Raw genomic sequence first — 57,671 nt, 5'->3', positions numbered from 1 at the left:
CGGAACGACGGATGGGCGATCTGCACGAAGTACGACACGCCGACGAAAATCAGCCCGCCGATCAGGGTGATCAGCATGATCGCCCGGGGAATGGTGCGGCGTGGATCGCGGGTTTCTTCGGTCAGGGTGCTGACCGCGTCGAAGCCCAGGAACGAGTAACAGGCGATGGCCGCGCCGCTCATGATCAGCGGCATCTGCATGTCGCCGTTGAAGAACGGCTTGATCGACCACAGCGGCGTGCTCGCATCACCGCCGACGTAATGCACGCACAGCGCGACGAAGGCGATCAGCACCAAAAACTGCACCAACATCAGCAAGGCGTTGATGCCGTTGGCCAGTTTCAGGCCGACGATGTTGATCGCGCTGGTGATGCCGATGAACGCCAGCACCCAGACCCACTGCGGCACCGCCGGGAAGGCGGAGTTGAGGTAGGCCGCGCCGATCAGCCAGATCGCCATGGGCAGGAACAGGTAATCGAGCAGTACCGCCCAACCGGCGATGAACCCGAGTTTCGGGCTGATGGCCTTGCGCACATAGCTGTAGGCCGAGCCGGCCACCGGGAACGCCGAGGCCATGCGCCCGTAGCTCATGGCGGTGAAGAACATCGCCACCAGCGCCGCGAGGTACGCGGCCGGCACCATGCCGGCGGTGGATTGGGCGAGGATGCCAAAGGTGCCGAGCACAATGATCGGCGTCATGTAGGCGATGCCAAACAGCACCACCGACCCTAGTGACAGGGTGCGTTGCAAACGAGCCATGAGCGACTACTCCGGATTTTATTGGATTTATGGCAGAGCCGAGTTCGGCGCAAGTTACGGGTGTTGCATTGTTGTTCTTGGTTCAACTGGCAAATAGGTGTGTCGTCTGTCAGGGCCCCTTCGCGAGCAAGCCCGCTCCCACATTTGATCTCGGGCGTTCAAACAACCAATGTGGGAGCGGGCTTGCTCGCGAAGGGGCCAGCACAAACCAAAAAGAATTTGGATCAGCTATTGGGAATCAGCAGCTCCCGCACCCCGGAAACATGCTCAACCACCTCCCCCGGCAACCTCAGCCGCTGATCATCCAGATAGCGATAATCCTGGCGTGCCGCCGTCAGCTGGTTCAGGTCCAGCTCGACCGCAAACTGCCCTTCCTCGCGCCCGGCTTCGAACAACAAGGTGCCCAACGGATCGACCAATGCGCTGCCACCGGCAAACAGCAAACCTCCGTCACCCTCTTCCACCCGGTTGACCATCAGCGCAAACGCCTGGTTTTCCTGGGCGCGGGCCATGATCGCGGTGCGGTGGGTCGGGCCGTACGGGTCCATGTTGCCGTTGGTGACGATCAACAGTTCGGCCCCCAGTTGCGCCAGGGCGCGGGCGCTTTCGGGGAATTCGATGTCGTAGCAAATCAGCAGGCCCACGCGCACGCCGTTCCACAGGCAAGTGGCGTAGCGATCGCCCGCCTCGTAGACACCGCGATCCGAGGCCCACAAGTGAGTCTTGCGGTATTTCAGCGCGATGCCTTCAGGCGTGATCAGCAGCGTGGTGTTGTAGAAACGGCCGTTATCGTTCTCGGCCATGCCAATGGCCACGGCGATATTGCGCTCGCGGGCGGCGGCGATTACCGCGCAGACGGACGGGCCGTCCAGCGCCTCGGCCACCTCGGCCACGGACTCCGCCGAAGGGAAGCCCATCAAGTGGCCTTCGGGGAACAGGATCAGCTGCGTATCGGCTGCGCACGCAGCCATCGCCGTCAGGGTGCGTTCGAGGTTGTAAGCCGTGTCGTTGTCACGGCCTGCCAATTGGGCGAGTTCGACCTTCATGGGTATTCCTTGTCATGGGCCGGGCGGCAGAAAGATTGCCCGGTCGGTGTCTGTGCGCCAGTATGCGCAGCAAGCAACCGGGCGGGGAATTACGCCGCTGGGGTAACACGATAGGGGTAGATGCATGACACTCTCGTTGGACGACATCGCCTGGCACCGCTCGGTGGGGCAACTGATCGACGCCCTGGACAAGCCCAATTTCTGGACCCAGCTTGTCCGTCTGCTGGACCAGTACGTGCCCTTCGACAGCTGGGTGGCGCTGCTTTTCAGCGCCGATCAGCGCCCGCAGGTGTTCGCCGAATGCCCCGGCGAAGACGGCAGCCCTGACCAGTTGTTCCAGGATTACTTGCGCGGCCTGTACCTGCTCGACCCCTTCTACATCGCCTGTCGCGAGCAGTCGCGCACCGGGCTGTATCGCCTGTCGGAAGTGGCCCCGGAGCACTTCGAGCTGACCGAGTATTACCAGCGCTACTTTCGTCTGAATGTGGTGGCCGACGAAATCCAGTTCAATTGTCAGCTCGAAGGCGACCGCACGCTGTGCCTGTCGCTGGGCAGCACGCAGCGCTTCAGCGGCCAGCAGATCGCCTTGCTGTCGTTGATCCAGCCGTGGGTGCTCGGCCTGTTGCGCCAGCGTCTACCCTATGAAATCAACGAAGCCGTGGCCCTGGCCCCCGCACCGCCGCAAGCTGATTGGCGGGTACAGCTGGAGGCGTCGGTGCAGCAGCTCAAAGGCGCGCAGTTGACGGCCCGGGAGCTGGATGTCGGGCGTTTGATGCTCAGCGGTTGCTCCAGTAAAGAAATCGCCCGTAAGCTGGAAATCTCGGTCGAAACCGTGAAAGTCCACAAGAAACACATGTACAGCAAGCTGGGGATCAAATCCCAGTCCGAGCTGTTTTCGATTTTTCTCCAGGCACAAAATGCCTGAATGCCCTGTGGAGCACTTTGCTTTTATGTGGGAGCGAGCTTGCTCGCGATAGCGGTTTCATATTCAGCATTGATGTTGACTGACCCGCCGCCATCGCGAGCAAGCTCGCTCCCACAGTGTTTTGTGTTTAGCCAAATTTACTGAGTCCGAACCCAAGGAAACCGTATGAGCCTGTCACTCCTGAGCCGCTACGCCTTCTTTGCCGTCTGCGTGATTTTCACCCTCGCCAGCCTGCCGTTTCTTGAATACGACTGGCTCTGGCCGATCACCGCCGTCACCGCTGTCCTCAGCCTGATCGGCCTGTTCGATCTGCTGCAAAGCCCCCACGCGGTGCGCCGCAATTATCCGATCCTCGGCAATATCCGCTATCTGGTCGAAGGCATCCGCCCGGAAATCCGCCAGTACCTGCTCGAATCCGACAGCGACGCCCTGCCCTTCTCCCGGGCCCAGCGCTCGCTGGTCTACTCCCGGGCCAAGAATGAAACCGCCGACAAACCCTTCGGCACGCTGATTGACGTGTACCAGTCGGGTTTCGAATTCATCGGCCACTCCATGCGCCCGGCGCCGTTGAGCGACCCGAGCAGTTTCCGCGTCACCGTCGGCGGCCCGCAGTGCACACAGCCGTATTCGGCGTCGGTGTTCAATATCTCGGCGATGAGTTTCGGCTCCCTCAGCGCCAACGCCATCCGCGCGTTGAACCAGGGTGCCAAGCTCGGCAACTTCGCCCATGACACCGGCGAAGGCAGCATCAGCCCCTATCACCGGGAAAACGGTGGCGACCTGACCTGGGAACTGGGCAGCGGCTACTTCGGCTGCCGCACCAACGACGGCCGCTTCGACCCGGAACGCTTTGCGGCACAAGCCCGGACGCCGCAGGTGCGGATGATCGAAATCAAGATGAGCCAGGGCGCCAAGCCCGGCCACGGCGGCATCCTGCCCAAGCACAAGGTCACCCGGGAAATCGCCGAAACCCGCGGTATCCTGATGGGCGAGGACTGCGTGTCACCGTCGCGCCACACTGCGTTTTCCACGCCGATCGAAATGATGCATTTCATCGCACAACTGCGTGAGCTGTCCGGCGGTAAACCGGTGGGCTTCAAGTTCTGCCTCGGCCATCCGTGGGAGTTCATGGGCATTGCCAAGGCCATGCTGGAAACGGGCATCCTCCCGGACTTCATCGTGGTGGACGGCAAGGAAGGCGGCACCGGCGCCGCGCCCGTGGAATTCACCGACCACATCGGCGTGCCGATGCGCGAAGGCCTGCTGTTCGTGCACAACACCCTGGTGGGCTTGAACCTGCGGGACAAGATCAAGCTCGGCGCCAGCGGCAAGATCGTCAGCGCCTTCGACATCGCCAGCGTGCTGGCCATCGGTGCCGACTGGGCCAACTCCGCGCGCGGCTTCATGTTCGCCATCGGCTGCATCCAGTCGCAGAGCTGCCACACCAACAAATGCCCGACCGGCGTCGCCACCCAGGACACCCTGCGCCAGCGCGCGCTGGTGGTGCCGGACAAGGCCCAGCGCGTGTTCAACTTCCACCGCAACACCCTCAAGGCCCTGGCGGAAATGCTCGCCGCCGCCGGCCTCGAACATCCGTCGCAGTTGTCCGCCAAGCATCTGGTGCGACGTATGTCGGCGACCGAGATCAAGCTGTTCTCGCAGCTGCACGTATTCCTCAAACCGGGGGAACTGCTGACCGGCGAAGTGAACGGTGAGTTCTACTCGCGGATGTGGCAGATGGCCCGGGCCGACAGTTTCGAGCCCCATGACATAGCGGCGGCATGACCTCGCCACCCCGATCAAAATCGCGTGTCACCAACGCAGTGTTTTGCTCGGGGTCGGTTCCTTCATCACGATGAAACCGTATTCACCGATCAGGTAAATCCGGTAGAACTGGCTGTCCACCAGCGCCGGATAACCCTGATAACCGACCCGTGTTGCGTTGCGCCGTTCCCGCTCCGCCACCACGTTGGTGATCCCGGCTTTCGGCAGATTCTCGGCCAGCATGTAAAAGTCGGTATTGAGCAGGTAGTGCAGCACCGGCAACTGCTTGAATGAGCCAGCTGCCGCCACTAACCAATAGTCGGAATAACTCACCGAAATGTAGATCCGCCTGGCCTCGCGCAGCGACTGATGGCTGGCGATGTCGTACGCAAGACCGGCCAGCGCCGTGGACGCAAAGGTTTTCTGCACCGTCAGCACCCGGCCATGGGCGAACGACAGCGACAACATGGCCAGCAGAGGAATCATCAACAGCAGCGGCAGGCGCTCATGGATCGACGCCAGCGCCAGATGCCCCAGGTAGAACAGCAACACCAGCAGCACGGCGAAGCCCATCAAGGTGCGGGCGCCTTCGTTGAAGTCGCGGAAAATCAGCGCCACACCGGACACCAGCAGCGTCACCAAGGGCAATGTCAGCAAGCACATCAGACCGATCAACAGCTTCTTCGGCCCGCTTTCCTGACGCGCCGCGACGTTCAATCCCAACCGCACCGCCCCGGCTATCGCAATCAACAGCAACCCGCCAGACACCCAGAGCCATCCGCCATGGAACAGCAGCACGACTTTTTCCAGGACCCGGGCAATGTTGATCTGGATCTGCAATGAAGGATGCGCCGTCCAATCGAGCAGCAATGTACGATTCAAGTCCATGAACGGATAAGCACTGACGCTGTAGATCAACCCGCCGAGGATGACCTGGGCGGCTTTCCAGCCCAGCAGATCGCGCCATGGCACCTTGGCCGTTTTATCGTTGGCGGCCCTGAGCAACTCCAGGCAACACAGGCCCAGGAACACATTCAGGCTGATCTGATACAACCCCAGCGCCAGTGCTATCAGGAACGCAGGCACCAGCCATTGCACGCTACGCCACGGGTGACGAAAGGTGATGGCATAGATCACCGCCACCAGGCTCAGGGTCGTCGCCGGACCGTCGTATTGATAGGACAGGTTTTGCAAGAAGAACGGGTTGTACCAGAGCGGCAACAGCACCAGGCAACAAGCGACGCTTGGCTTGTGAAAGTAATGGAACGTCAGGCTGGTCAGCGCCGACGCCATGGCCAGCGTGGCGATCAACAAGGGCAAGGGAAAGATGTTTGGCGCGGCATGGCTGAAGGTCAGCGCGTTGTAGAACAGCTGGGTGAAGAGTCGGCCCTGTTCGGCCCAGGCCATGCCCGCCGACAGCGAACGCCAGTTGTCATCGATGTAGGGATAATCCGCGAGGATCAACGGCAGGACATACACCAGGGTGGCGAACAGAAAAAACTGCCAGACCTGATGCCGGCTGAGCTCGCGAACGAAGAAGTCGCTGACCCGGCCCATGCTAACGACTGCCCCGGTCTTTACCGCCGACGATGTCCTTGATCACATAGCGCGGCCGGTGCTTGGCCTCGATATAGATGCGACCGATGTACTCGCCGAGGATGCCGATGCCGATCAGTTGCACACCGCCGAGAAACAGGATGGCGGTCATCAGCGACGGATAACCGGGGACGCTGTTGCCGAAGAAAATCTTGTCCAGCACCATGTACACCGCATAGAGCACCGCGAAAATCGAAATGCCGCCACCGACATAAGTCCACAAGCGCAGCGGCACGGTACTGAACGAGGTCACGCCTTCCAGGGCCAGGTTCCATAGCTTCCAGACATTGAACTTGCTGCTCCCCGCCACCCTTCCTGGCCGCTCGAACTCCACCACCACGGTGTTGAACCCGGCCCACGACAACACACCTTTCATGAACAACTGGTGCTCGGGCAGGGACCGGATCACGTCGACCACCTTACGATCCATCAGCCGAAAGTCCCCGACGTTTTCCTCGATGCGGGTGTAGGCGATGCGATTGAGCACATGGTAGAAAATCGACGCGCTGTGGCGCCTGAGGTAGCCGTCGGCGGCCCGGTTGCGGCGTTTGGCGAGGACCACGTCGGCACCCTTTTGCCATTGCTCGATCAACAACGGAATGACGTTGATCGGGTCCTGCAGATCGACATCCATGGGAATCACGGCATCGCCGCTGGCGTGCTCCAGGCCGGCAAACAGTGCCGGTTCCTTGCCGAAGTTGCGCGAGAAATTGATCAGCATGACCTGATCGTCCGTTTGGGCCAGTGCCGTAGCCTGTTCGGCCGTGCGGTCGGAGCTGCCATCGTTGATGAACACGATCTCGACTTCGGTGCCGCCCAGCTTCAACTCCCGTCGCACCGCCTGATAAAACAGATTGATTGACTGCTCTTCGTTGAACACCGGGACAATGAGCGAGATTTTCATTGATCACGCTCGCGAAACACCACGTATTTGGAATACAGGAAACCGAACACCAGGCTCAACGCCGAAAACAGGGCCACGGTGAACAAACCGTGCAGTCGCCAAGCGTCGCCCAGATGGCCGACACCCAGGCTCAATGCCCCCATGCCAAAAAGAAACAGTAGATAACCTGCGACCGTGGCATGGGCGGCGAAGGTAAATTGCGCGTTCATATAGAAGGAAAACGACGCAGCCACGCAGAAGGCCGCCAGGTTGCTGATCGCCTGACTGAGGCCGGCCGCCACGCTCAGCAGGAAAAAGATCTGCCAGTGAATCAGGGTGTTGGCGACCCCGATCACCGTGTAACTGGACAGCCCTTTCCATAACAGTCTCATGGGAGGCTCCCGTTTCAAGAACGTTGCACTCATTAATATTTGAGACTGTCTACTGTCAGAAATCGCAGGTTTTTGGACCTTTCAGACCAGCGGTTGAGCCTCGAAGCAACGCCCGAGACATCCGGTAATATCCCGACTTTGCAATTGCCCACGAATCAGTCCACCCTGCGCGCCGCCGATTGGGCGCGTGACCTTTTCGCCCGCGGCCAATCCCATTTTCACCTGCTGTTACGAGTTTGCTGTCATGACGTTAGCACGCGATCACCGGATCGACTTTTTTCGTGGTCTGGCACTGATCTTTATCTTTTGGGATCACGTGCCCCACAACCCCTTGGGACAAATCACCCTGCGTAACTTCGGTTTCAGCGATGCGGCCGAGGTTTTCGTGTTTCTGGCAGGTTACGCGGCGGTACTGGCGTACGGCAAAGTCCTGGCGCGCGAAGGTTTTCTGATCGCTTGCGTGAAAATCCTGCGCCGGGCATGGGTGCTCTACGTGGTGCATATCTTTCTGCTGGCGATGCTGATGGGCATTGTGTTTTTCGCCAACAGCCACGTGGAAACACGGGATCTGGTGGAAGAAATGGGCATGCATCACTTCATCAGCAACCCGCAGCAGGCCTTGATCGATGAACTGCTGTTGCGCTTCAAGCCGAACCTGATGGACCCATTGCCGCTGTACATCGTGCTGTTGGCGGGCTTGCCCCTGGTGCTGCCGCTGCTGGTGCGCAAGGCCTGGGTGGTGGTCGCGATGTCATTGGTGCTGTACCTGATGGTGCCGCTGGCTGGCTGGAACCTGGCGGCCATCAAGGATGGCGTGTGGTATTTCAACCCGGTCGCCTGGCAGTTGCTGTTCGTGCTCGGCGGTGCCGCTGCGATTCACAGCCAGCGCCCGCGCTTGCCCGAGACTCGCCCATTGCTACGCCAACCACTGTTTGTCAGCGCGGCGCTGTATGTCGTGGTCGCAGGTGTGTTGACCGTTCTGTGGCGTTGGCCGGACATACACGATGCGATGGTGCCGGCGAGCCTGCAAAACGTCCTGTACCCCATCAGCAAGACCGACCTGTCCCCCGTGCGCCTGCTGCACTTCCTCGCGCTGGCCTACGTCACGGCGAAACTGATTCCCGACAGCGGATGGACGCAAAACTGGCTCGCGCAGCAAAGTTGCCGCATGGGTCGTTTCTCGCTGGAGATTTTCTGTCTGGGCGTGCTGCTGGCGCCATTGGCGGACATGGTCAATGCGTTGACTGACGATGCCTTGGCCATGCAGATCTTCACGGCGCTGGTGGGCGCCGGGTTGATGGCGCTGCTGGCGGCGTGGCTTGAGTTCAACAAGCGGTTGAACCAGACAATCAAAAGATCGCAGGCTGCGATCCATTGATCTTCAAAAACCAAAAAGCCCCGATCAATTACGACCGGGGCTTTTGTCTTTCAGGCATTACGACTTACGAAACCGAACGCGCCGCACCCTGCGAAACATTGGTCGGTTGCAGCTTGAACACGTAGAACAGCACCGTCAGCAGCACCAGGAACGCAGGGCCCACATACAGCGCCACGCGGGTGTCCGGGAAGTACGCCATCAGGCCGACCACCAGCACCAGGAACGCCAGCGCCAGGTACGAACTGACCGGGTACAGCCACATGCGGTATTTCAGGCCGGCCGCTTCGCTGGCGCTCAGGCCTTTGCGGAACTTGAGCTGCGCCAGCAGGATCATCGCCCAGGTCCAGATCGCGCCGAAGGTGGCGATCGCCGTCACCCAGACAAACACCTTTTCCGGCACCAGATAGTTGAGCAGAACGCCCAGCAGCAACGCGCCAATCGACAGCAGCAATGCACGACGCGGCACGCCGTTGTTCGAGGTCTTGGCAAAGCCGGCCGGGGCCTGGCCGTTCTGCGCCAGGCTGTAGAGCATGCGCCCGGTACTGAAGATGCCGCCGTTGCAGGACGACAACGCCGCGGTGATCACCACGAAGTTGATGATGCCCGCCGCGGTCTTGATGCCCAGCCGCTCGAAAGTCATCACGAACGGACTGCCCTGGGTGCCGATTTCGTTCCACGGGTAGATCGACAGGATCACGAACAACGCACCGACGTAGAACAGCAGAATCCGCCAGAACACCGAGCCGATGGCGTTGGGGATGGTCTTTTGCGGATTCTTCGCTTCACCGGCGGTCAGGCCGATCATCTCCACGCCGAGGTAGGCGAACATCACCATTTGCAGCGACATCAACACGCCTTGCACGCCGTTGGGCATGAAGCCGCCGTGGGTCCACAGGTTGGAAATCCCCAGGGCCACGCCGTCGTTGCCGAAACCGAAGGCGATGATACCGATGCCGCCGAACACCATCGCAATGATGGTGACGATCTTGATCAGGGCAAACCAGAACTCGAACTCACCGAAGGCCTTGACTGCGATCAGGTTGATCGAGCCCATGCTGATCAGCGCAGCGAGCGCCCAGATCCAGCGCGGCACGTCGGGGAACCAGATGCCCATGTAGACCGCCACGGCAGTGATTTCCGCGACGCAGGTCACCAGCCACAGGAACCAGTAGTTCCAGCCGGTCAGGAAACCCGCCAACGGGCCGAGGTAGTCTTGGGCGTAACGGCTGAACGAGCCGGCGACCGGGTTATGCACGGCCATCTCGCCGAGGGCGCGCATGATCACCAGGATCGCCAGACCGCCGATGATGTAAGACAGCATGATGGCCGGACCGGCCATTTCGATGGCCTTGGCCGAGCCCAGGAACAGGCCGACGCCGATACAGGCACCGAGTGCCATCAGGCGAATATGCCGTTCGCCGAGTTCGCGTTTAAGCGGACCGCCCTGAGCGGTCTCGCCGTTGGGCTGGTGATTGCCTACGGGCATAAGGGGCACCTCATCTTGTTTTTGGATATGACCACCGAGCGTTGAAGCCCCCGACCGATAAGCCAGTTGCTTCGCGTAACCGGGCCTGCGTTGTAAGCAGAACCGTCCTGCAGGACAAAACCTGCAAGATCAGCGGGGCGTGCAGTATAAAAAGCTGACGACAGAGATATTCACTCTATAAACCACTAAATTCAGCCATAAATCCCGGCAATAACCCAACTTGCGGAGGGGCATCACCTGGACCTTGTAGGAATTTTCGTCATTTAAAGGGCGCGGAGTATTGCACAGCATTGGTGCATCGTCATGCCCCTACGAAAGCCGTATTCACCCTCGAAATAGCTCTAGTCCGGCCATTACAGACCACCACCCTGCTTCAGGTGCTATCACAACTGTGGCGAGGGGGCCCGTCGGAACGCCGCACAGCCACAACTGCTTCAATCAGCCTGATTATCGGTGCGTCCGTGCATCATTTTGCCCTTCACATTTTTTTCACCTTCGCCAACCACCGTCTAAGCTTCAGTGAAGTCCGATCAATCTGCGTGAATGGATCAGTCGACTATGGGCGCTTTGTGGCAAACCGATTCGAGTAAAACCGTGGTTCCGAATGAAGGTGAGGATGAAGCGCCTATTCCTGAAAAACCCCGTCGCTCCAGGCACGGATGGGGAGCGTTCTGGTTATTGCTGTTGATAATCGCGGTTGTCGTGGGGCTGGCCGCCGCGAGGGAGATGCGTACCTCGAAGTTCCAGGCCCAGGAAGTCAGCAAATACGCCGCGTCCCTGAGCTATGAGCTCAAACCCGGCCCCAGCGATGCGATTCGCTATCCGGGGGAAGGCCCATTCGATCGGCGCCTGGGCTACAGCTCGCTGGATGAGTTCCTGCCGCGCCTGATCAAGCGCAATTTCGTCGTCGAAGCGCAAACCCGCTTTTCCCCGGCGCTGTTGAAGTACAGCGACAAGGGCCTGTTCTTGCCTTATGCCGAGAAAATCCAGGCCGGGCTGTCGATCACCGATTGCCGTGCAGCGCCGCTGTACCAGTACAACTATCCACAGCAGCTCTATTCAACCTTTGCCTCGATCCCGCCGGTGGTGGTCAACAGCCTGCTGTTCATCGAAAACCGCTTCCTGCTCGACCCCAGGCAACCGCTGGCCAACCCGGCGGTGGACTGGCCACGGTTCGGCATGGCGGCGTGGTCCCAGCTGGCCAAGATGTTGCACGTGCCCGGCCAGTCCGCCGGTGGCAGTACCCTGGCCACGCAACTGGAGAAGTACCGGCATTCCCCCGATGGCTTGACGGTCAGTGGCGCGGAAAAGATTCGCCAGATGATTTCCGCCACCGTACGCGCCTATCAGGCCGGGCCACAAACCCTCGAAGCCCGGCAGAACGTGGTTCGCGATTACCTCAACAGCGTGCCGCTGTCGGCCGTACCGGGCCATGGTGAAGTGCATGGCATGGCTGAAGGGTTGCGCGTGTGGTACGGCACCGACTTCAATCAGGCCAACGAAGCTCTTGCCAGCACCGCGACGGATCCAAAAACCATGGCGGAAAAAGGCCTGGCCCTGCGTGAGATGCTGTCGTTGATGATTGCCCAGCGCCGCCCGTCGCACTACCTGACCAAGGGTCATGATGAACTGGTCGACCTCACCGACAGCCATATTCGCCTGCTGGCGCAAAACCATGTGATCGACGCCGAGTTCGCCGCCGCCGCCCTGGCCAGCAAAGTGACCTACCGCGACTGGGCCACCCAGCCGACCATTCAACCGATCGAAACCAACAAGGGCATCAGCGTGGCGCGCAGCCGTCTGGCCGGCATGCTCAATCGCCCGCTGTATGACCTCGACCGCCTTGACCTCTCCGCCACCAGCACCCTGCAAGGCCAGTTGCAAAGCGAGGCCACCGAGTACCTGAAAAAACTCGCCGACCCTGAGTTTGCCACGCAAATCGGCCTGATCGGCGAACGCCTCCTGACCACCACCAGCACCACCCAGGTACGCTACAGCTTCACCTTGTTCGAACTGACCCCGGACGGCTCGCGGGTTCGGGTACAGACCGACAGCACCGACCAGCCATTCGACATCAACGAAGGCAGCAAACTGGAACTGGGCTCCACGGCGAAAATGCGCGTGCTGACCACCTACCTGCAAATCATCGCCGAGCTGCACGACAAATACGCCGGCATGGCCGTCCCGGAACTGAAGAAAGTCGACGTACCGGACCAGGACCGCCTGAGCCGCTGGGCGGTCGATTACCTGATCGAGAACAAGGACCGCGACCTGAAAAAAATGCTCGGCGCAGCCCTGGACCGCAAATACTCCGCCAGCCCCGGCGAGGCGTTTTTCACCGGTGGCGGCCTGCACGTGTTCAACAACTTCCGCAAGGAAGACAACGGCCGGATACCGCCCCTGCGCGACGCCCTGCGCGAGTCGATCAACCTGCCGTTCATTCGCCTGATGCGTGACCTGGTGCGCTACACCACCTACTCCGGCCCGAACAGCAGTGCCGAACTGCTCAAGGACGACCGCGACCCGCGGCGCCAGGAATACCTGGCCGAATTCGCCGACCGCGAGGGCACGTCGTTCCTGCTCAAGTTCTGGAAAAAGTACAAGAACAAGGACACCCAGGACCGGCTCGAGACCTTCCTCGACAGCATGCGGCCAACCCCGATCCGCATGGCCGCTGTGCACCGCTACCTGCTGCCACAGGCCAGTCAGGAAAGCTTCAACGCCTTCGTGCGCTCGCACCTCACCGGCGCCAAACTCACGGAAAAACTCACTGACGAGCGTCTCGTGCGGCTCTACGAGGCCTACGGTCCCGGCTCCTACGACTTGCCGGACCAGGGCTTCATCGCCAAGGTTCACCCGCTGGACCTGTGGCTGATTGGCTACCTGCTCAATCACCCCGATGCCAAGTGGGGCGACATCGTCAAAGCCAGCCAGTTCGAGCGCCAGGAGGTCTACAGCTGGCTGTTCAAAAGCCGGCACAAGGGCGCCCGCGACAGTCGCATCCGCACCATGCTGGAGATCGAAGCCTTCCTCGACATCCACCAACGCTGGCAGAAAGTCGGCTATCCGTTCGACCACCTGGTGCCGTCGCTGGCCACCGCCATCGGCAGCTCCGGCGACCGCCCCGCCGCCCTGGCCGAACTGATCGGCACCATCCTCAACGATGGCGTGCGCATGCCAACCCTGCGCATCGACAGCCTGCATTTCGCTGCGAACACGCCCTATGAAACCCAACTGATCAATGACCCCGACGTCGGCAAACGGGTGATGCCATCCGAGGTGGCGACCGCCATGCGCGAAGCCCTCTCACAAGTGGTGGATGCCGGTACGGCCAAACGCGTGGCCGGCAGTTTCAAACTGCCGGATGGCAGCCCGCTGGCCATGGGCGGCAAGACCGGTACCGGTGACAACCGCATCGAAGCCATCGGTTCCGGCGGACGGATCCTGAGTTCCAAATCGCTCAACCGCACGGCCACGTTCGTGTTCTACATCGGCGATACCCACTTCGGCACCCTGACCGCGTTCGTCCCGGGCCGATCGGCGGAAAGCTTCACCTTCACCTCGGCGTTGCCGGTGCAGGTGCTCAAGGGCATGGCACCGATTCTGACGCCGTACCTGCAACCGGGCACCCACACGATGTGCCAGCCAACCCAGGCAACGGTTGTCCGCTGACCATTACAAAAAAACGCGAACCAGGTGGCGGTAACTATTTATTTTTCACTCCTTGATTTTGGGAGGATCGGGGCAAAACAGGCATCCATTCAAACCAGTTTTTGAGCTTTTTTCGGGGGCCACGCATACCTAGTCTGTCCGTTCCATTATTGATCAACGGACGATCAGACAATGCCCACCCCCTACAAAATTCCAGACTCGCTCGCCAATGATCTGGCCGATAAAAGTATCCATTTCGAACGGGTCGAACAGGCCATCCCTTACTGGCTGAAAGAAACTTCCATCGCTCGTGTCAATGAACTGAAAGCCGACAGAGTGATCCTTCCAGACCCGCTACGGGAAGCCACCCGGGCGCTGCAGCAACGCCTGAAGAATGACATCAAGCTCAGCTGGACTGCGCAAAACCAGGTAGATCGCGCACTGAGCGAACTGCAGGATGTCTACGCGTTTGCCCGGCCCATCCTGCAACAGGCGCTGAAGGACCGCTTCGGCGTCGACGACGATGTCGAGCAGACCTGGCTACGTTTGTATGCTCCGGTGAAAACATCCTGGTGGGTGCATGACTTTTCCGGCGGTACCACCAGCCGGACCGTCTCGCTGCTGGACGCCGCCCTGCATAATTTTTCGCTCGACGAGTCGTTTCACCAAGACTCCGAGTTCATCACCCGCCCCGACGCTCGTGGGCACTTCCTGGTCAAACACCTCAAGCACAAACTGAGCATCGATCAGTTCAAATCACTGTGCCGCGAACTGAACATCGGTGCCAGGTACCAGCAGCATCTGAACGAGTTTTTGCTGTCGACCAACAGAGTGGCGAGCAATTACCTGCGTTACATCGTCATTCGCAGTCAGAAAAGCGCGTTGAATGTCGCGGCACAAATGGCGCTGATGAAAAAGGACATCGATCAGGAGGCCTATGACGTCGTGCAAGGCATGCTCGACGATCGCTCAAAAATGCAATGGCGCGGGCAGCCCGTCGGCTATTACAACCTGTCGATGATGGACACGCGCCTGGTCGGCATTGTGCTGATCGCCCCTGATGTCTTCACCGCCACTAGCACCGTCCCGGTCATGGCGTATGTTCCCCATGACCCGGAGCATCCGCTCAAGCTGTACCCGTCGACGCTCGATTTTATGGCAGAACTGACGCGCCAGCTGCGCGATGGCAGCTCCAGCAAAAGTTATCAACAGTACTTCAGCCAGTTCGTGCCCCATCAGCAACGCGGACATTTCTTTGCCGGACTCAATGACCGCCTGAGCACAATCAAATGGCAGCCGGCCCCACCAGGCTCCAACTTGCCCAGTTGGCGCGAAACACCCGTGGCCAACCCCGACTTGAAGTTCGGCCTGTCGAGCGTCAAGACCGACAGAGAGACGGTTTTCAAGAATGATCTCTGGGGCTACTACTACCGACAGAAGCTCAACAAGATTCTCAACGATGGGCGGGAAATCGCGATTTCCACCGAGTATGCCGATCGTATGGCCCGCTGGGCCTGGTGGGATAACCTGGAAAAAATGCTGTCGGACATTCTCAACGTCGCGCTGCTGGTGGTCACACCGTTTGTCCCCGGCCTGGGCGAACTGATGCTGGCCTACACCGCCTGGCAACTGACCGATGAAGTGGTCGAGGGTATCGTCGACCTGGCCGAAGGTCATTTCGCCGAGGCGGCAGAACAGACCATCAGCGTGTTGGAAAGCGTCGTCCAGTTGGGCGCATTTGCGGCGGGCGGCGCAATCGGTAATGTCGCGCGGGCGAAACTCTCGCCGTTCTTCGAAAATCTGAAACCGGTGCAGTTGGCAAACGGTGAGACACGGCTGTGGAACCCTGACCTCAGCCCCTATCAACGAGCCGACATGGTTTTGCCGGCGGATGCACGGCCTGATCGACAGGGTATTCACCAGCATCGCGGCCGGCGAATTTTGCGCCTGAACAATCAACACTTCGAAGTGCTGGACGACCCGGTTACCGGGCAACAGCGCATTCGCCATCCGCAGCGGTTCGATGCCTATGCACCAACCCTGCGACACAACGGCCAGGGTGCCTGGGTCTGCGAAACGGAGAACCCACGCGAGTGGGAAGGCACGGCCCTGATGCGTCGCCTGGGCCATACGACCGATGCCTTCAGCGACACGCAACTGGAGCGGATTCGTCAGATCAGCGGTACTGAAGAGGCCGCGCTGCGCAGGATGCACATCGAGCACGCCCCTCCGCCGCCCTTGCTGACCGATACCCTGCAACGCCTGGGTGCGCCGGTGAATCCGCCTGCCGCGTTATCTCCCGAGATCACCTTACTGTTCAGCGACTTCCCCGAGCTGCCTGCCCGAGTTGTGGAAAACATCATGGCGGGCGCAACACCCTCGGAGCATCAATATATTGAGCGAAAGCTTCGGCTCCCCTTGCGTCTCAAAACCCAGGCACGAGAGCTCCAGTTCGAAGTGCAATCGGTCCGTGCAGCCCAAGGTCTGTACCTCGACGCATTGAGCAATATCGACACCGAACGCTTGGCATTGGGAGCGTTACGACTCAATACAGATATGTTTGGCGACCTGCGCATAGAAATCCGTCAGGGAACACTCGATGGCGAACTTCGTTGCAGTGCCGGGCCCGAGGACGCAACGCAGGTTCGGGTATTGATTCGAGACAATTCGGGGAAGTATCAGGTGCGCGATGCCTCGAATCAGTCTATCCACGATGCTGATGTCTTTTTTGAGGCCCTGCTGCATGCCATGGGCAACGAAGGTAAAAGAGCGTTGGGATACAAACCAGGCGATGCCAAGTTTTTCAGGCAGTGGGTCATTGTAAAGTCAGCACCGCCAAGCGAGCGAAGGACTGTCCTCGCCATGCCCCCCATCCGACCGATTGTCGAGCATGAAACGATGCTTTTGGTTCGTGGAGGTGGCCTCAGCAAGGAAGGAAAAACACTGCACGAACGAATTCAGGATCTTCATCCGCACTTCAGTGAGGCCGAGGTTGAGGTATTTGCTCAGGCCTTGAACGCCAGAGGTGAGCCGCTCAGGGCGATGGACGAGCAAGAAAAGGATCTCGCAGAGTTGCGGGGAATACTCATTCATTGGGAGCGCCAGCAACCTTCCAGTTCGGTTTCGGACAACCGCGGGTTCCTTGGCGGGGGTGGAAGGCACATAGTCGAACGGCTCATCGACTGTTACGAGCGGAAAAATACCGGGCTCGGTAGCCGCACCGATCCGTACTCCTACTCTCTCGATCTCTCTAGAGAGTTAATACCATTGGATCTGGAAACCTGGTGGTCAAAACGCCCAAAATTAAAAAAATATCTCGACAAAGTCACTGTGCTTAAACTCGACAACACAAGGTTTTCCAGCGAGTTATACGGGGTGCTGAAGGACTTTCCAAACCTGCGGGAACTCAATGCCAACCACTGCGAACTGACTCGCCTGCCAGATAGCATCGGTGCCATGCATGGTTTGGAATGTCTGCGATTGACTTCAAACGCTATTACCCTGGACCCTCCCGCTGTCGATAAACTGAGGTATCTGACTTATCTGGAAACTCTTGAGCTGGACGACAATCCACTAACCCTGCTGCCGGATATTGGGAGCATGCCCCGACTGAAGACTGTCGGCTTGAGGAATACCGGTATTACTACTTGGCCCACTGGCACTTTTACCAGACGCAGACCTCAGGAGTTTGTTTTGGATATGCGGGGTAATCCAATCAGTCTAATCCCTGAAGTGATTCATCAATCGCCAAATGCTTGGGTGGTAGGTCAAACACGTCTCGACATCGAGAACTTATCGGATTTGAACCGTCTCAGGATTAATCAAATACGTCAATTGCTAGGCCTTCCCAATGAGATAGGTGCGTCGCCGGTTATCGACATGCCGCCGGCCATATCGATATGGACCGGTGCTCCCGACGTGAGTCCTGGACGCATTAAAAATTGGGAGGAACTGAAACACGAATCCGACTCCGGACCTTTTCTGTCTTTCGTTAACGGGGCAGAGGGCTTCGCTGATTATCGTGCAGGAGAAGAAAGTCGGACACAATTACTCGATCGCCTGTGGCGCATGCTTGATGCCGTCTTCATCGACACCCCGCTTAGGGAAAAGCTATTCACAATGGCGAAGGATCCTGTGAGATGCGCCGATGCGGGTGCACAGCTATTCAACAATATGGGGATTGAGGTACTCGCCTTTGAGGCGCACGCCTACTCCACTGATCCAGAGATACTTGAAAATAAACTGGTGATGCTGGCCAAAGGTTCCGCGCGACTGGAACTTGTAAACGATATCGCCCGGGCCGATATGAGCAGCCGTGAGGGTAACCCTGACGAGGTAGAAGTCTACCTGGCTTATCAGACGGGCTTGGCCGGACGTTTGGACCTGCCTTGGCAATCCGAATCCATGCTTTACCGGGCGGTGTCCGGCGTCACCGATGACATGATCGATAGCGCATACGACACGGTGCTATCCATGGAAAAAGGTGACGGTCTGGTTAACAGAATGCTTGAACTGGACTTCTGGGAACGCTTTCTTCGTGAAACATACCCTTCGCAGTTCGAAGAAAACAAACAGTTCTATCTGAGTAAATCAGAGCGGCTCGATACGTTACTAAGCACCCAGCTCGAGTGGGTCAATTCGCCGCAATTGACGAAAATCCAACGCATGGACTTGCGAAACAAACTTATAGAACTCATGAACGGTTTTTCGATTCAGGAAGTCGTAGTGTTTTCCGGCATTCCAATAAGTGAAGATACTTACAATCGACTGCTCATCGACTTGGGAGACGAAGAAAAAGAACTGGCAAGACGTTTGACCCGAGAGGCCATGACAAGAGCCAACATTTAAACGATCAATAACTGATACCGCCCCTGAAGAGTTCCTAGAATGAGCCTTCAGGGACGGTCTGTCAGATCACTTCCGAGTCCCAGATCACCGTGACATTTCCCGTATAGGTTTTGGCAACCCCTTCACGCAACATCTGTTCGACGTGTTCCCGAGCCACTTCAAAGTGCAGGACTCCCGGCTTTCGGTCGACGTATAAACCAGGTTGAAACAACTCAGTGCCACTGCCATCAAGTCGCAGGGGACGACGATCAACGGGTTGTCCCGCTCCATCGGTCAAGCCGTATGGCAGTGTCACGCTGGTGTTCAAGGGCACAAGATCGGCAGAGCCCGCGTCGCGCAAACCGCAGGTGTTACCAGCGATGAACTGGCACTCGAGCTGCATCTTGAACCGCGATGAAGCGGAGATATTGAATGTCTGGTCCCGGAACAACCGCACCGGCTTGCGTCCCTGATTCAACCAGGCTTGCCAACCGCCCTGAGGCACCAGCTCAATGCGATTACCTCCCGGTGGGACGTCGACTTTCAGCGCATGCATGACATCCAGGGTGAAATTGAGGGTAATGGCGTTGTCGTTGGGGATCAGCACATCGCCCATGTCGAAGTCCATTCCCGGACCTGTGGTGTAGGTCAGTGAGCCTTTGTATTCTCCTGATGACATCCTCAGGGGGTTGGGCGTCCTCAGTTCGTAGACATACTCGACCGCACTGTAATTGAACCAGGGAATGTCGACAGACGGTTTTCTGCCACAAGCCCCTGCGCCTTCGGGTATCAGCCAGAAAAAGGGCGACCAAGCGACACCGGCAACCCCCACGTTCACGCCGGTACACGGCGCTGGAGCATTTTTCCATTGACTGAACCAACCGACACCGGGTCTGGCCCATGCACTGACCCCCGGAGGTCTCGCCATAGTCCAGCTACCACCAATTCCCGCGATTCGCATCTGAACAGTCTCACTCTCACCAGTACGACTGTGGAAGACCTCCAGACTCCTCCAACTGGATGGCACACTAAAAGTCGCGCCCATTCTAGGGTCGGCATGATCGGCAGCTATAGGTTGTGACGAATTGAATCGCAGACCGGGTATCGTCAGACTGAAGATGCCCAGACTCCTGCAACGAGCAGAAATCCAATGGACGCACACACCACTTTCCGGTGTTGTGTTCTTAAACTTGTTGAACATCGGATTTGTCGGATCAGGCACAAACTCCGCCCGAATCTCCTGAACTACCGCATTGGCGGACGGAGCATACAACCCTGTTAAAAAACCTCCCGCCAAGGAAAGCACAGTTATCACTTTTAGCGAAAAAGAGAGTTTCATTGTTAACCAACCTGAAATTTAAACGTGACGAAAACGCTCGTCATTTGTTTCTAAAACAGGATCAAGGAGCGCTCGCCTCAAAGATCATGTGCACGCTGCCGTAGTACTCACCGGGTTTGTAACCGTCATCCGGTTTGACTGCCGCAATCACCAGCTCCACGCGTTTACCGGTTTTTCCGTCAGTTTCCGAAATGACAGGTGCATCATGCACCGTGAGCTTTACCCGGTTGAACTGAACATCCAATGCAATATTGTCTACGTCTCTGCCATTGCTCAAATAAGGCTCATCACTTAATCGTGCAGTGATCTCGCCATTGCTGTTTTTGACATCGAATTGTTTACGCAGCGAACTTAGTTCCTGCGCAGTCAAATCCCAACTCAGTTTTTGTTCCCGTCCAATCCAGTCCGGATCAACCGGCAACACATAGAATTCCGCGGTCGGGATAGTGACTGAGACTTCAAAGGTTTCTCGCTCGACGAGTGCATAGGCATAAACGCTGCCCAGCGTCAGCGCCACCATCGAAATGAGGGTCATTAATTTTTTAAACATGTGTCATCACCTGTTTGCACTGCACGCAATTAAAAAGGCTGAAAGCCGTAACACAACCTCCGCCCAATGCTCAGCGTTATCCCTTTACGTCCAGCTTCGTGGCTTTGGATCCTTCAACCATGGTGAAACGGTATTCACGGCCTGCCTGCTTATCGAACTTGAATGTTCGACCGGCCAGAATGTGATGCTTGGTAACGGGCTGACATTCCTGTTCATTCTTGACTGAACAGTCCTTGAACTCATCGATCACCACCACGGTGTTGCCGTTATTACGGATTCGGTACTGGCTGACGTCGTTCTCGATCACACTGTCGTAACGAGTATCTTTTGGACGTACGAAAAATACAGTGCCGTACCCGGCCAGTACGTTGACCCCTGCCGACAGGCTCTTTTTGTAGTCTTCACGCTCTTCGACGGACACAGCAAACTCATCTTCCTTCTCCGGCACCACAGGCACGTAGCGCACGCGGAAGTAACGTTCTTTTTCACGCTCCCCCATGTACAACAACCGCGAACCCTGCATGCCGCTGGCCGGCACGATCAAGCGCGCGGGGCTGGCCATCAAGCCATTGCGGGAAGTGCCATCTGCCTGGTTCTCCAGTGGAATTTCCCGGGCCTTGCCATCGATGTCATAGATAATTTCGAGGATGTTGATCTTGACGAAAGCGGTGCTGTCACCACCGTTGAATACACGTTTCAAATAAGTACTTTTATCGCCATCCAGATAGTCGTAAACAACTCCGACATTGATTTGCGGCCCGGCCAGAGCAGCATGGGAAAACACAGAAAAACCAAAGAGTACCAACAGACGTTTCATGACATACCACCTCAATAAATTAACCCCCCGAATCGGATCCACCGACATGGGTTTAAACTTCCGAATCCCAGATCACCGTGACATCACCCGAGTATGTTTTTCTAACGCCCTCACTCAGCATCGACTCGACGTGTTCGCGGGCAATTTCAAAGTGCAGGGTTCCCGGCTTGCGATCGAGATAAAAACCGGGTTGAAAAAGCTCCGAGCCACTGCCATCGAGTCGAAGGGGAAGACGATTGACTGATTGCCCTGAGGCATCTGTCAGGCCGTTGGGCAGGCTTACGCCCATTTGCAATGGCACAAGATCAGCAGATTTCGCCTCACGTAACGCGCAGGTGTTGCCGACGATGTATTGGCATTCAAGCCGCATCTTGAAGCGGCTGGATGTCGAGATAGTGAAGGTCTGATCACGGAACAAACGGACAGGTTTACGTCCCTGGTTCAACCAGCCTTGCCAACCTCCCTGGGGGACCAACTCGATTTGATTGCCTCCGGGTGGAACATCAACCTTCAGGGCGTGTTCCACGGTCAGGGTAAAATCGAGTTGGATAATTGAATCCGTGGGAGCGACTATGTCGCCAAGGTCAAAATCGCCCCCAGGCATGATCGTGTATACCTGCGTACCTTCGTAGATCCCCGTCGACATTTTCAGCGGGTCCGGCGTACGCAGTTGATAGGTGAAATCCAGGTAGCGGTAACCTAAACCTGGAATGGGGAATTTGGCCTGTTTGCTACAAACCTGTTCTTCAGGCGTCAGCCAAAAAAAAGCGAAGCCGGTATAACCATAATAGGAATTGCGGCCGATACTTACACAGGGACTCGGTGCAGTTGCCCAACTGCTGCCCCACAACACCCTATGCCCTACCCTCAAATCAGTGGTACCTGTGAGTTCCATCACGCTATGGCTCAGGTCGTAAACACCGCCCATCCCGGCAATACGGACTTCTAACATGACCTCTTCGCCAGTTTCGCGGTGCCTCACTGACAAGTTGCGCCAGGCTGCAGGGGTCTTGATCATTGCCCCCGCGCGTATGTCAGCGTGATTGGCCTCGATAGGACCATTAAGTGGCACACCCCCCACGTGAGAGCGCAGGCTGAATATATTGTGAGCCCTGCAGATCTCCGGATAGTCGCGGCAGAACCCTTGATTGGGAGTTGTGTTCTTGAATTCGTTTTTCAGCGGGTTGCCCGGCTCAGGATTGAAGGTGGCCGTAATCGGCAGGACGATTGCTCCAGCCTTCATTGCCGAAACAGATAACCAGCAGCCGATCAAAATCGCCCTTGTCCTGAGCAATTGAAAGGCTGTCCAAAGATTCATCATTTTGCGATTCCAGATAGTCAGCAGTGTTTATTAACCAGCGTTTTGCACGGCTTCGGTGATATCCGCCAAGGTATCCGGCGTACAGTGCAAATCACCGATCATCAGCACATCGTTTTCACGTCGGGCGTTGTTCGGGTCGAGACGGAATTGGCAAAGCAACTGATTACCGGAACGCACTTCCAGCGTGGGTGAACCTGCATTCATTTCCATGGAGAAAAAGCCATCGACTTCGCTGACGCCACGACTGGCGTGGTTGATGATGTGATGGCCCTTGAGCGGCTTGCCCTGAGGGTCGACCAGGCGGCCGAGCACGGTGACGGTTTTGCTGACAGTGATCTTGCGGTACTCCACGCCGCCCTTGTTCAGGTGATAGCTGGAACGGGCCGGCTGGATACTCGCCGCGGGCACATGATTGCCCTCGAAATCGAAGCTCACGGAACTGCTTTTGTAGGCGGTGATCGGCACAAAGTTGCGCCCCGGCTTGAGTAACGCACTGCCGCCGCTCAAATCATCGGCGCGTAGCGCGATATCTTCGATGTCCGACTCCACATCGATGATCATGCCAGCACCGTCGCGGTGATACTGGCTGGTCATGACCATCTTGCTCGCGCCGACGGCCACGGTGCTGTCCAGGTTCAAGCCACCGGTGAGGTCGTTGTTGAAAGAGGAGCGCTGTATGAATCCGTCTCCATTGACCAGGTCCGATTGCATGTTCGCCATGGCATTCAAACCGACGCCGTAGGTATCGGTAATGGCCGTGGCCGAGACACTTTGCAACAGGTGATCCTGAAGGTCTTTGCGATAGGTGATCGACGCGTTGTTATCCCGGCCACCTTCGCGGGCAGTGCGGGTACCGATACTGCCGGAGATCTGCTCACCCGGGCCGCCAAGGGCGATGTTGACGCTCAGGTCGATGCCGCGATTCCTGTCATCACCCGAACTGAAACTGCCGGGCCGGTCGAACAGGGACAACCGCCAGTTAGCATCGCTGCCAAACAGTTGGGTGCGTTGGGTCCAGCCAAGATCAACGCCCGTGCCTTCGGTGTTGCCTTCGCTGTGGGACACCCGGGCATTGACCGAGCTTTTGCTGGTCAACCGATGATTGACCGACAGCGAAGAGTTACTGGTCTGGCCGACAAACACATTGCGCTGTCGCACTCGTGTACCGTCCGGCAACGTGTCGTAGAGCCGAGTCGTGTCGAGCCAGCTGCGGTTGTGGCTGGCGACGATGCTGCCGCTGCCATAGGAATAGAGCCCCTGCACGTCGAGGCCGGTGCCGTAGTTCTCGGTCTGGTAGACACTGGCATAGAGGCTCGCATTGTTGACGACCGCCCAGTCGACCGAGGTGCCGTATTGCAAGGCGTCACCCACCTGCCGCCCGCTCAGGCCCAGGATGACCCGTGGGTGTAACAGGTAGTTGATCGCCGCACCGGCGGTCATGTCGCCGTCGTCCTGTTCGTCCCAATTGCTGAGTACTTTGGATTCACGACCGGCGAACAGGTTGTAGCGCCAGCGCTCGTCGTGATTGCGCCAATTGCTGGGCTTGTAGACCAGTTCCTGGGTACTGGAGGTGATCTGACCGTCTTCGATCAGACGTACCTCCACTTCATAGATCCCTCCTGGCAACGGCCGGGTATCGAGGGTCTGCAACCCGGCGGGCACTGCCTGGGTGTTGATCAATAACCCATCACGGTAGATTTCCACTGAGCCTTGGCGATTGGCGGTGACGTAAATCGGATAGACCGCCGGTTTCAGATTATTGATGGCCAGACTGTCGGAGCTGCCGTACATGACGCCTAGCGCAGTGTCCGGACTGGTGCCAAAGGTACGCGGCTGTCGGGTCAACCCCTCGGACGAGGGTGTGAAAAGGCCCAGGCGCAGGAAGCTGCCCTCCAGTTCGCGCTGAGTGTAAAGCTCATTCACCGAGTGATAGAGCGTGTTGTCCATGCCGCCCAGTCGGGACAATTGCATATTGATCGCCTGAGTCCAGTTGCCCAGGCTGCTACTGGCCTCAAGACCATAACGCCCACCCAGATCCTGATTCTGGCCACCGTTGAGGTTCAATTGATTGCGCACGATCAGCCCGGTGCTGCCGCCTTCAGGCAGTGTGTAGTAACGCTGCGCCTGGCCGTCACGCTCGGCACTTTCCGTGAGGATCGACACCAGCGAGTTTTCAAGGCTGTAGTGCACCGCCAACAGTTGCTCCGGGCACTTGGCCTGGCAGCCGCCCAGCGCTACCCCTTGTTTCAGATAGTTCGACCAGGTGTCGCGCTCACTGGCCTTGATCGTGCTGTCGCCGACATCGGCGAAGTCAACGAGGGTGATACGATCGTCGCGGGTTAACACCACCATCGCCTCACCGAGAAATTGCTGGTCAAGTTCCACGCGCACCGCCAACGGCACATCAAAGAAGTGCTCTTCGAACTCGGTCGGCAGCCCCTTGGCCTGTGCCAGCAAACTTCGAGGGGTATGGCGGTTTTCCGCTGGCGCGGCCAGTGCGTTTGCGCAAAAAAGCAAGGCAAGCGCCGCCGCGATGGGAGTCATCGGGAACATGAAGGAAATACTCTGAAGATCAGTGCGTTAAAACCCGATCGACAGGTAGTGATTACCCATCGACCGGGAAGAATTACCAAATAAGGAAAGACCTTATTTCATAACCGTACTTACGGATTGACACGAGGAATTGCGTCGAAAATCACAACCGGGGTGGCCGTGTAAAGACCCGTTTGAGTGACCAATGGTTTGGCCGCGGCAATCACCAGGTCAGCGCGCATACCGCCGTTGGACTCAGCATCGCCAACCACTTCTTGAGAAGCTCCGGTCAAGGTCACCCCGTTGAAGGTGTAGGTCAGTGCAATGTTGTTGGCACCGTTGAACAGGGGCTGCGGCCCCCCTTCCACATAAGCGCCGACCGCGCCGTTGGTGTGCCGGATATCGTAAGCCGCCCGCAGTGAGCTCAGAGTGCCATCAACCAGGTTGTAGTTCATTTGTTCATCTTTACCGAAGTCAGGGTTCACCGGCTGGGCGTGAAATACCTTGCTTGGAATGGTGGCGCTGATATTGATGGAGCTACGCACTTCTTCTGCAGCAAATGCCATCGAAGAACTCAAAGCCAAAACAGCCAGAGGAGCAGCGAACGCAATTTTCTTGAACATCTTTCAGTACCTGTTTGTATAAAGGATCGAAGTGCTGAAAGTTCATGATGAGTAAAACTGTCACGAGCAGCTATTTGCCCAACCGAACTTTCAACGCCGAAAGATGATCGACCAATTGTTCCTGAAAGTAAGTAAGACAATTCCCACGAGTGCGTAGCCGAAGCGCCATGACAGCAGAAAGAAAAAACCTGAAATAACTACAAATCAATGCCTTGCTGTAAGAGACAGACTACAAACAGCACCCTACCTGCAATGACAGGCGAGATATCGACAAAGTAACTTCTGTAAGACCAATACCACAGCCCCAGTAAACAATGGAGCAAACTAATACATTAGAGAGTTAACACTAATCTTTGAGATTTTACCTGTACTAATAAGCACTATTTTTTCGATTTGACCTTCAAGCCAGGGCCGATGCAGGGATTGCCGTTAGTCGGGAACCTTTGCCCTTCAGATAAGATATATCTTAAGTTGTATCTAAACACGACGAGAGAAAGCAGAAAATGAGAGACCATCATTCCCCCCACCGCGAGCATGGCGATGGCCGCGACGGCTTCGAAAAACGTCCCGCCCGTGAACGCGGTGGCCGCGGGCCCCGGGTGTTTGCCCCCGGCGATCTGAAGTTGTTGCTGCCGGCATTGATCGCCGAACAGCCGTGCCATGGCTACGACCTGATCCGCCAGATCGAAGGCATGTTCGAGGGCGCCTACTGCCCCAGCCCCGGCGTGATCTACCCGACCCTGACGTTCCTGGAGGAAAGCGAACTGATCCTGGGCGACGCCGAAGGCGGAAAAAAACGCTACACCATCACCGATGCCGGACGTCTGTTCCTGCAAGAGCAAGCCGTTGCCCTGGATGGCGTGCGCACGCGCATCGACGTCAGTAAGCGTTCGCTACGCGGCCATGATCGCCCGGCGGAAATCCACGAGGCTGTGCATAACCTGCGCCACGCCCTGCAAATGCACCATGGGCGCTGGAGCCCGGACGAAATCCTGCGGGTACGTGACCTGCTCAACAACACCGCCAAAGCCATCGTCGACGGCCCCGCCGTTCAACCCGTTCAGGAGAACGCCGAATGACTGAAGTGATCGCCTCAACCATTTACCGTGTCATGCATGAAATCAAACGCCGTCGCCTGGAAGTCTTGCGCGTGGTCGACCTGACCCCGCGCATGCGTCGAATTACCTTGGGCGGCTCTGAACTGGCAGGCTTCGTCAGCCTGGGCACGGACGATCACGTCAAACTGTTGTTCCCGCAGAACGTCGAGCAGGCTGAGGCGCTGGAAACCCTGGTGCTGGGCGCCGGCAAGGACAACGGTCCGCTGCCTGAGATGCGCGACTACACCCCGCGCCGCTACGACCTCGATACCCTGGAGCTGGACATCGACTTCGTGCTGCACGGCGACGGCCCGGCCTCGACCTGGGCGACGCAGGCCCAACCCGGGCAGTTCCTGCACATCGGCGGGCCGCGGGGTTCGATGATCGTGCCGGACATGTTCGACAGCTACTTGCTGATCGGCGACGAAACCGCCCTGCCCGCCATCGCCCGGCGCCTTGAAGGCCTGGCGGCCAACCGCCGTGCGCTGGTGATCGTGGAAGTGGAAAACGGCAAGGAGCAGCAAGTGCTGCACAGTGCGGCCGAGGTCAATGTGATCTGGGTGCTGCGCGAAGGTGGCAAGGACAATCTGCTGACCACCGTGCGCCAGATCCAGGTGCCAGCCGGCAGCCTGTACGCGTGGGTGGCGACCGAGAGCAAAGTGTCGCGGCAGATTCGCCGGGTGTTGCTCGACGAGCATGGGCTGGACGAGCAGTTCGTCAAGGCGGTTGGGTACTGGAAACTGGGGGACAGCGGCGAGGAGTGATCTGCTCTCGGGCCTCTTCGTCGGAACGCCGCCCGGAGCAAGCCCGCTCCCACACTTGGTCTTGGTCGCACCTAAATTCTGCGCACACTGAAGATCTACTGTGGGAGCGGGCTTGCTCGCGAAGGCGTTGCCACAATCGCTACAAATCCACGCTTTTGCCACGCCGTCCCAGCCACCGATCCAACCCGATCACCAGCAACCCAATCACCACAAACCCCGCCAACAACCCGCCGGCATTGATGAACACCTGTGGATAACCGAGTTTGTCCACATCCACGAACGGATACGGGTAAACCGCCAGCAGGTGCCCGCGCAACAGCGCATAGGCGAAATACAGCAGTGGATAAATCACCCACAGCGCGATATGCCACACGCGCAATGTGCCCTTGGGTACACACCACCACCAATACCCCAGGAACAGCAACGGCATGATGTCGTGCAACAGTTCATCGGCCAGCCATTGCCAGCCCTCGGGATGCCACAAGTGGCGCAGCAACAGGTTGTAGCCGAGGCTCACCACGGCGATGCTCACGGCAATCGCACTGCTGACCCAAGGCTGCAGGAACCAGCGGCGCGCGGCTGACTCGCGGGATGTCCATTCACAGGTCAGCACGGTCGCCACCAGGGTGTTGCTCAGCACGGTGAAATAGCTGAAAAAACTCATCAGCCCGCCGATCAGGCTGGCGCCCAGCGCCCAGCGTGAATGGAGAATCAGGTACATCTGGATGCTCAATCCCGCCCAGCCGAGCATGGCAGCCACGGCCACAAAATGACGGCGTAACGCAGACGGGTCGGCCATGTTCAAAGCGGTCGTTTGGTGCGCATCAACTTCACATACAGGCGTTCGACCTTCTCCCGCGCCCATGGGGTCTTGCGCAGGAACGTCAGGCTCGACTTGATGCTCGGTTCGCTCTTGAAGCAGCGGATATCGATGCGCTCGGCCAGCCCCGACCACTCGTAGTGTTCAACCAGCGCGTTGAGGATCTGTTCCAGCGTCACGCCATGCAACGGATCGGTGTTGTGTTCGGTCATGCCGGGCCTTCGAGCAGAGTGGGAATTGGAAGCCGCGCACCTTACGTTAAATGTAGGTGAAACGGAAAAGATCGTCCGGATACGTCCCGAGTTTGCGTGGGAACACGCGCGGATGGAGTCCCTCAAGACTGCGATCTTTTGTCACTGTTACCAAATCCGAAAGGCTGCATGTCAGCAAAAGCACTTTCTCTATTTGTAACAGAACATTATCCTTGCGCCCCGCTGCCTGCTGAAACGCTTCTGCTTTCGCTTCAAGCCTGCTGCTTTCCGTTTATCCCCCAGAAAAAGATCAAGAACTCCGTCTCTATGCCTGACTTTAAATCCTTGCGAGACAGCGCTGTCTTTGCAACTGCTGCCCACCGAAACATCCTGCCCCTGATCGGTGGCCTTACCGCGCTGGGCCTTGCCTCCTGCGTTCAGGCGGCGCCTGCCTTCGATAGCGATTCACCGTGGATGCTCGGTGACTGGAACGGCACTCGCACAGAACTCGCGGAAAAAGGCTACGACTTCAAAGTCGACTACACCGGTGAAATGGGCAGCAATCTGCACGGCGGCTACGACCACGACCGCACGGCCCGCTACAGCGACCAGTTCGGCCTGGGCACCCATCTGGACTTGCAGAAGATCCTTGGCTGGGACGACGCCGAGTTCCAGTTGACTATCACCGAACGCAACGGCAACAACATCAGTAACGACCGCATCAACGACCCACGGGTCGGTGGCTTCACCTCGGCCCAGGAAGTCTGGGGCCGCGGCCAGACCTGGCGCCTGACGCAGATGTGGTATCAGCAGAAATTCTTCGATGAAAAACTCGACATCAAGGTCGGCCGATTCGGCGAAGGCGAAGATTTCAACAGCTTCCCCTGCGACTTCCAGAACCTGGCGTTCTGCGGTTCCCAGGTCGGCAACTGGGCGGGCGACATCTGGTACAACTGGCCGGTCAGCCAGTGGGCGATGCGGGTCAAATATCACCTGACGCCAGAGCTTTATGCACAGGTCGGCGCGTACGAGCAAAACCCGTCGAACCTTGACCGCGACAACGGTTTCAAGCTCAGCGGCAGCGGCACCCAAGGCGCGGTCCTGCCGGTGGAGCTGGTGTGGACGCCAAAGCTCAACGGCCTGCCGGGTGAATACCGCGCCGGTTACTACTACAGCAGCGCCAGCGCCACCGACGTCTACAAGGACAGCAATGGCCAGCCTGCCGCCCTTAGCGGCGAAGCCTACCGCAGCGCGTCGAGCAAGCACGGCGTGTGGCTGGGCCTTCAGCAGCAAGTCACCAGCGTCGCCAGCGACCACTCCCGCGGCCTGAGCCTGTTTGCCAACGGCACGATGCACGACAAGAAGACCAACGCCATCGACAACTACGTCCAGGCCGGCCTTGTCTACAAAGGCCCGTTCGACGCGCGCGCCCGGGACGACATCGGCTTTGCCATGGCCCGCGTCCACGTCAACCCGGCCTTTCGCAAGAATGCCGAGGCGACCAACCAGGCCAACGCCGTATTCGACTACGACAACCCGTCCTACCTGCCACCCCAGGACACCGAATACAGCGCCGAACTTTATTACGGCGTGCACGTGACCCACTGGCTGACCGTGCGCCCGAACCTGCAATACATCCGCCACCCCGGTGGCGTGAACGAGGTCGATGACGCGCTGATCGGCGGGATCAAGGTCCAGTCCTCGTTCTGACCAACACCACAAAACCCTGTGGGAGCGGGCTTGCTCGCGAAGGCGTCATCACAGCCAACATTTGTGTTGCCTGAGCCACCGCTTTCGCGAGCAAGCCCGCTCCCACAAGGGATTGCGTGAACCCAACAGCCTTTATCTGAACCATGCCCGCACAAGATCGTCATCTACAGTGAACTTGCGCAGGACTACTTGAAACATCACGGAGAATCACACTATGAGCACTGATAGTGCCTTGAGTCGAAGCCGTCTGTTGCCGACCCTGCTCGGCATCCTGCTTCTGCTGATGGGCCTGGCCATGCTGGCCGGGGGGATCAAGCTGAGCATGCTCGGCGGCTCGCTGTATTACCTGCTGGCCGGTATCGGCATCGCGCTGAGCGGCGTCCTGCTGATCGCCGCCCGCCGCGCGGCGCTGGGCCTGTATGCACTGGTGCTGTTCGCCAGCACCCTGTGGGCGCTGTGGGAAGTTGGCCTGGACTGGTGGCAACTGGTGCCGCGCCTGGCGCTGTGGTTCGCCCTCGGTGTGGTGATGCTGCTGCCGTGGTTCCGTCGTCCATTGCTGATCAACGGCCCTGCCCCCATGGGCACTGGCACCTTGAGCGTGGCCGTGGTCCTGGCCGGTGTCACCGCCGTGGCCAGCCTGTTCACCCATCCGGGCGAGACCCTCGGCGAGTTGGGTCGTGATTCGGCTGACATGACCAGCACTGCGCCACAAATGCCTGACGGAGACTGGCAGGCCTATGGCCGCAGCGAATTCGGTGACCGCTATTCGCCACTCAAGCAGATCACCCCGGCCAACGTCGGCAAGCTGCAAGAAGCCTGGCGTATCCAGACCGGCGATCTGCCAACCGCCGATGACCCGGTGGAACTGACCAACGAAAACACCCCGCTCAAGGCCAACGGCATGCTCTATGCCTGCACCGCCCATAGCAGGGTGCTGGCGCTGGACCCGGACACCGGCAAGGAACTGTGGCGTTTCGACCCGCAGATCAAGAGCCCGGTGGGCTTCAAGGGCTTCGCCCACATGACCTGCCGTGGCGTGTCGTACTACGACGAAGCGGCCTACGCCAAGTCTGAAAGCGCTGCCTCGGCAATGATTTCCGAGGCCGGCAAAGCCGTCGCCCAGGCCTGCCCGCGCCGTCTGTACCTGCCAACCGCCGATGCACGCCTGATCGCACTCAACGCCGACACCGGCAAGGTCTGCGAAGGTTTCGGTAAAAACGGTGTGGTTGACCTGACTCAAGGCATTGGGCCGTTCACCCCTGGTGGCTACTACTCCACCTCGCCGGCAGCGATCACCCGTGACCTGGTGATCATGGGCGGCCACGTCACCGACAACGAGTCGACCAACGAGCCATCCGGTGTGATCCGTGCCTTTGACGTACACGATGGTCATCTGGTGTGGAACTGGGACAGCAACAATCCCGACGCAACCGAACCGCTGCCAGAGGGCGAACACTACAGCCGCAACTCGGCCAACATGTGGTCGCTGGCCAGCGTCGACGAAAAACTCGGCATGGTCTACCTGCCACTGGGCAACCAGACCCCTGACCAGTGGGGCGCAGACCGCACCCCGGGCGCCGAGAAGTTCAGTGCCGGCCTGGTCGCGCTGGACCTGGCCACCGGCAAGGTGCGCTGGAACTACCAGTTCACTCACCACGACCTGTGGGACATGGACGTCGGCAGCCAGCCAACCCTGCTGGACATGAAAACCGCCGACGGCATCAAGCCGGCTGTGATCCAACCGACCAAGCAAGGCAGCCTGTACGTACTCGACCGTCGCGACGGCACGCCGATCATCCCGATCAAGGAAATCCCGGCTCCGCAAGGCGCCGTGAAAGGTGACCACACCGCGCCGACCCAGGCCCGTTCGGACCTGAACCTGCTGGCCCCGGAACTGACCGAAAAAGCCATGTGGGGCGCCAGCCCGTTTGACCAGATGCTGTGCCGCATCCAGTTCAAGGAACTGCGCTACGAAGGCCAGTACACCCCGCCGTCGGAACAGGGCAGCCTGATCTATCCGGGTAACGTCGGCGTCTTCAACTGGGGCGGAGTTTCGGTCGACCCGGTTCGCCAGATGCTGTTCACCAGCCCGAACTACATGGCCTTCGTATCGAAAATGGTGCCTCGCGCCGAAGTCGCGGCCGGCAGCAAGCGCGAGAGCGAAACCGCGGGCGTGCAACCGAACACCGGCGCGCCTTACGCGGTGATCATGCACCCGTTCATGTCGCCGTTCGGCGTACCGTGCCAGGCTCCAGCCTGGGGCTACGTGGCCGGCATCGACCTGACCACAAGCAAAGTCGTGTGGAAACGCAAGAACGGCACCAGCCGCGACAGCTCGCCATTGCCTATCGGCCTGCCACTCGGCGTGCCAAGCATGGGCGGCTCGATGGTCACCGCCGGTGGCGTCGGCTTCCTCAGCGGCACGCTGGATCAATACCTGCGCGCCTATGACGTCAACACCGGCAACGAGCTTTGGAAATCGCGCCTGCCGGCTGGCGGTCAGGCTACGCCGATGACCTACACCGGCAAGGACGGCAAGCAGTACGTGCTGTTGGTCGTCGGTGGTCACGGCTCACTGGGCACCAAAATGGGTGACTATGTGATTGCGTACAAACTGTCCGAGTAAGTTTTAGCGGCAGTAAAACGAAAGGCGACGCCCGTGAGGACGTCGCCTTATTTTGTGCCACACCGCCCCCCTTGTGGGAGCGGGCTTGCTCGCGAAAGCGGTGTGTCAGGCAACATTTACATCGACTGACACTCCCTCTTCGCGAGCAAGCCCGCTCCCACATTTTGACCGCGCACAGCCTTGGTTCAGCTAACCTGTCTCTGCGCTGAACACACCTGCGAAACACCGCATCGCAGAAAATGACCGTTGAAACCACCGCCAACCTGCCCCATCTAAGACCCATACCCATTGCGCAGGTGCCCCCATGAGCGACCAGCAGGAATTCCCCGAAGACCCGAGTGAATACGCCGACCCGGAAAACGCCACGCAGCACAAACCTGGCAAAGGCCTGGCCCTGCCTGGCCAGAACCTGCCGGACAAGGTCTACATCATCCCGATCCACAATCGCCCGTTCTTCCCGGCCCAGGTGCTGCCGGTCATCGTCAACGAAGAGCCGTGGGCCGAGACCCTGGACCTGGTGGCCAAGTCCGAACACCATTCCCTGGCCCTGTTCTACATGGACAGCCCCCAGGAAGACCCGCGCCATTTCGACACCTCGGCCCTGCCGCTCTACGGCACGCTGGTCAAGGTGCACCACGCCAGCCGCGAAAACGGCAAGCTGCAATTCGTCGCCCAGGGCCTGACCCGCGTACGTCTCAAGACCTGGCTCAAGCATCACCGCCCGCCGTACCTGGTGGAAGTCGAATACCCGCATCAGCCCTCCGAGCCGACCGATGAGGTCAAGGCCTATGGCATGGCGCTGATCAATGCGATCAAGGAACTGCTGCCGCTCAACCCGCTGTACAGCGAAGAGCTGAAGAACTACCTCAACCGCTTCAGCCCCAACGATCCGTCGCCGCTGACCGATTTCGCCGCCGCGCTCACATCGGCCACCGGTAGTGAACTGCAGGAAGTGCTCGACTGCGTGCCGATGCTCAAGCGCATGGAAAAAGTCCTGCCGATGTTGCGCAAGGAAGTCGAAGTCGCGCGCCTGCAAAAAGAGATTTCCGCCGAAGTTAACCGCAAGATCGGTGAACATCAGCGCGAGTTTTTCCTCAAGGAGCAACTCAAGGTCATCCAGCAGGAGCTGGGCCTGACCAAAGACGACCGCAGCGCCGACCTCGAACAGTTCGAACAGCGGCTGGTGGGCAAAGTCCTGCCAACGCAGGTGCAGAAACGCCTCGAAGAGGAAATGAACAAGCTGTCGATCCTCGAAACCGGCTCGCCGGAATATGCGGTGACCCGCAATTACATCGACTGGGCGACCTCAGTGCCGTGGGGCGTGTACGGCGAGGACAAACTCGACCTCAAGCACGCGCGCAAGGTGCTGGACAAACACCACGCCGGCCTCGACGACATCAAGGACCGCATCCTCGAATTTCTCGCCGTTGGTGCCTATAAAGGCGAAATCAGCGGTTCCATCGTGCTGCTGGTCGGCCCGCCGGGCGTGGGCAAGACCAGCGTCGGCAAATCCATCGCCGAATCCCTGGGCCGGCCGTTCTACCGCTTCAGCGTCGGCGGCATGCGCGACGAAGCCGAGATCAAGGGCCACCGCCGCACCTACATCGGCGCACAGCCGGGCAAACTGGTGCAGGCGTTGAAAGACGTCGAAGTGATGAACCCGGTGATCATGCTCGACGAGATCGACAAGATGGGCCAGAGCTACCAGGGCGACCCGGCTTCGGCGTTGCTGGAAACCCTCGATCCTGAGCAGAACGTCGAATTCCTCGACCACTATCTCGACCTGCGCATGGATCTGTCGAAAGTGTTGTTCGTCTGCACCGCCAACACCCTCGATTCGATCCCCGGCCCGTTGCTCGACCGGATGGAAGTGATTCGACTGTCGGGTTACATCACCGAAGAAAAAGTCGCCATCGCCAAGCGTCACCTGTGGCCCAAGCAGCTTGAGAAAGCCGGCGTGTCCAAGGGCAGCCTGAGCATCAGCGACAGCGCGCTCAAGGCGCTGGTCGACGGTTATGCCCGTGAAGCCGGCGTGCGCCAGCTGGAAAAAAACCTCGGCAAACTGGTGCGCAAAGCGGTGATGAAACTGCTCGACGAGCCGAAAGCGGTGATCAAGCTCGGCCCGAAAGACCTCGAGGCGTCCCTCGGCAAGCCAGTGTTCCGCAACGAGCAGGTGCTGTCGGGTGTCGGCGTGATCACCGGCCTTGCCTGGACCAGCATGGGCGGCGCGACCCTGCCGATCGAAGCCACGCGCATCCACACCCTCAACCGTGGCTTCAAGCTCACCGGGCAACTGGGTGATGTGATGAAGGAGTCGGCGGAAATCGCCTACAGCTACGTCAGCTCGCACCTGAAGTCCTATGGCGGCGATCCGAAGTTCTTCGACGAAGCCTTCGTCCACCTGCACGTGCCGGAAGGTGCCACGCCGAAAGACGGCCCGAGCGCCGGCGTGACCATGGCCAGCGCCCTGCTTTCGCTGGCGCGCAACCAGCCACCGAAAAAAGGCGTGGCCATGACCGGCGAGCTGACGTTGACCGGGCATGTACTGCCGATTGGCGGGGTGCGGGAAAAGGTAATTGCGGCGCGGCGGCAGAAGATTTTCGAGCTGATTCTGCCGGAGGCGAATCAGGGCAATTTCGAGGAGCTGCCGGAGTATCTGAAGGAAGGGATTACCGTGCACTTTGCCAAGCGTTTTGCGGATGTGGCGAAGGTGTTGTTCTGATGTTCTTGTAGCGCCTGTACTGCCGTCTTCGCGGGCAAGCCCGCTCCCACAGGAAATTGAGTCGGTCACAAAACTTGTGTGCACCCTCAATCCCTGTGGGAGCGGCGGTGCGACGATTCGACTTGCCCGCGAAGGCGTCAGTCCTGACACCACCGTCCAGGCTGACTGTCACACTTTGTCTCATCTTCAGTTATGCTCGCCGTTCGTCGTGAACGCCGGAGCCCCCGAAGCCTATGTCCCCCATTCGCCTGCTTGTCCCCCTCGCCCTCGCCTTGCTGGCCGGATGCGCCACGCAACCTGCGCACAACGTGACCGTGGAAAAACAAAGCGAATGTCCGGTGCAGCTCAGCAACGGGCAAAACCTGATCCTGACCCTGCCGAGCAATCCGACCACGGGTTATCGCTGGGCGATCCAGGATTCCGCCGGTGGCGTGTTACACGCCCTGGGGCCAGAGGTTTATCGAAATCCGGAAGATGCCGGCATCGTCGGCGCGGCCGGGGTCTCGACTTGGCGCTTTCAGGCTTTTGCGACTGGCACCGGGCGTTTGCGCCTGACCTCGCAACAGCCATGGGCGCCGGAAGTGCTGCCGGTGGATTCGTTCGACTGCGCGATCTCGGTCAACTGACCGTGGGCTGGCTGATTCTGGCGCTGATGGGCGCGGTGACCTTCCTTTATGGCCTGAGCGTGCATGCGTCCCTGCTGTGCCTGCTGGTCAAGCCGCTGCCGGTGTTGGCCCTGCTCGGCTGGCTGCACGATGCACCGCCCGGCGAATATCGGCGCTGGATCAGCCTTGGGTTGATTTTCTCCCTGGTCGGCGACGTGTTGCTGGCATGGCCGGGGGATTTGTTCGTGTTTGGCCTTGGCGCGTTTCTGGTCGCGCACCTGGCTTATCTCAAGGCTTATCTGAGCGATTGCCGGCGCCTGGCCGTACTGCCGCTGGTGCTGGCCCTCTGCGTCGGCGCGGTCCTGCTGGGGATTTTGATTTCCAACGGACTCGGCCCGTTGCTGGTGCCCGTGATTGTCTATGGCACGGCGATCAGCGCCATGCTCTGGCGCGCCCTGGCCCGACTCGGGAGCGATGTGCCCAAGCGTTCGGCGCTGCTGGCGGCGGCAGGGGCGGTGGCGTTCGTGTTCTCCGACAGCGTGATCGGCATCAGCCGGTTTGTGGTGCCGTTCGATGCGGCGCCTTATGTGATCATTCTCAGTTACTGGCTGGGGCAATGGGGTATCACTGCCTCGGCATTCACTCAAAAATCTCGTTGACCCCATCGCGAGCAAGCTCGCTCCCACATTTGATCTGCTGTGAATACAAGATTTGTATCCGACGAGATCCATTGTGGGAGCGAGCCTGCTCGCGATAGCGATATCACTGACAACGAAGTATCCGCACCTATCCCGCCGCTTTATCAGACAACCCGCGCATCCCCGCGCCAACTTGGCTAAAATGCCGGCCTTTTCCACCTACACCGCTGGAACCGCCGTGAGCAAAGAACCCGATCGCCTTTTCGCCCAGCCTTTGGCCCAGGTGCCTGACTTCGCCTTTAACGAGGACGTGGTGCGGGTGTTCCCGGACATGATCAAGCGCTCGGTGCCGGGTTACCCGACCATCGTCGAAAACCTCGGCGTGCTCGCCGCGCAGTTCGCCCAGCCCCACAGCGTGCTCTACGACCTTGGCTCGTCGCTGGGTGCCGTGACCCAGGCCCTGCGCCGGCACGTGCGCACCGACGGTTGCCGGGTGATCGCTGTGGATAACTCGGCGGCGATGGTCGAACGCTGCCGCGAGTACCTCAACGGTCAGGATTCGATGTTCCAGGAGTTGCTACCGGTCGAGGTGATCGAAGGCGACATCCTCGCGCTGGAGTTCCAGCCGGCCTCGGTGGTAGCGCTGAACTTCACCCTGCAATTCATCGCCCCGGACCAGCGCACGGCGTTGCTGTCGCGCATCCGTCAGTCGCTGTTGCCTGGTGGTGCCCTGATCCTCTCGGAAAAACTGCGCTTCGAAGACGAGCAGGAGCACGCGTTGCTCACCGACCTGCACATCGCCTTCAAGCGCGCCAACGGCTACAGCGAACTGGAAATCGCCCAGAAGCGCAGCGCCATCGAAAACGTCATGAAGCCCGACAGCCTCGAAGAACACCGCGAACGCCTGCTGGCCGCCGGGTTCTCGAAGGTCGTGCCGTGGTTCCAGTGTCTTAACTTTGCCTCGTTGATTGCCTTGCCATGATTGATCTGTCTCCCCTCGCCCGCCGTCTGGCCGGCACGCCGCTGGCCGATTGGGCCAACACCCTGCAAGCGCAACTCGACAAGAAAATGGAAAAGGGCCATGGCGACCTGGAACGCTGGCAAAGCGCGCTGGATGCCCTGCCGAAGATCCAGCCGAGCGAAGTCGATCTGCTCAACGGCTTGAAGCTGGATACCGATTGCAGCGACGAGACCCGCGCGCAAATGCGCACTGCGCTGATGGGCCTGTCGCCATGGCGCAAGGGGCCGTTCGACCTGTTCGGCGTGCACGTCGACACCGAATGGCGCTCGGACTGGAAGTGGTCGCGGGTCGCCCCGCACCTGGATCTGAAAGGCAAGCGCATCCTCGACGTCGGCTGCGGCAACGGTTATTACATGTGGCGCATGCTTGGCGCCGGCGCCGACAGCGTGATCGGTGTCGACCCGAACTGGTTGTTCTTCTGCCAGTTCCAGGCAGTGCAGCGTTACTTGTCCGAACCGAATGCCTGGCACCTGCCCTTCCCGTTCGAAGACCTGCCGCCGAACCTCGAAGGGTTCGACACGGTGTTTTCCATGGGCGTGTTCTATCACCGACGTTCGCCCATCGAGCATTTGCTGGCGCTGAAGGATTGCCTGGTCAAGGGCGGGGAACTGGTGCTGGAAACCCTGGTGGTCGAAGGCGACAAGCATCAGGTACTGGTGCCGGAAGACCGCTACGCGCAAATGCGTAATGTGTGGTTCCTGCCGTCGGTGCCGGCGCTGGAATTGTGGCTGCGTCGGGCCGGGTTCACCGATGTGAAGTGCGTGGATGTGAGCACCACCACAGTCGAGGAACAGCGCGGGACGGAGTGGATGAAGTATCAGTCGTTGAGCGACTTCCTCGATCCCGAGGATCACAGCAAGACCGTTGAAGGGCTGCCGGCGCCGATGCGGGCGGTGATTGTGGCTCGCAAGTAAAACCACAATCTCCCGATCAACAGAGATCAAAATGTGGGAGCGGGCTTGCTCGCGAAGAGGGAGTGTCAGTCAACATGAATGTGTCTGACCCACCGCTTTCGCGAGCAAGCCCGCTCCCACAGGGGGTCCGTGTTCAGTCTGAAGGTTTTGCGCGCCGGGCTTTGAAGAACTCGCTCAACACCGCCCCGCACTCCTCCGCCAATACCCCGCCTTCATACAACACCCGGTGATTCAAAAAGCCCTGGGTAAAGAACTGCCCCTGGCTCTGCACGATCCCCGCCTTCGGCTCCAGCGCCCCGTACACCACCCGTGCAATCCGCGAGTGCACGATCAGGCCTGCGCACATGCTGCACGGCTCCAGCGTCACATACAGCGTGCTGCCCGGCAGGCGATAGTTGCTCACGGCCTGGGCGGCGGCGCGGATGGCGACCATCTCGGCATGAGCGCTCGGGTCGCTGCCAGTGATCGGACAGTTGAAGCCGCGACCGATGATCTCTCCGTCCTGCACCAGCACCGCGCCCACCGGCACTTCGCCGAGGGCCGCGCCTTGGGCCGCCAGTGCCAGGGCTTCGCGCATGAATTCGCGATCACGGCTGCGGTCGATGATGGCGGCGGGACGAATCTGACGCATCACGCCACCTCGATGGCGGCCATCAGGCCGGTTTCCATGTGATCGATCACATGGCAGTGGAACATCCATACACCCGGGTTATCCGCCACCAGCGCTACCTGCGCGCGCTCGTTCTTGCCCAGCAGGTAGGTGTCGGTGAAATACGGAATGACCTTGTGCCGGTTCGAGGCGATGACCTTGAAACTCATGCCGTGCAGGTGAATCGGGTGCTGGTACTGAGTCATGTTCTTCAATTCGAAAATATAGCTCTTGCCCTTCTCGAGCCTGGCAATCGGGCGGTCGGCGCAGGTCTTGTCGGTGATGTCCCAGGCCTTGCCGTTGATCTGCCACAAGCTCGGCGGCTTGCCGTTATCAACGTTGACAGACACCGAGCCGACCCATTCGAAATTGAAGTTGAGTTTCTCGGCATTGGCCAGGTCCGGCTCGGCGATCGGGTTGGCCGGCAAGGCCGGCGGCCACTCGGTCGGCGCATCGCTATTGGCCACTGAACGGAACGTGCCCAGGCGTACCGGACCATTGCGCAGCGACAACTCCTCACCGGCCGGCGGGGCCTTGATCGCCAGGCAAATACGCATGCCCGGACCGAGCCAGTATTCCTTGCCGAGCGGTCGTGGCTCGACCGGGTTGCCGTCCAGCGCATAGATCTGCGCTTCGACGCCGGGAATGTTCAGGCGATAGGTCAGGGTGTTATCGAGGTTGAGCAGGCGTACACGGGTGATCTGCCCGGCCGGCAGGTCGATCACCGCTTGCGGCACGCCATTGATGGTCGCCAGGCGCCCCGCCGTACCGCCACGGGCCGCTTCACGGGGAATGCTGAACTCGACGAAATTGCCCACCTCGTCGACATGCCAGCTCTTCAGGCTCAAGGTCTTTTCATACTTGAAACCGGTCGGCTCGCGTTCGTCGATGATCAACGGACCGACCAGGCCACGACCGAGCTCTTCACTGCTGTTCACATGCGGGTGATACCAGTAGCTGCCAGCATCCGGCACGCGGAATTTGTAGTCGAAGTATTCCCCCGGCAACACCGGCAATTGCGACACGTAAGGCACACCGTCCATTTCCAGCGGCAGGCGGATGCCATGCCAGTGGATGGTGGTGGCGACCGGCAGGTGGTTGATGAAGCGCACCCGCAGCCATTCACCCTGGCGCGCCCGCAATTCAGTGCCCGGCGCCGACGGGCCGAAGGCCCAGGCCTGGGTCTTGTGCCCGGCTACCAGTTCCACGTCCAGCGGCGCTGCGATCAGCTCGTAGTCGTGGCCCGCCTCGGCGTCAGCCATCTTGCCCAGCCAGTAGCGCGAAGCGCCCCCCGCACCGACACCAACGACAACAAGACCGGCCAGGCCACCGAGGATTTGGCGACGGGTAAACGACATGAACTCAACTACCTCACGTATCAGCGACAGACCCGGGGGCCCGCAAAAGGCGAATACGATACACCTGCAATTGTGAAAGAAACAGCAAAGCGGGCGTGACGACGGGCCGCAGGAAGGTTCCGCAGCAAAGCAAAAAGCCGTGTGAACTCTCGTTCACACGGCTTTTTATCCGGCGCTCAAGCCCTCAGGGCTGACGCGGGATCATTCCCACTCAATGGTCGCTGGCGGCTTGCTCGACACGTCGTAGGTGACGCGGGAGATGCCTTCGATTTCATTGATGATGCGGCCGGAAACGGTTTCCAGCAGTTCGTAAGGCAGGTGCGCCCAACGCGCGGTCATGAAGTCGATGGTCTCTACGGCACGCAGGGCCACGACCCAAGCGTAACGACGACCATCGCCGACCACGCCGACCGATTTCACCGGCTGGAACACCACGAAGGCCTGGCTGACCTTGTGGTACCAGTCGGCCTTGCGCAGTTCTTCGATGAAGATGTGGTCGGCGCGACGCAGCAGGTCGGCGTATTCCTTCTTCACCTCACCGAGGATGCGTACACCCAGGCCCGGGCCCGGGAACGGGTGACGGTAGACCATGTCGTACGGCAGGCCCAGTTCCAGGCCCAGACGACGGACTTCGTCCTTGAACAGTTCGCGCAGTGGCTCGACCAGTTTCAGGTTCATCTCTTCCGGCAGGCCGCCCACGTTGTGGTGCGACTTGATCACGTGGGCCTTGCCGCTTTTCGCGCCAGCCGACTCGATCACGTCCGGGTAGATGGTGCCCTGGGCCAGGTACTTGATGTTGTCCAGTTTGTTGGACTGGGCATCAAACACGTCGATGAAGGTGCGGCCGATGATCTTGCGCTTCTTCTCCGGGTCGGCTTCGCCGGCCAGGTTGTTCAGGAACTGCTCTTCGGCGTTGGCGCGGATCACCTTGACGCCCATGTTCTCGGCGAACATGGCCATCACTTGCTCACCTTCGTGCAGACGCAGCAGGCCGTTGTCGACGAACACGCAGGTCAGCTGGTCGCCGATGGCCTTGTGCAGCAGCGCGGCAACTACCGAGGAGTCAACACCGCCGGACAGGCCGAGCAGGACGTTGTCGGTGCCGACCTGGGCGCGAACCTGGGCGATGGCGTCTTCAGCAATCTTCGATGGCGTCCACAGGGCTTCGCAGCCGCAGATGTCGAGGATGAAGCGCGACAGGATGCGACCGCCTTGCTTGGTATGGGTCACTTCCGGGTGGAACTGCACGCCGTAGTAGCCGCGAGCATCGTTGAACATACCGGCAATCGGGCAGCTCGGGGTGCTGGCCAGGATGTGGAAGTCTTCCGGCATCTTCGTGACTTTGTCACCGTGGCTCATCCACACGTCGAGGCCGAACAGGCCATCGGCGTCGATGTGGTCTTCGATGCCGTCGAGCAGGCGGCTCTTGCCGACTACGTCAACGCGGGCATAACCGAACTCACGCAGCTCGGAACCTTCAACCTTGCCACCCAGTTGCTCGGCCATGGTCTGCATGCCGTAGCAGATACCGAAGACCGGCACGCCCAGGTCGAACACCGCTTGCGGGCAGCGCGGGCTGTTGGCTTCGTGAACCGACTCCGGGCCGCCGGCGAGGATGACGCCTTTAGGAGCGAATTCGCGGATCGCATCTTCGTCCATGTCGAACGGGTGCAGTTCGCAGTACACACCGATTTCACGCACGCGGCGGGCGATCAGCTGGGTGTACTGGGAACCGAAGTCGAGGATCAGGATGCGGTGGGCGTGAATGTCGAGGGCCATGATTCAGTCTCGTCTAAAAAATTCGGAAACAGTCGTGATTCAGAAACAACTCGGGGCTGAATAAAACAGCCCCGGTTGCTTAGCTTGTTGCTTGAAGGCTCAACCTACGCGGTAGTTTGGCGCTTCCTTGGTGATCTGCACGTCGTGAACGTGGGACTCGGCCATGCCAGCGCCGGTGATCCGCACGAACTCAGGCTTGGTGCGCATTTCTTCGATGTCGGCGCTGCCGGTGTAGCCCATCGAGGAACGCAGGCCGCCCATCAGTTGGTGGATGATCGCGCTCAGGGTGCCTTTGTAAGGAACACGCCCTTCGATGCCTTCCGGAACCAGCTTCTCGGCGCCTGCCGAGGAGTCCTGGAAGTAACGGTCGGAGGAACCTTGAGCCTGGGACATGGCGCCCAGCGAACCCATGCCGCGATAAGCCTTGTACGAACGGCCCTGGAACAGTTCGATCTCGCCCGGCGCTTCTTCAGTACCGGCGAACATCGAGCCCATCATCACGCAGGAAGCACCGGCTACGATGGCCTTGGACAGGTCACCGGAGAAACGGATGCCGCCGTCGGCGATCAACGGTACGCCAGTGCCTTCGAGGGCAGCAGCAACGTTGGCGATGGCACTGATTTGCGGCACGCCGACACCGGCGACGATACGGGTGGTGCAGATCGAGCCAGGGCCGATACCGACCTTGACGGCGTCAGCGCCAGCTTCGGCCAGGGCCTTGGCGGCAGCGCCGGTGGCGATGTTGCCGCCGATGACCTGCACTTCAGGGAAGTTCTGCTTGACCCAGCGAACGCGGTCGATCACGCCCTTGGAGTGACCGTGAGCGGTGTCGACCACCACCACGTCAACGCCGGCAGCGACCAGGGCGGCAACGCGGTCACCGGTGTCTTTACCGGTGCCGACTGCAGCGCCAACACGCAGACGACCTTGATCGTCCTTGCTGGCCAGCGGGTAAGCCTTGGCTTTTTCGATGTCGTTGACGGTCATCATGCCCTTGAGGGCGAATTTGTCGTCGACGATCAGCACGCGCTCGATGCGGTGCTTGTGCAGCAGTTCACGCACATCGTTCTTGTCGGCGCCTTCCTTGACCGTGACCAGACGTTCTTTAGGCGTCATCACTTCACGGACAGTGGCTTCCAGACGGTTCTCGAAACGCACGTCACGGGAGGTGACAATGCCGACCAGGTCGCCATTGTGCAGCACCGGAACGCCGGAGATGTTGTGCATGCGGGTCAGTTCGAACAACTCGCGCACGGTGGCGTCGGCGACGATGGTGATCGGATCCTTGACCACACCAGCTTCGTAACGCTTGACCTTGCGGACTTCGGCAGCTTGCTGCTCGATGGTCATGTTCTTGTGGATGATACCGATACCACCTTCCTGAGCCATGGCGATTGCCAGACGGGCTTCAGTGACGGTGTCCATGGCGGCGGAAACCAGTGGAATATTCAGCTCGATGCCACGGGTAAGGCGGGTCTTGAGACTGACTTCGTTAGGAAGCACCTCGGAATAACCGGGCACTAGGAGAATGTCGTCGAATGTCAGAGCTTCTTGGCTGATACGCAGCATCGCGGGGGCTCCCGAGCGGGAAAATGGAAGCGCGCCATTATAGTCAGACACCCCTTCGGGTTCAATGTAAAACTCTGTCTATTATTGGCTTTACTGATATACGGAGATTGGCGTCGCCTACAATTCGACTTTCACCCAACTCACCGGCTGATCGAGCCAATCGGCGAATTCATCGATAAAGCTCTGCTTGAACCCGGCTTCGGCCCAGTTATTGAAGATGAAACCGAGGTTGGAGAAGCCGCATTCCTGCAGGAACAGAAAGCCGTTGATGTCGTCTTCATGCCCGCATTCCGGGCAGGTGAAGTTGTCGGTACGCCCCGGCATCCAGTCTTCCAGGCTTTCGAACAGGGCTTCACCGACTTCCTTGCGGCACTCGGCGCAGCCCGCCTCTTCAAGGAAACCCTTGGCAGGCGTATAGATGCAGCGCTTGGTGATGATCTCCAGGCCATTGATCGGCTCGCCGAACGGCAGGGCTTCGGGGTGCAGGACCACTGCGCGGGCACCGTCGGCGATAGCGTGGCCCATGCGATTGCCGGTGCGGCCACAGGTGGTCAGTTCTTCCTCGATGATGTTCTTGCGCACCAGCCAACGCACGACGGCCCGGGCCCGGGGTTCGTGCACCGGCAGGGTGGAGATTTTCGGGACGATGATGCTTTGGGAATTCATGAGGTACAGGCCTGGAGCTTTGATGAAGGGTCTTGCGCACCCCCAAATTATAGAGACTGAACACCGAACCTGTGGGAGCGGGCTTGCTCGCGAAGAGGGAGTGTCAGTCAACATTAATGTGTCTGACACACCGCTTTCGCGAGCAAGCCCGCTCCCACAGGGTTACGGGTTTTTACAGCTCTACGACAACCGCTTGCGAAGCACGGGTCGCCTTGGCGCGGGCGGCTTCGATCGATTCGTCGCGCGCCAGGGCCACGCCCATGCGGCGCTGGCCGTTGACCTCAGGCTTGCCGAACAGACGCAGCGCGGTATCCGGCTCGCTCAAGGCAGCGCCCAGGTTGGCGAAAGCGGTCTGGGTCGACTGCCCTTCCACCAGGATCACCGCCGAAGCCGAAGGCCCGAACTGACGGATCAACGGGATCGGCAGACCCAGAATCGCGCGGGCGTGCAGGGCGAACTGCGACAGGTCCTGGGAGATAAGGGTCACCAGGCCGGTGTCGTGTGGGCGCGGCGAGACTTCGCTGAACCACACCTGATCACCCTTGATGAACAGTTCGACGCCGAACAGACCACGGCCACCCAAGGCTTCGGTCACGGCTTTGGCAACACGCTCGGATTCAGCCAAGGCAACCGCGCTCATGGCTTGCGGCTGCCAGGATTCCTGGTAGTCGCCCTTCTCCTGACGGTGGCCGACCGGCGCGCAGAAGGTGGTGCCGCCGACGTGGCGCACGGTCAGCAGGGTGATTTCGTAGTCGAAATCGATGAAGCCTTCAATGATCACCCGACCTTTACCGGCACGGCCACCCTCCTGGGCGTAGTCCCAGGCCTTCTGCACGTCATCGACGCTGCGCAGCAGGCTCTGGCCCTTGCCCGAAGAACTCATGACCGGCTTGACCACACACGGGAAACCGAGGTCTTCGACGGCTTTGCTGTAATCCTCGAAGGTGTCGGCGAAGTGGTACGGCGAGGTTGGCAGGTCCAGCTCTTCAGCGGCCAGGCGACGGATGCCTTCGCGGTTCATGGTCAATTGCGCGGCGCGGGCGGTCGGGATCACGGTGAAGCCTTCGGCTTCCAGTTCCACCAGGGTCGCGGTGGCGATGGCTTCGATTTCCGGGACGATGAAGTGCGGCTTCTCGGCTTCGATCACGGCACGCAGGGCAGCGCCATCGAGCATGTTGATCACGTGGCTGCGGTGCGCCACCTGCATGGCCGGCGCGTTGGCGTAGCGGTCCACGGCAATCACTTCAACGCCCAGGCGTTGCAGCTCGATCACCACTTCCTTGCCCAACTCGCCACAGCCACACATCAATACGCGGGTCGCGGTCGGCGACAATGGGGTTCCGATACGGGTCATCTGAAGGTCCTCAAGGAGCGGATCATCGAGGGACGCGTCGCCATGCGCGCTTCCCATGGGGAGAAAGCGCGGCATTTTACATGAACTTCAGCTGACGACAGCCTGTTTGCGCAGGCGCCAGGCCATGATCAGCCACACGGCGGTGACCCCGGCGAATTTCGAACCCAGGGCGGTGAGGATCACCCCCGGCGTCAGGGCGTCGATCAAGCCGAAAAAGATAAAGGTATCGAGGGGAATGCTCAGGGCCGAACTTATCCACAGGCGATCATGCAGCGGACGCCTGGTGATGCTGAACACCAGCCAGTCGATGCACTCGGAAACCGCGAACGCCGTGGCGCTGGCCAAGGCGATGGACGGATCAGAGGTGACATAGGACAACACCAGCGCCACCAGCATCGCCGCGAGGGCGCCATGCCCGAATCGGGCTTGCACCATGTCGCGCAACACAAACACCAGCCCGCCCCAGGCCGACCAGATGATGTCCAGGTGCGGCGCGGTGGAAAAGGCGTAGTTGATCAGCACGACGCTGCTGATGTAGGCGATCAGGAAGAGCATGGCGTGTACAAGTACCTGTCAATTTTGTGCACAGGGTACTTCAGGGATGGCTTTGGGCCAATAGAAGTGGCGACTGTGCCGGCCTCTTCGCGAGCAAGTCGAATCGTCGCACCGCCGCTCCCACATTGGTCTTGTGTACGCCACAGATCATATGTGGGAGCGGGCTTGCTCGCGAAGGCGGCCTGTCAGGCGCCAGATTTCCCAGGGAGCATCCACACCAACCCACTGGACTTCGCCCGTTCATGACACAACCCCAGCACCTTGCGCCGCTCGTCGTTGTCCATGCGGCTCCAGCGGGTAATCTCCTCCACCGTGCGTTGGCAACCGGTACAGACATCATCGTCGTCCAGCGCACAAATATTCACGCAGGGCGATGCTACCGGGCGTTCGCTGGTGGTCATTGTTCCTGCTCGGCCAGGTCGCGGGCATAGCGCTGCGAGTTGTGCACGTAGTGAGCAGCGCTGGCTTCCAGCATCCTGATTTGCGGCTCGGTCAATTCGCGCACCACTTTGCCGGGCGACCCCATGACCAGCGATCCGTCCGGAATCTCCTTGCCTTCGCCAATCAGCGAATTGGCGCCGATGATGCAGTTCTTGCCGATCTTCGCGCCGTTCAGGATCACCGCGTTGATACCGATCAGGCTGTTATCGCCGACGGTGCAGCCGTGGAGCATGGCGTTGTGGCCGATGGTCACGCCGGTGCCGATGGTCAGCGGGTAGCCCATGTCGGTGTGCATCACGGTGCCGTCCTGGACGTTGCTGTTCTTGCCGATCAGGATCAATTCGTTGTCGCCGCGCAATACGGCGTTGAACCAGACGTTGGCGCCCTCTTCCAGCTTGACCTTGCCCACCAGCACGGCATTGGGTGCGACCCAGCTCTGTGGATGGGTTTCGACGCGGGCGTCGCCCAGGCGGTATTTCATCTGTGTTTCCTCAAGGCTCAGGCGGGCTTTTTGGCCATTCGAACGATGGCGTCAGATATTGATAAAGCTTTTGGGAGGCTGATGCAGGCTGATTTTGGCGTCATACAGCAGGTTGATCAACTCGACGATCATGATCGCCGTCAGCCCCCAGATCTTGTATTCGCCAAAGCGATAGCTCGGCACGTACCAGCTGCGGCCCTGATAATCGATGCGATGGGTATGTTCGCGGGGGTCTTTGCGGAAGAACTCCAGGGGCACGCTGAACACCGCGGCGATCTCGGCATCGTTGGCCTGGTATTGGACGAAATCCGGGATCACCCCGACATAGGGCGTGACCTTGATGCCATGCAGGCTGATCAGCGGGCTGAGCGGGCCGATCACCTCGACCAGCCCCGGCGGCAGGCCGATTTCTTCTTCGGCTTCACGCAGGGCAGTGAAAATCAGGTCGGGGTCTTCGGGGTCACGGCGTCCGCCGGGAAAGGCGACTTCGCCGCCATGGGTCGACAGGCCGCTGGCACGCAGGGTCAACACCAGCTCGGGCTCGTCACTGCGGGTGATGGGCACCAGCACCGCAGCCTCGGGAAAACGACGGTCGGTCTCCAGCGTGCGTGGAGTGTGGTTACTAACCCGATGCAGTAGCTCATCCAGCATGAGTGTTCTCGATCTGTGCCTTACCCGGCATCATGCACCAATCGCTGCGGTCGCCCAACCCCCGCAACCGCCCCATGTCGCGAAACGACAACTTGCCGACAGACACTGCAGCACGCCAAGATAGGCGCAGCATTCAGGAACCCCAGCATGAAATTTTGCAGCCAGTGCGGTAACCCGGTGACCCAGCGCATTCCCGAAGGCGATTCCCGTCTGCGTTTTGTCTGCGACAGTTGTCAGGCCATTCACTACCAGAACCCCAACATCGTCGCCGGCTGCGTGGCGACCTGGGGCACCAAGGTGTTGCTGTGCCGTCGAGCCATCGAGCCACGTCGCGGTTACTGGACCCTGCCCGCCGGTTTCATGGAGAACGGCGAGACCATCGAACAGGCCGCCATTCGCGAAACCGCCGAGGAAGCCTGCGCCCGGGTGCGCAACCTGAGGATCTATACCCTGATCGACGTGCCGCACATCAGCCAGGTGCATGTGTTCTTCCGTGCCGAGCTTGCGGACCTGGACTTTTCTGCCGGCCCCGAGAGCCTGGAAGTGCAACTATTCGACGAAGCGGACATTCCATGGGATGAGCTGGCTTTCCGCACGGTGGGCCGTACCTTAGAATGCTTCTTCGCTGACCGGCGGACCGAGGTTTATCCCGTTCGGTCTGAATCGATCCCGCCACTTGCTCAGCCTGCCATTATCTGATGTCATCCCGGCATCACTCAAAGGCGCCGAAATATCGCCCGAACGCGGCACGAGCCTGCGACAGCTCCTGCAAAAACTTCTATACATAAATAGTCGCGACACCTCCTGGGGAATCGTTTCAATGCGCTGGTTGCTTGCCCTGTTCTGTTTGTCGTTTGTCACGGTGTCCCAGGCTTCTGCCGTGGAACCCCTGGACGGCAAGGTCATCGAGAAGATCCTGATTCTCAAGTCTTCCCATCAATTGCAATTGATCAATGACGGCAAGCCGCTCAAGACCTATCGCATTTCCCTGGGCAAGCGTCCCAAGGGGCCCAAGCTGATGGAAGGCGACAAGCGCACCCCGGAAGGCTTCTACTGGGTCGACTGGCGCAAGATCAGCGACCGCTTCAACCTGGCGATGCACATTTCCTACCCGAACATCAGCGATTCTGCCCGCGCCCGTCGTGAAGGCGTCGAGCCCGGCGGCATGATCATGATCCACGGCACCCCGGACAGCGAAGACACCCCGGAAAACCTGTTCCACACCCTGGACTGGACCGACGGCTGCATCGCCATGCGCAATATGGACATGCGCGAAGTCTGGAACCTGGTGCCGGACGGCACGATGATCGAAATCCGCCCGTAATTCCCCACGACCATTGGTCGCCCGCAAAAAATAAATTCAAAAGATCGCAGCCTTCGGCAGCTCCCACAGGGTGAATACCATTTCGCTCCGTAGGAGCTGCCGCAGGCTGCGATCTTTGTCGCTTTAAAACCTACCGCTAATACCACTTCAAACCAACCCCCATTCCAACCAGCCGAAAAGGCCGGACTCCCTACACAAACAGCAAAGTTTTGGCGTTGACATGGTATTCAAGTGGTATTAGTTTTCGCCCATTCACGGGCAAAAACATTCCAACATCCGCCCCGGACACCCGCCATGAACGATCTCCAGGCCCTGCGCCCCGACGACACCCAACCCACGCCGTTGTACCTGCAACTGGCACGCAACCTGGAAGCGGCGATCCACGCCGGCCAGTGGAAAGCCGAGCAGGCGATGCCATCGGAACGCAATCTGAGCGAGACGCTGGGCATCTCCCGCGTCACCGCCCGCAAGGCGTTGGAGGTGTTGTTCGAACAAGGCCTGATCCGCCGCAACCAGGGCTCCGGCACCTTCATCACGCCGCGCCTCGAACAACCGTTGTCGCGCCTTTCCGGCTTCAGTGAAATGCTCCGCCTCAAGGGTTTCGTGCCCGGTTCGCAATGGCTGGAGCGGGAAATCACCCTGCCGACCCACGAAGAACTGATCCGCCTCGGCCTGTCGCCCAACGACAAGGTTGCGCGCCTCAAACGCCTGCGCAAGGCCGACGACACGGTGATGGCCATCGAGATGAGCACCCTGCCCGCCTCGATCATTCCCAAGCCGCAGGCGGTGGGCGATTCCCTCTACGAGTTCCTCGACGGCATCGGCAAACCGGTGGTCCGCGCCCTGCAGCACATCCAGGCGATCAACGCCTCGGACGAGTTCGCCGCGCTGGTGGGCATTGCCCCCGGCACCGCCATGTTGCTGATGACCCGGGTCGGCTACCTCGAAGACAACACGCCCATCGAAGTCACCGACACCTATTGCCGTAACGACTACTACGACTTTGTCGCAGAGCTTCGTAGATAAAAAACCGAGATCCCGACATGTCCGAAGACAACATCCTCACCGCCCACGGCTGGGTTCGCGGCCGACTGGTGCACGAACACGGCAAAGTCGTGTCGATCGAAGGCCAGCCCTGCGATCCGGCAGACAACGATCTGCCGTACCTGCTACCGGGTTTCATCGACCTGCACGTTCACGGCGGCGGCGGCAAGGACATCATGGAAGGCACGCCGGCCTTCGAAACCATCACCCGTACCCACGTGCGCTTTGGCACCACGTCGCTGCTGGCCACCACTATGACCGCACCGAGCGACGAGATATCCAGCGTGCTAAAGGCCGTCGGCGAGTTCTGTGAACAGCGACCCCAAGGCTGCGCCCGGGTACTCGGCGTGCACCTCGAAGGCCCCTACATCAACCCCGGCAAGCTCGGCGCACAACCCAACTTCGCCCATTCCGCGCTGATGACCGAAGTCGAAGCGTACCTGGCACTCGCGCCGATCCGGGTGATTACCATTGCCCCGGAAATCGCCGGTCACGACGCCTTGATCCGTGACCTCAGCAGCCGTGGCATTCGCATGCAGATCGGCCACACCCTGGGCAGTTATGAGGAAGGCGTGGCCGCGCTGGAGGCCGGCGCCAGCAGTTTCACCCACCTCTACAACGCCATGAGCCCGCTGCATCACCGCGAGCCGGGGATCGTCGGCGCCGCGTTGGCTCACGCCAAATACGCCGAACTGATTCCGGACTTGCTGCACGTGCACCCCGGTGCCATCCGCGTGGCCCTGCGTTCGATTCCGTGCCTGTATTGCGTCACCGACTCGACCGCCGCCGCCGGCATGCCTGACGGCGAGTACAAACTCGGCAGCCACACCGTGACCAAATGCCTGGGCGGCGTGCGCCTGCCCGACGGCACCCTGGCCGGCAGCACCCTGACCATGGATCAGGCCCTGCGCAACCTGGTGAAGATCGGCCTGCCCATCGCCGAAGCCTCGCAGCGCCTGTCGCAATTCCCCGCCGACTACCTCGGCATCACCGAACGCGGGCGCCTGCAACCGGGGGCCTGGGCCGACTGCGTGCGGCTGGATCGCTCACTGAAACTGACCGCTGTCATGGTCGAAGGAGAAGACATTGACTTCAAAAATGCTTGAAGAGGCGCTGTCCTCGTTCGAGGCCGTGCAGGCCCAGTTGCAAACACTCGACCCGCAGATGATCGAGATCGCCGGGCGCCTGCGTCGTCAGCCGCCGCAAGTGGCCATGACCGTGGCGCGCGGCAGCTCCGACCACGCCGCCAGCTACTTCGCCTACCTGACCATGCAACTGCTGGGCATCCCGGTGGCGTCGCTGCCGATGTCGGTGGTGACCATGCAGCAGGCCCCATTGAAGGTCAGCGGCCAGGTGGCATTCGCCTTTTCGCAATCGGGGCAAAGCCCGGACCTGGTCAACAGCCTGCGCCTGTTGCGCAAGCGCGGTGCCTTGAGCATTTCGCTGGTCAACGCCGAAGACTCGCCGCTGGAAGCCGCCTGCGAATTCAGCCTGCCACTGTGTGCCGGCACCGAAAGCAGTGTCGCCGCGACCAAGAGTTTCATCGCCACCCTCAGCGCCAGCGCCCGGTTGATTGGCCACTGGAAAGAAGACGCCGAACTGCTCGAGGCCGGTTCTGCCTTGCCCGATGGCCTGCGCCACGCCGCGCAACAGGACTGGAGCCCAGCCATCGACGCCTTGCGCGATTGTCAGCGGCTGATGGTGATCGGCCGTGGCGCCGGTTTCGCCATCGCCCAGGAAGCGGCGCTCAAGTTCAAGGAAACCTCGGCGATCCAGGCCGAAGCCTTCAGCAGCGCCGAAGTCCGTCACGGCCCGATGGCCTTGATCGGCGACAACTACCCGCTGCTGGTGTTTGCCCCTCGGGGTGCCGAACAGGCCGGCTTGCTGAGCCTGGCCGCCGACATGCGCCAACGCGGCGCCCGGGTCCTGCTGGCCGCGCCGGATGACGTGCTTGAACGCGACCTGACCCTGACCCGCGCCGAACACCCGGCCCTCGACCCGATTCTAGCGATCCAGAGTTTCTACGTAATGGCCGCCGGCCTGGCCGTGGCCCGTGGCATGGACCCCGACCAGCCGCGACATCTGAGCAAAGTCACTCGTACGCACTAACCCCCCTTGTAGGAGCGAGCTTGCTCCGGGCGGCGTTCCGACGATGGACGTTAACGAAAACGCGTGCTTCCTGAATGAACGCGTTGTCCCCGGGTTCATCGCGAGCAAGCTCGCTCCTACAGGGGGCACGTTGATCCGAACCGTATTTTTTGATGAGAGCGAGCCATGCATAACAACAATAAAGAGCTGACCTTAAGCGCCCCGCTCAGCGGCCCGGTGCTCACGCTCGCCAAAGTCCCGGACCCGGTGTTCGCCAGCGGCGCCATGGGTGACGGCATCGCCATCGATCCACTCAACGACACGCTCCATGCCCCCTGCGCCGGCGTGGTGGTGCATGTCGCCCGCACCGGTCACGCGGTAACCCTGCGGGCCGACAACGGCGCGGAATTGCTCCTGCACCTGGGCCTCGACACGGTCGAGTTGCAGGGCCAGGGCTTCTCGATGCTGGTCAAGGAAGGCGCGCGTGTCGCCAACGGCCAACCGCTGCTGCGCTACGACCTGGACAAGGTCGCGCAACAGTGCAAGAGCCTGGTCAGCCTGCTGATCCTCACCAACAGCCAGGACTTTCAGGCACGCCCCATCACCCTCAAGTCGGTCAAGGTCGGCGAGCCGCTGCTGCACATCATTCGTCGACAGACGTCGAGCGCACAGGTGGATACCGAGTTTGCCGGCGCAGAGATTGTCGGTCTCGTGCGCATTGCTCACCGTGGCGGCCTGCATGCGCGGCCGGCTGCGTTGATCCGTCAGACCGCGCAAGGATTCAAAAGCAAATCGCAGCTGCATTTCGCCGGCAAGTCGGCCACCTGCGACAGCCTGATCGGCCTGATGGGGCTGGCCATCGGCGAACAGGCGCAGGTCCAGGTCAGTTGCCAGGGACCGGATGCCGAAGCCGCGCTGCAAGCGTTGCTGACCGCGTTATCCACAGCCTTGGCCGAAGATAGCCACGCCGCCGCGCCGGCCACGATTGCCCAACGCAATCGCCCCGCCGAAGCCGGCGTGTTGCACGGCGTCTGCGCGGCACCCGGCCTGGTCGGCGGGCCGCTGTTTCGCCTGAATGCGATCAGCCTGCCGGTGGATGCCGGCCACCATGATCCGCAGCAACAACAGCAAGTGCTGGACGCAGCACGGAGCCAGGTGCGCAGCGAAATCGAGCACACGCAGGCCTTGGCGAAAAAACACAAGGACACCGCAGAAGAAGCGATTTTCGCCGCACACCTGGCACTGCTCGAAGACCCGGCCTTGCTGGACGCCGCCAGTCAGTCCGTCGCCCAGGGCACGGCCGCGACCCACGCCTGGAACCAGGCCATCGACACGCAATGCGAAGTCCTCCAGCAAACCGGCAGCACGTTGCTGGCGGAACGCGCCAACGACCTGCGCGACCTCAAGCAACGGGTGCTGCGCGCATTGCTCGGCGATACCTGGCATTACGACGTGCCGGCCGGCGCCATCGTCGCGGCGCATGAACTGACGCCCTCCGATTTACTGCAACTGAGCCAGCAAGGCGTCGCCGGGCTGTGCATGGCCGACGGCGGCGCGACCTCTCACGTGGCGATTCTGGCCCGGGGCAAAGGCCTGCCGTGCATGGTCGCACTGGGCTCGTCGCTGCTCGATCAGCATCAGGGGCAAGCGGTAGTGCTGGACGCCGACGGCGGCCGCCTCGAACTGACACCCAGCACACAGCGCCTGGCCGACGTGCGCCAGCTGCAACAGCAACAGCAACAACGCCGGGCCGAACAACAGGCCCAGGCGCACACACCCGCGCTAACCACCGATTGCCTGCACATCGAAGTCGCCGCCAATGTGGCGTCCAGCACGGAAGCGGCAGACGCACTGGCCAATGGTGCCGACGGCGTCGGCTTGCTGCGCACCGAGTTTCTCTTCGTCGACCGCCACACCGCCCCGGACGAACAGGAACAACTCCACGCCTATCAAGCGGTGCTCGATGCCATGGACGACAAGTCGGTGATCATCCGCACCATCGACGTCGGCGGCGACAAGCAACTGGACTACCTGCCACTGCCCGCCGAGGCCAATCCGGTGCTCGGGCTGCGCGGCATTCGCCTGGCTCAGGTTCGCCCTGAACTGCTCGACCAGCAACTGCGCGCGCTGCTGCACCTGCGCCCTTTGTCACGCTGCCGGATCCTGCTGCCGATGGTCACGGAAGTCGATGAACTGCTGCACATCCGCCAGCGCCTCGACGCCCTGTGCACGGAACTGGGTCTGGCGCAACGCCCGGAGCTGGGGGTGATGATAGAAGTTCCAGCCGCCGCGCTGCTGGCTGAGCAACTGGCCGAACACGCGGACTTCCTGTCCATCGGCACCAATGACCTGTCGCAATACACCCTGGCCATGGACCGCGACCACGCAGGGCTCGCCGCCCGCGTCGATGCGCTGCACCCGGCACTGCTGCGGCTGATCGCCCAGACCTGCGCCGGAGCGGCACAGCACAAACGTTGGGTGGGCGTATGCGGCGCACTGGCGTCCGATCCACTGGCCACGCCGGTGTTGATCGGCCTGGGGGTCAGTGAGTTGTCGGTGAGCCCGGTGCAGATCGGGGAAATCAAGGACCGCGTGCGTCATCTCGACGCCAGCGAATGCCGGCGCATCAGCCAGGGCCTGCTCAAGCTGAGCAGCGCCAGCGCGGTGCGTCACGCCTGTCACCAGCATTGGCCTCTGAGCTAAAGAACAACAAGAATCCACGGAGAACCGCCATGTACCAACTTTTCATCGAAGGCCTGCAACGCCTCGGCCGCGCGCTGATGCTGCCGATCGCGATCCTGCCGATTGCCGGCCTGCTGCTGCGCCTGGGCGATACCGACCTGCTGAACATCGCGATCATCCACGACGCCGGCCAGGTGATCTTCGCCAACCTGGCGATGATCTTCGCCATCGGCATCGCGGTCGGTTTTGCCAAGGACAACAACGGTACGGCGGGGCTCGCCGGGGTGATCGGCTACCTGGTGATGATCTCCACCCTCAAGGTGCTCGACCCGAGCATCAACATGGGCATGCTCGCCGGGATCGTCAGCGGCCTGATGGCCGGCGCGCTGTACAACCGCTTCAAGGACATCAAGCTGCCGGAGTACCTGGCGTTCTTCGGGGGCCGGCGTTTTGTGCCGATTGCCACCGGGTTCGCCGCCGTGGGGCTGGGCGTGGTGTTCGGCTACATCTGGCCGCCGATCCAGCACGGCATCAACAGCTTCGGCACGCTGATGATGGAAAGCGGCAGCTTCGGCGCATTCGTCTTCGGCGTGTTCAACCGCCTGCTGATCGTCACCGGCCTGCACCACATCCTCAACAACATGGCGTGGTTCGTGTTCGGCAACTTCACCGACCCCACCACCGGCGCGCTGGTGACTGGCGACCTGTCGCGCTACTTCGCCGGCGACCCGAAAGGTGGCCAGTTCATGACCGGCATGTTCCCGATGATGATCTTCGGCCTGCCCGCCGCCTGCCTGGCGATGTACCGCAACGCCCTGCCGGAACGGCGCAAGGTGATGGGCGGGATCTTCCTGTCGATGGCGTTGACCGCGTTCCTGACCGGCGTCACCGAGCCGATCGAATTCGCCTTCATGTTCCTCGCGCCGTTGCTGTTTCTGCTGCATGCGTTGCTGACCGGCCTGTCGATGGCCATCACCAATGCGCTGAACATCCACCTGGGGTTCACCTTCTCCGGCGGCTTCATCGACATGATCCTTGGCTGGGGCAAGTCCACCAACGGCTGGCTGGTGTTCCCGGTGGGCCTGGCGTATGCGGTGATCTATTACGTGGTGTTTGATTTCTGTATCCGCCGCTTCGACCTGAAGACACCGGGCCGCGAAACCAGCGCTGCCACCCCGCAGGTTGCGGTGGCCGACAATGAACGCGCCGGGGCTTACATCAAGGCCTTGGGCGGAGCCGAAAACCTGATCACCGTCGGCGCCTGCACCACCCGCTTGCGCCTGGACATGGTGGATCGCAACAAGGCCTCGGATACTGACTTGAAAGCGCTCGGCGCCATGGCTGTGGTGCGTCCGGGCAAGGGCGGGAGTTTGCAGGTGGTGGTCGGGCCGATGGCCGACGCGATTGCCGATGAGATTCGCCTGGCAATGCCGGCGCTGGGTCGCGCATTGGTGTCGTCACCAGCGGCAGAAATCGACGCACCGCCACCTGCCGCCGTGGCGACACCCGAGGCGCAGCAATGGCTCAATGCCCTGGGCGGTGGCGACAATGTGCTGCAACTCGATTGCATCGCCATGACCCGCATCCGCCTGCAACTGGCCAATGGCAAGGCGTTGTCGGAGTGTGATTTGAAAGTGTTGGGCTGTCAGGGTGTCAGCCAGTTGGAAGGTGGCATCTGGCATCTGCTGATTGGCGACAAGGCGCCGAGCTTGAGTGGTGCGCTGGAAGCATTGGTCAATCGCAGTGAGGTGAGTGCCAAGGTTTAGATTCTCGGTGCCTGACAGGCCGCCATCGCGAGCAAGCTCGCTCCCACAGTGGTCCGGTGTACGCCGAGCAAATGTGGGAGCGAGCTTGCTCCGGGCGGCGATCCGACGATGAGGCCATCACTTACACCACAATAGTTGGGGCAATAAAATGTATGGTCAGCCCATCTCCTGCAACCCCATGGGCTGTTTTCGGTAAAGCTGGCTTGCGCTAATGTATCCGGGCTCGTGGTGAGCGTTGCTGTAACAACACTCGGCCCTCGATGAGTAG

Annotated in this window: 45 protein-coding genes (1 of these 45 running past the window's edge); 21 read left to right on the top strand and 24 right to left on the bottom strand. The window is 60.1% G+C overall.

Going from position 1 to position 57,671, the window contains the following annotated elements:
- Both KGB28_RS08475 and KGB28_RS08470 read right to left on the bottom strand, forming a co-directional pair.
- Positions 1-758: the 5' portion of an APC family permease gene (locus KGB28_RS08475; RefSeq protein ID WP_223444152.1), read on the bottom strand. Its footprint begins 568 nt before the window's first position; only the first 758 of its 1,326 coding nucleotides appear in the window; its start codon is at positions 756-758; its stop codon lies off the left edge, out of view.
- 224 nt (positions 759-982) lie between these two features.
- Positions 983-1,804, bottom strand: coding sequence for a carbon-nitrogen hydrolase family protein (locus KGB28_RS08470; RefSeq protein WP_223444150.1), 822 nt, complete (start codon positions 1,802-1,804; stop codon positions 983-985).
- A 124-nt stretch (positions 1,805-1,928) separates the two neighbouring features.
- Between KGB28_RS08470 and KGB28_RS08465 the strand changes: the two genes are divergently transcribed.
- Together KGB28_RS08465 and KGB28_RS08460 are read left to right on the top strand one after the other, a co-directional pair.
- Positions 1,929-2,729: a helix-turn-helix transcriptional regulator gene (locus KGB28_RS08465; RefSeq protein ID WP_223444148.1), complete on the top strand. Its 801-nt coding sequence runs from the start codon at positions 1,929-1,931 to the stop codon at positions 2,727-2,729.
- A 165-nt stretch (positions 2,730-2,894) separates the two neighbouring features.
- Positions 2,895-4,514, top strand: a complete 1,620-nt coding sequence (locus KGB28_RS08460; RefSeq protein ID WP_223444146.1) for an FMN-binding glutamate synthase family protein — start codon at positions 2,895-2,897, stop codon at positions 4,512-4,514.
- A gap of 27 nt (positions 4,515-4,541) precedes the next feature.
- On the opposite strand, the gene KGB28_RS08455 is transcribed toward KGB28_RS08460, so the two are convergent.
- The 3 genes from KGB28_RS08455 to KGB28_RS08445 are packed head-to-tail and all read right to left on the bottom strand — an operon-like array spanning position 4,542 to position 7,364.
- On the bottom strand, positions 4,542-6,050 hold the full coding sequence (locus KGB28_RS08455; protein ID WP_223444144.1) for a glucosyltransferase domain-containing protein: 1,509 nt from the start codon (positions 6,048-6,050) through the stop codon (positions 4,542-4,544).
- A gap of 1 nt (position 6,051) precedes the next feature.
- A complete protein-coding gene (locus KGB28_RS08450) occupies positions 6,052-6,993 on the bottom strand; it encodes a glycosyltransferase family 2 protein (protein ID WP_223444142.1) in 942 nt (313 codons plus the stop codon).
- The gene (locus KGB28_RS08445; RefSeq protein ID WP_223444140.1) at positions 6,990-7,364 is read right to left on the bottom strand and encodes a GtrA family protein; all 375 of its coding nucleotides are present in this window, start codon (positions 7,362-7,364) and stop codon (positions 6,990-6,992) included. Before KGB28_RS08445 ends, KGB28_RS08450 begins: the two co-directional genes overlap by 4 nt.
- A 244-nt stretch (positions 7,365-7,608) precedes the next feature.
- On the opposite strand from KGB28_RS08445, the gene KGB28_RS08440 reads away from it, so the two are divergent.
- On the top strand, positions 7,609-8,742 hold the full coding sequence (locus KGB28_RS08440) for an OpgC family protein (RefSeq protein WP_223444138.1): 1,134 nt from the start codon (positions 7,609-7,611) through the stop codon (positions 8,740-8,742).
- A 64-nt stretch (positions 8,743-8,806) separates the two neighbouring features.
- Here KGB28_RS08440 and KGB28_RS08435 read toward each other — a convergent pair whose 3' ends face one another.
- Positions 8,807-10,228 carry an amino acid permease gene (locus KGB28_RS08435; protein ID WP_223444136.1) on the bottom strand — a complete coding sequence of 474 codons (1,422 nt, stop codon included), beginning with the start codon at positions 10,226-10,228 and terminating at the stop codon, positions 8,807-8,809.
- 558 nt (positions 10,229-10,786) lie between these two features.
- Here KGB28_RS08435 and KGB28_RS08430 point away from each other — a divergent pair.
- Positions 10,787-13,900, top strand: a complete 3,114-nt coding sequence (locus tag KGB28_RS08430) for a transglycosylase domain-containing protein (RefSeq protein ID WP_223444134.1) — start codon at positions 10,787-10,789, stop codon at positions 13,898-13,900.
- Positions 13,901-14,071: 171 nt separating this feature from the next.
- Positions 14,072-18,727, top strand: coding sequence for a dermonecrotic toxin domain-containing protein (locus tag KGB28_RS08425; protein WP_223444132.1), 4,656 nt, complete (start codon positions 14,072-14,074; stop codon positions 18,725-18,727).
- 61 nt (positions 18,728-18,788) lie between these two features.
- On the opposite strand, the gene KGB28_RS08420 is transcribed toward KGB28_RS08425, so the two are convergent.
- The 6 genes from KGB28_RS08420 to KGB28_RS08395 form a co-directional block, all read right to left on the bottom strand.
- Positions 18,789-20,045, bottom strand: coding sequence for a hypothetical protein (locus KGB28_RS08420; protein ID WP_223444130.1), 1,257 nt, complete (start codon positions 20,043-20,045; stop codon positions 18,789-18,791).
- 61 nt (positions 20,046-20,106) lie between these two features.
- Positions 20,107-20,595: a CS1 type fimbrial major subunit gene (locus KGB28_RS08415; RefSeq protein WP_223444128.1), complete on the bottom strand. Its 489-nt coding sequence runs from the start codon at positions 20,593-20,595 to the stop codon at positions 20,107-20,109.
- Between the two features lie 76 nt (positions 20,596-20,671).
- Positions 20,672-21,412 (bottom strand): molecular chaperone, encoded by a 741-nt coding sequence (locus KGB28_RS08410; protein WP_223444126.1) that lies wholly within the window; start codon positions 21,410-21,412, stop codon positions 20,672-20,674.
- Between the two features lie 52 nt (positions 21,413-21,464).
- Positions 21,465-22,733 carry a hypothetical protein gene (locus KGB28_RS08405; protein WP_223444125.1) on the bottom strand — a complete coding sequence of 423 codons (1,269 nt, stop codon included), beginning with the start codon at positions 22,731-22,733 and terminating at the stop codon, positions 21,465-21,467.
- A gap of 30 nt (positions 22,734-22,763) precedes the next feature.
- Positions 22,764-25,286, bottom strand: a complete 2,523-nt coding sequence (locus tag KGB28_RS08400; protein WP_223444124.1) for a TcfC E-set like domain-containing protein — start codon at positions 25,284-25,286, stop codon at positions 22,764-22,766.
- A gap of 110 nt (positions 25,287-25,396) precedes the next feature.
- Complete coding sequence (locus KGB28_RS08395; protein WP_223444122.1) at positions 25,397-25,888, bottom strand: CS1 type fimbrial major subunit; 492 nt, start codon at positions 25,886-25,888, stop codon at positions 25,397-25,399.
- Positions 25,889-26,391: 503 nt separating this feature from the next.
- Here KGB28_RS08395 and KGB28_RS08390 point away from each other — a divergent pair.
- Both KGB28_RS08390 and KGB28_RS08385 read left to right on the top strand, forming a co-directional pair.
- Positions 26,392-26,967 (top strand): PadR family transcriptional regulator, encoded by a 576-nt coding sequence (locus tag KGB28_RS08390; protein ID WP_223444120.1) that lies wholly within the window; start codon positions 26,392-26,394, stop codon positions 26,965-26,967.
- Entirely contained in the window at positions 26,964-27,749 is a 786-nt protein-coding gene (locus KGB28_RS08385; RefSeq protein ID WP_223444118.1) for a siderophore-interacting protein, read from the top strand. The genes KGB28_RS08390 and KGB28_RS08385 overlap by 4 nt, the downstream gene beginning before the upstream one ends.
- 139 nt (positions 27,750-27,888) lie before the next feature.
- On the opposite strand, the gene KGB28_RS08380 is transcribed toward KGB28_RS08385, so the two are convergent.
- The gene (locus KGB28_RS08380) at positions 27,889-28,548 is read right to left on the bottom strand and encodes a Pr6Pr family membrane protein (protein ID WP_223444116.1); all 660 of its coding nucleotides are present in this window, start codon (positions 28,546-28,548) and stop codon (positions 27,889-27,891) included.
- Between the two features lie 2 nt (positions 28,549-28,550).
- Entirely contained in the window at positions 28,551-28,781 is a 231-nt protein-coding gene (locus KGB28_RS08375; RefSeq protein ID WP_046041003.1) for a VF530 family DNA-binding protein, read from the bottom strand.
- 306 nt (positions 28,782-29,087) lie between these two features.
- On the opposite strand from KGB28_RS08375, the gene KGB28_RS08370 reads away from it, so the two are divergent.
- From KGB28_RS08370 to cmoB, 7 genes are all read left to right on the top strand, one after another.
- A complete protein-coding gene (locus tag KGB28_RS08370; RefSeq protein WP_223444114.1) occupies positions 29,088-30,470 on the top strand; it encodes a carbohydrate porin in 1,383 nt (460 codons plus the stop codon).
- 214 nt (positions 30,471-30,684) lie between these two features.
- On the top strand, positions 30,685-33,096 hold the full coding sequence (locus KGB28_RS08365) for a glucose/quinate/shikimate family membrane-bound PQQ-dependent dehydrogenase (RefSeq protein WP_223444112.1): 2,412 nt from the start codon (positions 30,685-30,687) through the stop codon (positions 33,094-33,096).
- 304 nt (positions 33,097-33,400) lie between these two features.
- On the top strand, positions 33,401-35,818 hold the full coding sequence (lon, locus tag KGB28_RS08360; RefSeq protein WP_223444110.1) for an endopeptidase La: 2,418 nt from the start codon (positions 33,401-33,403) through the stop codon (positions 35,816-35,818).
- 233 nt (positions 35,819-36,051) lie between these two features.
- A complete protein-coding gene (locus tag KGB28_RS08355; RefSeq protein ID WP_223444108.1) occupies positions 36,052-36,444 on the top strand; it encodes a protease inhibitor I42 family protein in 393 nt (130 codons plus the stop codon).
- Positions 36,445-36,446: 2 nt separating this feature from the next.
- Positions 36,447-37,082 carry a lysoplasmalogenase gene (locus tag KGB28_RS08350; RefSeq protein ID WP_223444184.1) on the top strand — a complete coding sequence of 212 codons (636 nt, stop codon included), beginning with the start codon at positions 36,447-36,449 and terminating at the stop codon, positions 37,080-37,082.
- Between the two features lie 181 nt (positions 37,083-37,263).
- Positions 37,264-38,043, top strand: a complete 780-nt coding sequence (gene cmoA, locus KGB28_RS08345) for a carboxy-S-adenosyl-L-methionine synthase CmoA (RefSeq protein ID WP_191629417.1) — start codon at positions 37,264-37,266, stop codon at positions 38,041-38,043.
- Complete coding sequence (cmoB, locus tag KGB28_RS08340) at positions 38,040-38,996, top strand: tRNA 5-methoxyuridine(34)/uridine 5-oxyacetic acid(34) synthase CmoB (protein WP_150726749.1); 957 nt, start codon at positions 38,040-38,042, stop codon at positions 38,994-38,996. Before cmoA ends, cmoB begins: the two co-directional genes overlap by 4 nt.
- Before the next feature lie 133 nt (positions 38,997-39,129).
- Here cmoB and tadA read toward each other — a convergent pair whose 3' ends face one another.
- From tadA to KGB28_RS08290, 10 genes are all read right to left on the bottom strand, one after another.
- Complete coding sequence (gene tadA, locus KGB28_RS08335; RefSeq protein ID WP_150757936.1) at positions 39,130-39,627, bottom strand: tRNA adenosine(34) deaminase TadA; 498 nt, start codon at positions 39,625-39,627, stop codon at positions 39,130-39,132.
- Positions 39,627-41,003, bottom strand: coding sequence for a multicopper oxidase family protein (locus KGB28_RS08330; RefSeq protein ID WP_223444106.1), 1,377 nt, complete (start codon positions 41,001-41,003; stop codon positions 39,627-39,629). The genes tadA and KGB28_RS08330 overlap by 1 nt, the downstream gene beginning before the upstream one ends.
- Before the next feature lie 201 nt (positions 41,004-41,204).
- Entirely contained in the window at positions 41,205-42,782 is a 1,578-nt protein-coding gene (guaA, locus tag KGB28_RS08325) for a glutamine-hydrolyzing GMP synthase (RefSeq protein WP_150754483.1), read from the bottom strand.
- 99 nt (positions 42,783-42,881) lie between these two features.
- Positions 42,882-44,351, bottom strand: a complete 1,470-nt coding sequence (gene guaB, locus KGB28_RS08320; RefSeq protein ID WP_008053208.1) for an IMP dehydrogenase — start codon at positions 44,349-44,351, stop codon at positions 42,882-42,884.
- Positions 44,352-44,468: 117 nt separating this feature from the next.
- A complete protein-coding gene (locus KGB28_RS08315) occupies positions 44,469-45,017 on the bottom strand; it encodes a sugar ABC transporter ATPase (protein WP_223444104.1) in 549 nt (182 codons plus the stop codon).
- A 172-nt stretch (positions 45,018-45,189) separates the two neighbouring features.
- Complete coding sequence (purT, locus tag KGB28_RS08310) at positions 45,190-46,371, bottom strand: formate-dependent phosphoribosylglycinamide formyltransferase (protein ID WP_223444102.1); 1,182 nt, start codon at positions 46,369-46,371, stop codon at positions 45,190-45,192.
- Positions 46,372-46,458: 87 nt separating this feature from the next.
- On the bottom strand, positions 46,459-46,926 hold the full coding sequence (locus KGB28_RS08305) for a VUT family protein (RefSeq protein WP_223444100.1): 468 nt from the start codon (positions 46,924-46,926) through the stop codon (positions 46,459-46,461).
- Positions 46,927-47,111: 185 nt separating this feature from the next.
- Complete coding sequence (locus KGB28_RS08300) at positions 47,112-47,327, bottom strand: DUF1289 domain-containing protein (protein ID WP_223444098.1); 216 nt, start codon at positions 47,325-47,327, stop codon at positions 47,112-47,114.
- Complete coding sequence (locus KGB28_RS08295; protein ID WP_223444096.1) at positions 47,324-47,848, bottom strand: gamma carbonic anhydrase family protein; 525 nt, start codon at positions 47,846-47,848, stop codon at positions 47,324-47,326. Before KGB28_RS08295 ends, KGB28_RS08300 begins: the two co-directional genes overlap by 4 nt.
- Before the next feature lie 51 nt (positions 47,849-47,899).
- Entirely contained in the window at positions 47,900-48,499 is a 600-nt protein-coding gene (locus KGB28_RS08290; protein ID WP_150754488.1) for a CoA pyrophosphatase, read from the bottom strand.
- A gap of 147 nt (positions 48,500-48,646) precedes the next feature.
- On the opposite strand from KGB28_RS08290, the gene KGB28_RS08285 reads away from it, so the two are divergent.
- The 7 genes from KGB28_RS08285 to nagE all read left to right on the top strand — a co-directional run bounded on the left by KGB28_RS08285 (position 48,647) and on the right by nagE (position 57,403).
- Positions 48,647-49,198, top strand: a complete 552-nt coding sequence (locus KGB28_RS08285; protein WP_150757939.1) for an NUDIX hydrolase — start codon at positions 48,647-48,649, stop codon at positions 49,196-49,198.
- 121 nt (positions 49,199-49,319) lie between these two features.
- On the top strand, positions 49,320-49,823 hold the full coding sequence (locus KGB28_RS08280; RefSeq protein WP_150726760.1) for a murein L,D-transpeptidase family protein: 504 nt from the start codon (positions 49,320-49,322) through the stop codon (positions 49,821-49,823).
- Positions 49,824-50,117: 294 nt separating this feature from the next.
- Entirely contained in the window at positions 50,118-50,849 is a 732-nt protein-coding gene (locus KGB28_RS08275) for a GntR family transcriptional regulator (RefSeq protein ID WP_046040977.1), read from the top strand.
- A 17-nt stretch (positions 50,850-50,866) separates the two neighbouring features.
- Positions 50,867-51,973, top strand: coding sequence for an N-acetylglucosamine-6-phosphate deacetylase (gene nagA / locus KGB28_RS08270; RefSeq protein WP_223444094.1), 1,107 nt, complete (start codon positions 50,867-50,869; stop codon positions 51,971-51,973).
- The gene (locus KGB28_RS08265; protein WP_223444092.1) at positions 51,954-52,976 is read left to right on the top strand and encodes an SIS domain-containing protein; all 1,023 of its coding nucleotides are present in this window, start codon (positions 51,954-51,956) and stop codon (positions 52,974-52,976) included. Before nagA ends, KGB28_RS08265 begins: the two co-directional genes overlap by 20 nt.
- Positions 52,977-53,141: 165 nt before the next feature.
- Entirely contained in the window at positions 53,142-55,658 is a 2,517-nt protein-coding gene (ptsP, locus tag KGB28_RS08260) for a phosphoenolpyruvate--protein phosphotransferase (protein WP_223444090.1), read from the top strand.
- Positions 55,659-55,687: 29 nt separating this feature from the next.
- Positions 55,688-57,403 (top strand): N-acetylglucosamine-specific PTS transporter subunit IIBC, encoded by a 1,716-nt coding sequence (gene nagE, locus KGB28_RS08255; protein ID WP_223444089.1) that lies wholly within the window; start codon positions 55,688-55,690, stop codon positions 57,401-57,403.
- Positions 57,404-57,671 lie beyond the last annotated feature (268 nt).

The organism is Pseudomonas sp. BF-R-19 (assembly GCF_019956445.1).
Lineage (GTDB): Bacteria > Pseudomonadota > Gammaproteobacteria > Pseudomonadales > Pseudomonadaceae > Aquipseudomonas > Aquipseudomonas fluorescens_BH.
Note: the sequence above shows the minus strand (reverse complement) of the source record. Positions and strands in the feature narration are given on the sequence as shown.

Bases quoted from the DNA above. Each gene is read 5' to 3' on its own strand.
- KGB28_RS08470 (WP_223444150.1), bottom strand. From the start codon at position 1,804: ATGAAGGTCGAACTCGCCCAATTGGCAGGCCGTGACAACGACACGGCT.
- KGB28_RS08465 (WP_223444148.1), top strand. From the start codon at position 1,929: ATGACACTCTCGTTGGACGACATCGCCTGGCACCGCTCGGTGGGGCAA.
- KGB28_RS08460 (WP_223444146.1), top strand. From the start codon at position 2,895: ATGAGCCTGTCACTCCTGAGCCGCTACGCCTTCTTTGCCGTCTGCGTG.
- KGB28_RS08455 (WP_223444144.1), bottom strand. From the start codon at position 6,050: ATGGGCCGGGTCAGCGACTTCTTCGTTCGCGAGCTCAGCCGGCATCAG.
- KGB28_RS08450 (WP_223444142.1), bottom strand. From the start codon at position 6,993: ATGAAAATCTCGCTCATTGTCCCGGTGTTCAACGAAGAGCAGTCAATC.
- KGB28_RS08445 (WP_223444140.1), bottom strand. From the start codon at position 7,364: ATGAGACTGTTATGGAAAGGGCTGTCCAGTTACACGGTGATCGGGGTC.
- KGB28_RS08440 (WP_223444138.1), top strand. From the start codon at position 7,609: ATGACGTTAGCACGCGATCACCGGATCGACTTTTTTCGTGGTCTGGCA.
- KGB28_RS08435 (WP_223444136.1), bottom strand. From the start codon at position 10,228: ATGCCCGTAGGCAATCACCAGCCCAACGGCGAGACCGCTCAGGGCGGT.
- KGB28_RS08430 (WP_223444134.1), top strand. From the start codon at position 10,787: ATGGGCGCTTTGTGGCAAACCGATTCGAGTAAAACCGTGGTTCCGAAT.
- KGB28_RS08425 (WP_223444132.1), top strand. From the start codon at position 14,072: ATGCCCACCCCCTACAAAATTCCAGACTCGCTCGCCAATGATCTGGCC.
- KGB28_RS08420 (WP_223444130.1), bottom strand. From the start codon at position 20,045: ATGAAACTCTCTTTTTCGCTAAAAGTGATAACTGTGCTTTCCTTGGCG.
- KGB28_RS08415 (WP_223444128.1), bottom strand. From the start codon at position 20,595: ATGTTTAAAAAATTAATGACCCTCATTTCGATGGTGGCGCTGACGCTG.
- KGB28_RS08410 (WP_223444126.1), bottom strand. From the start codon at position 21,412: ATGAAACGTCTGTTGGTACTCTTTGGTTTTTCTGTGTTTTCCCATGCT.
- KGB28_RS08405 (WP_223444125.1), bottom strand. From the start codon at position 22,733: ATGATGAATCTTTGGACAGCCTTTCAATTGCTCAGGACAAGGGCGATT.
- KGB28_RS08400 (WP_223444124.1), bottom strand. From the start codon at position 25,286: ATGTTCCCGATGACTCCCATCGCGGCGGCGCTTGCCTTGCTTTTTTGC.
- KGB28_RS08395 (WP_223444122.1), bottom strand. From the start codon at position 25,888: ATGTTCAAGAAAATTGCGTTCGCTGCTCCTCTGGCTGTTTTGGCTTTG.
- KGB28_RS08390 (WP_223444120.1), top strand. From the start codon at position 26,392: ATGAGAGACCATCATTCCCCCCACCGCGAGCATGGCGATGGCCGCGAC.
- KGB28_RS08385 (WP_223444118.1), top strand. From the start codon at position 26,964: ATGACTGAAGTGATCGCCTCAACCATTTACCGTGTCATGCATGAAATC.
- KGB28_RS08380 (WP_223444116.1), bottom strand. From the start codon at position 28,548: ATGGCCGACCCGTCTGCGTTACGCCGTCATTTTGTGGCCGTGGCTGCC.
- KGB28_RS08375 (WP_046041003.1), bottom strand. From the start codon at position 28,781: ATGACCGAACACAACACCGATCCGTTGCATGGCGTGACGCTGGAACAG.
- KGB28_RS08370 (WP_223444114.1), top strand. From the start codon at position 29,088: ATGCCTGACTTTAAATCCTTGCGAGACAGCGCTGTCTTTGCAACTGCT.
- KGB28_RS08365 (WP_223444112.1), top strand. From the start codon at position 30,685: ATGAGCACTGATAGTGCCTTGAGTCGAAGCCGTCTGTTGCCGACCCTG.
- lon (WP_223444110.1), top strand. From the start codon at position 33,401: ATGAGCGACCAGCAGGAATTCCCCGAAGACCCGAGTGAATACGCCGAC.
- KGB28_RS08355 (WP_223444108.1), top strand. From the start codon at position 36,052: ATGTCCCCCATTCGCCTGCTTGTCCCCCTCGCCCTCGCCTTGCTGGCC.
- cmoA (WP_191629417.1), top strand. From the start codon at position 37,264: ATGCCGGCCTTTTCCACCTACACCGCTGGAACCGCCGTGAGCAAAGAA.
- cmoB (WP_150726749.1), top strand. From the start codon at position 38,040: ATGATTGATCTGTCTCCCCTCGCCCGCCGTCTGGCCGGCACGCCGCTG.
- tadA (WP_150757936.1), bottom strand. From the start codon at position 39,627: ATGCGTCAGATTCGTCCCGCCGCCATCATCGACCGCAGCCGTGATCGC.
- KGB28_RS08330 (WP_223444106.1), bottom strand. From the start codon at position 41,003: ATGTCGTTTACCCGTCGCCAAATCCTCGGTGGCCTGGCCGGTCTTGTT.
- guaA (WP_150754483.1), bottom strand. From the start codon at position 42,782: ATGGCCCTCGACATTCACGCCCACCGCATCCTGATCCTCGACTTCGGT.
- guaB (WP_008053208.1), bottom strand. From the start codon at position 44,351: ATGCTGCGTATCAGCCAAGAAGCTCTGACATTCGACGACATTCTCCTA.
- KGB28_RS08315 (WP_223444104.1), bottom strand. From the start codon at position 45,017: ATGAATTCCCAAAGCATCATCGTCCCGAAAATCTCCACCCTGCCGGTG.
- purT (WP_223444102.1), bottom strand. From the start codon at position 46,371: ATGACCCGTATCGGAACCCCATTGTCGCCGACCGCGACCCGCGTATTG.
- KGB28_RS08305 (WP_223444100.1), bottom strand. From the start codon at position 46,926: ATGCTCTTCCTGATCGCCTACATCAGCAGCGTCGTGCTGATCAACTAC.
- KGB28_RS08300 (WP_223444098.1), bottom strand. From the start codon at position 47,327: ATGACCACCAGCGAACGCCCGGTAGCATCGCCCTGCGTGAATATTTGT.
- KGB28_RS08295 (WP_223444096.1), bottom strand. From the start codon at position 47,848: ATGAAATACCGCCTGGGCGACGCCCGCGTCGAAACCCATCCACAGAGC.
- KGB28_RS08290 (WP_150754488.1), bottom strand. From the start codon at position 48,499: ATGCTGGATGAGCTACTGCATCGGGTTAGTAACCACACTCCACGCACG.
- KGB28_RS08285 (WP_150757939.1), top strand. From the start codon at position 48,647: ATGAAATTTTGCAGCCAGTGCGGTAACCCGGTGACCCAGCGCATTCCC.
- KGB28_RS08280 (WP_150726760.1), top strand. From the start codon at position 49,320: ATGCGCTGGTTGCTTGCCCTGTTCTGTTTGTCGTTTGTCACGGTGTCC.
- KGB28_RS08275 (WP_046040977.1), top strand. From the start codon at position 50,118: ATGAACGATCTCCAGGCCCTGCGCCCCGACGACACCCAACCCACGCCG.
- nagA (WP_223444094.1), top strand. From the start codon at position 50,867: ATGTCCGAAGACAACATCCTCACCGCCCACGGCTGGGTTCGCGGCCGA.
- ptsP (WP_223444090.1), top strand. From the start codon at position 53,142: ATGCATAACAACAATAAAGAGCTGACCTTAAGCGCCCCGCTCAGCGGC.
- nagE (WP_223444089.1), top strand. From the start codon at position 55,688: ATGTACCAACTTTTCATCGAAGGCCTGCAACGCCTCGGCCGCGCGCTG.